Raw genomic sequence first — 57,671 nt, forward strand, 5'->3', positions numbered from 1 at the left:
CCGGAATCGGTGATCGGTTTAAACCGGAATGAGCGATCGGATAATCCCGGAATCAGGGGTCGCAATACTCCGGAATATGCATCCCTCAGTGAGCTAGGCCTACAGTTGTGGCTGGCTGGTTCTGCAAGCATAGCTAGGCAATGAAAGGTCGTAGTTTTTACTTGGTTATATATTGTGTGGGTGTGTGCTAGATCAAGATTTCAAAGAAGTGGTACCGACTGGTTGCCGTTCAAGGCATACGAAGGCACTAATAATAATAATCGTATGTTTTGAGGGGGGGTATAACTGGTGCTGTGGGATGGTAAGAGAAGAATAAGTGGTTAGGTATGAGAAAAAGTGACGAAGTCGTCTTTATATAAGTATTTATAGTCGAAATTGTTTACATCCAGTGGTTCATGTGTTTTCATATGCTTACGTTTTGTTATAAGCGAAAAGATTCGTAAGCTTGATGGGTTTGAACAGTCGGTGATGAACTATATGAGATTTGGTTTCGTAGAAAAATCGAAAGTCATGTTCGATCATTATACTCATATTAAGAGTATAGAGGTTATTGAAGCTAATAAAAAAAAGAACTATAGGAGTCTATTTTTGAAATTGTATATAAGCTATGTCCATATGAGGAGCTATTTGACTTAAGCCATCCGAGTATAAAATTTTAGGTAACTTAGAATTAGTGATGAAACGCAGTAGAAAGAACGACATGAAGGTCACGGTGATACGTAACATTTCTTTTTCGGTAAGGGGCAGAAAAAAATGCTAGATTGGGTTTTAGATATAATTTCATTTGAACTATTTACTATTATTATTTTAGTGCTCACTTTTGTTATTGGTTATTATTGCTGGGTAATGGAATCAACGGTTTTTCAAAAACTCAATGAATTGGAAAAAAAAGCTTTAGAAGCTTATTCAGAAATTCAGGATCGTAAAGCAGAATGTAAACAGCTAGAAAATATAGTTACTCAACTAGAAGGAAACTTAATTTTTAATGAGGATAAAAATAATAAAAAGTTAGGTTGTCCTAAAGAATATACTTCTGGAGTTGATATACATTAATTAATTTATTATCTACTGGTAAATTTAAATATAAAAGATGTGATTAATTTATTAATCATTTTTACGACTTTGTTTGTGATATGGGCGAAAAACATTGCAAGAAAAAACTAAATATGATTTGGTTAAAAAAGATACAAGATTTAATTTTGATAAGTGTAAGCTAGTAAATCCAATAAAAAATTTGGCTACAATTATAACCTTGTGCATGGTTTTGATTTTTATTGGTTGCATGGTATTGGCTTATTGTATGTTTAATGCCTCTGAATCTTATCGAGCAAAGACTTATTCTATGGTTTCTTTCGTCAGTGTTTTTATGGGTTTGGTTTTAACCGTATTTGTTTTTAGTGTATTTAAAGCTCTTATATATGTGACAAATAAGTTCGGTTAACTTGAAATGTTAATATTAAAAGAACCATGTAGGCTACTAACTTGTTTTTATAGTTTTAGTTTGACTTTGTTGGCCTTATACACTTTTGATACGATATTTTATTGTAGTGTATATCTAGGAATAGGAATAAAATGAAATCACGATTGAATCTAGTGTTAGTATCAATATTATTTTATTCTTTTAATGTCTATGCAATTGATTATGAGTATAAATCAGTTTCTGATTTCAATCATTTATCATCATTCAAGAATATTGAAGATTTTGAAAGTAGCTATGGTGATTATATCCAGAGTTGTTTAGATAATACTGGCGGAGGAAGTGGTGGTATCCCATGCTTAATTGCTTCCAAACTATGGGACCGAGAATTAAACATCTACTATTCAAAACTTAGAAAAATGTTGAGTGAAAAGGAAAAGGAATCATTAAAGCAATCTCAATTGACATGGCTTGAAGATAGGGATAAAACGCTCAAATTTAACAGCATTCTAATGGATCGGGTATACCCACCTCAAGGAACTATGTTTCAATTAATGCATAGTGGAGATGTATCAGATGTTGCAGTATCAATTATTAAACAAAGAGCGTTACTTTTAAAATCGTGGGCCGAGGCAGTTGAAATCAAACGTTATCAGTGACGATTTAATGTAAATTACAATGCAATCACGTTAAAAATTAATATACAGCGTTTTATTTAATCGCTTTTGTAAGAGTGTCACCGAAAGAGGAGGGATTATGCCTAACTATGAATTTTACACGTTTCCATACAATCAGAATACAGACTTTACTCATTTGGAAATAGATACAGATATATACGAAGAAGAAAGAGAGATCCTCTTATCTCATGGGTTTGAAGTGGATGGTAGTCCAATTTATGCTGAAAATTCATTATTAGCAGTTGAGGTATATAAAAAAAGGGATATTAATAACATAGCTGAGGAATTAAATAAGTCATTTTTATCTTGCATAGTTGTAGAGGGCTTTATGGTACTGTGGAGGCGGTTCCGAAAAGTTAAATCATGAGGTATGAAATAGAGCTTGGTAGTTTTACTCATAGTATCAAGTAATAAGCTATTTATGCGGTAAAAAATATAGTTTGTGTTAAAACGATTTGAAGGTAATAATGGTGAGATTTAAATGTCAATATTTATTAGTTTTTGTGGTGTTAGTACTATCTGGTTGTGTTACTAAAAGCAATAGAATAATAGATGAAGAAATTTCACATGATCAGAGAAGATATGTTTAAATATATACAATAAAAACTCAAATGGCATTGAATCAACCTGAACAGTTTAAAGGCAAAACGTGTACACTTCATTTGAATATAAGTGAAGAAGGTAAAGCTACTATAATAAGATCAAATGGGAATGAGAAGTTATGCAAAATAACTGAAAAAGTGGTAAAAACTATTGGTGTATTTCCAATGCCAGCAGATAAACAAGTTGCTAAAAAGCTTAATAAAGTTAAGTTAGTAGTAACCCAATAGTAAAGTTCAACAAGGTAACTTACTGTGACTATGCTCTGATAGTGTCTAATTTAGTGCAGTGAGAGGTAACAACACTGGGAGAGTTAGGGAGCAAGTTGACGTGTCACACTCGCCAAAGCGCGGAACGCGAAGTATCATATACACAAAGTTAATCGAAGAAGTACTAAAGTTATGTCGTACCCTCCTTGTCCAAACTGTGCATCCGAATATGTGTATCCAGATCAGAACCATTTAGTGTGCCCAGAATGTGCTCACGAATGGAATCCCTCAGAAGTTGATGCTGAAGATACCGTCACGGCTAAAGATGCTAACGGCACATTGTTGTCTGAAGGTGATAAGGTCACTCTAGCCAAGGATCTCAAAGTTAAGGGCAGCTCGCTTGTATTGAAAATTGGTACCAAAGCACTTATTAGACGAATCGTCGATGGCAAAGATCATCAACTAGATTGTAAAGTCGATGGAGCTGGCGAAATGATGGTAACGGCTCAGTTTGTGAAGAAAGCTTAAATAAGCCTTCCATCCCCACCAAAGTACAAACGTTATTCGAGTGCGTCACGGTAGTTTACTGTGGCGTACTAAATCAATTGTAAGATCCTTACCCCCAAAAGTGGATGAAAGTTAATGATGCAGGTTTCGATGAACCAGACATTGAAGCCATTAATCAATCTATTCTCTATTTCGAAAACCTAACAATACTGAGCAGTGATAACTGATTTTTAGTGTTGTTCTAGAAATTCCGGCTGGCTGTTAATTCTTAAGGCAGAATCCAATCTTTTTAGTGTAGCGGCCGTAAAGGTTATTTACGTTAGGCTGAAAGAGAAAATATGTGCTACTAGAGAGCGTTAAGATGAGAAAAAGTGATCGAGTCGTCATTGCATAGCAGTTTATAGTTGAAGCGGTTTACATCTGGTATTTCATATGTTTTCATGTGCTTATGTTTTGGTTTTGGTGAAAGCATTTGAAAGTATAGAAACCCCGGTGAAGTGTTTGAAGCTGTAAATACATTAAAGACTCCGATTGTTACTCTTATTACTTGCAAAAATGAATATGGTGCCATATTTGAAACTTGGAATAAGAAAGACAACAAGGAAACAGCATTAATGTTAAATACTAAATAATATACTATTGTCTAATTTTTTTATAATTTGTAAGTTTTGATTAAATTGAGGGATGTTATGTTGTTCTTTAGGTTCAATAAAAAGGAAAAATATGATGGTAAAATTGGGTATTATGGTTTATCAGATTGGTGGAGTACCTGCTTTTGTGAGGAAGAAAGAAGGTATATAGAAGAAAAATATTGCCCGATTTTTACTCGTACATCAATGAACTTAACCCAAGGAAAAGATCAACACCTATCTGAGCCTAAAGTACATTTTTTATATGATTTGGCTGGTTGGTTCAATACGTCGATGGATAGAGATATAGGTTATAAAATCATCACTAAAGCTGAAGAGTCTATTGATGAAAAAACAACAATATTGGATCTTCATTTCTTTTATCAAAGTAAAGCTAAAATTTTTTACCAAGATAGATATAGATCATCATATTATTTTGAATCTGCCATGCATTCTTGCCTGAATCAAATCAATCTTTCACCAAGATCTTTTACTGTATTGAAAGAGCATTCGGATAATGAGCTTATCCCTACTCATTATGGATTTAAACAACTTGCAGTAATATATGAACAACAATGGGCTTTAGATAGGGTTATAGAGCTGTGTGAGACGGCTAAATTGCATGGGTGGGCAGGAGATTGGAACGAGCGTATTGATAGGTGTAAAACAAGGTTGGAGGCGGTTAGCTGAACATCAGGAGAGGCACTGGGTGATTAAATAATTATATTTAATATTGATGTGAAGCACCTTTATATACTGGTTTTTTCCGCAGTCTTAGAGTTGAGTATAGCACCCTGATTTACTAAAGATACATGCTGAAGTCATGAGAGAACTTTAGAATAACAACGTACTTCAGGGAAAGTATAAATGCACTATGACTGACCTTCTGTCTCAATATATTGAGTCCCTGTGAGAAATGCCTATCTCATAAGAACTCAACTCACAAATAAATATAAAACACAAGTCCTATGAAAATGTTTTTTACAATAGCATTGTTGTCTTTATCTTTGACATTGTTTTACTTTTCAGAAGAAAAGGTGATGAACTCTTTTAAAAACTATGATGAATTGGTTCAATCAGGGATTATTGATAAAGGCTGGCTTCCACCATACTTGCCAAGGTCTGCGACTAATATCGAAGAAGAGCATTATGTAGATACGAATATAGTTTATGCAACATTCGATTTCCATCCTGATGATATTTTGAATGATAGTGATTGTAAAATAAAAGAGACGCTGGAGTTTGTAACAACTTACTCATGCGAGTATCGGGGCAGTAATCTTAAGATCACAATGTTCAATACTGGCCACGCTGATCTATTTAGCCAACCTAAGTAATTAAATAAGCAATGTTGAAATAGCGTTTGTTGTGATCTGTTGCTCACAACAAGCGCTGCTTATAGTATGCGTTATGTAGTAAACGGTTGTGTGATGGAGGTAAGAATTAATGACTTAACTATATAGAATTTACTCTCTGCGGGAGGCCAGCTATTTGCTTTTTTTAGCTTCGCATCGAAGTATGCCTTTATGCTGGCTGCATCTTCTTCCTCGGTAAATTCTACCTGGGTGTAGTTTACAGGCACGACCACTCCAGATGTGCGTTCAATGAGTCGTTTTCTTTCTGGGTGGCTGATAGCAAGTACGACATAGCCATGGCTAGCGAGGTACTCTAATTGCGTCATGCTAAAGCGGGGAAAGGTGAGAAAGCCGTGGTTATATATCAAAACAGGGTAGCTGTCAGATGCAACGGGAAGAGGAAGATCGCGGAACGACCAGGAAGACGAAATAGTTGAAAATATCGTTCTTGGGGTACCCTCTTTAACGTAGGTATCAATCAATGCCGGTGATAGATAGTCGACTCGGTTCTCATTAGTTTCAGCTCTATATTGCAATTTGTTGCGTATTTTTGGTTTGATATTTTGAACGAAAGCCTCAACAAATAATAGGGTTACCAATGAATACATATTGAAGTGTGACTGCTGTTCTAGATACAGGCGGAGGATATATAAGTACTAGAAGACGATACAAGGTGGTATGGGGATATTGGTGGCCTATATATGCTCACTTAACCGTGGACAGAAATGAGAATTTAGAAACCATTAATAACTGTTCAACGAGATCAGCCAGTCAAAAGGTCAACTAGGTCTTTGTGTTAAAAAGGTGGTTTTCAGAGATGTTGTTACCTATTTGGCTAACGCGGAATGCCTGAAAAATAGTACAAGAGATGCGTTTGACGATGGCTGAGAGAACGATGTTTTATTCTGCCCTTTTGTGGAAAACAGGGGGTTCATTTTGCAGAATCTAGTGTTATTAAGTACCTTGCATAACTAGTTCTGAACTTAATGAGATCTAACAACTTAATGATTTTTATCAATAACGTGTCATTTTTGTCTGATATTGTTACGCCTTCGCCATGCAGATAATAGCACTTATAATCAGAAAGCTCGGCATTTGTCATAACAAATAGGTAAAAATAACGAGGGGAATATGACAGACGAAAGAGTAAAGTTTTCAGACAGCGACAGCCTCATATCTACAACGACATCAGACAGTCATATCACTTACTGTAATGAAGATTTTTGTCAGGTTGCTGGCTACAGGGAAGAAGAACTACTAGGTAAACCGCATAATGTTATTCGCCATGGTGACATGCCAAAGCCGGCATTCGGTCAGTTATGGGAATATATCCAGTCTGGTAAAAGCTGGATGGGATTGGTCAAGAACAAATGTAAAACCTCCGGTCATTATTGGGTATCAGCTTTCGTCACTCCCATTATGGATAAAGACGGGAAGGTGTATGAATACCAATCAGTCAGAACGCAACCGACTGATGAGCAGATTTCACGGGCATACTCACTCTATTCGAAGTTAAGAAAAGGAGCGGTTTCCGTAAGGCGTATAGAATGGATGAACCTGTCTTTCGGGCTGACGTTTGCACAGCTAGCCGTTCTTATTGCTTTTGCCTTAGGGGCATTTTCAACTCCTGTCATGCTAGGCATACTCACTCCATTAATTCTTGCTCAGATCTCGTTTTCATTTGTCGTGAAAAAGCGTTTGGCTTCATTGAATAATGTTGCCAAGACTCACTACGATAATCCTTTAATGGAGCAGCCGTATACCGGACATTGTGATGATGTTTCGCGTATCGAGCTGGCCATGATGATGAAGCGTGCTGAACTAAGAGCGGTGACTGCACGGGCAAACGAAACATCTACTCATTTGCTCCAGGCTGCGAATGAAGAAGTTCTCAATAGCCAGGCGATTGATAATGAGTTGGGTGAGCAGGATGTGGCAACCGATGCGATGGCCGTTTCCGCTGAGGAAATGCTTGCCTCTATCGCAGAAGTGTCAAATCAAGCCAAACAAAGCTCTGAGTTTGCTAACGATGCGCAGAATAAAGCGAAAGAAGGGACACAGACCATTGATGAGGCGGTAGAGACGGTGCGTGAGCTGAGTCAGCACCTGGGCAGCTCGAAAACAGCGCTTGATCAACTATACGCTGATGTTGATGGCATCGAGACTATTCTGGAAATGATCCAGGGCATTGCGGAGCAAACCAATCTTTTGGCACTTAACGCGGCGATTGAGGCGGCAAGGGCTGGTGAACATGGTCGAGGCTTTGCTGTAGTGGCTGATGAGGTTCGGGCGCTGTCGGCGAAAACCAGTGCTTCGGTTGATGATATCCGGTCGAAAATAGAAGTGCTTCAGGCCACCGTAAATAAGACAGGTAGCCTGATGGAGGAGGGGATTAAGTCCTCTGAACAGAGTGTATCTAAGTCGCAAAAGAGTAAAGAGTCATTCGAGGCGATAGTGAATGACTTAATCTCGATTGGGGAGCAAAGTACCCAGACCGCTCAGGCTATTACGGAGCAGGTGCAGGTGACCCAGGGTATGAACGATCATGTTGTACGGATGAACGGCGCTATTCAATCCACCAAACAACTCTCATCATCTTCTGTTGAACGCACCAATGCGCTTGTAGGCAGTTTAGAGAGCTTGCAACGTCTGGTGCGTCAGTTTAGCGAGTCATAAAAACTCCCCCCTAAACCTGAAAAAATAGCCCCTGGTATTTCTAGATGCCAGGGGTTTTGTTTATCGTTCAACTTAATGCTATTTAACTCGACCCTGCCGCTATTTTGCTATTGGCAGTGAACTTAAATAGGCTGCAATATCGACAATGTCGTTGTCGTTAAGCCCGGCGACAACCGGTTTCATCATTGCAGATTGCGGGGAGTTTCTGGTTCCTGCTTTAAATCCGTGCAATTGGCGAACCGTATAAATACCAAAGTTACCCGCGAGCGATGGACCAATACTGGAACCCGTCAGGTCACTGCCATGGCAACTCGCACATGGAATGGTTTTTCCGTTGCCAGTTTTCACCAAAGCCTGACCACGCTCGATACTTCCCTGTGGGACATAACTGATGAACTGGCCGTAGGGGGATCGCTTGTGAATGATCTCTTTATCAACCGCTACCTCGATAATCCGATTGCCAATGGGCTCTTCAGTGTTCTTTGTCAAATCAACCTGCCGCATCCTTGTACTATCAACATACGTTACAGGTACGGTGTTAACTTCTTTTACGGTAATGAAAGAGCGCGGTGTCAGGGAAGCGAACCATTTTGAGGCGGCTTGCATTTCCTGCTTAGTCATCAATGGCGCCATGCGGTTCATGTGACCTGAGTAATCAATACGCTGACCAGATGCAAAAGCCTCTAGCTGCTGGACCATATAGCTTTCTGTTAATCCGGCTAATGTTGAAGATTCAGGGTGTCCGAAGCCTGATGCAAGGTGGCATGAGGCGCACGCCCAGACTTTGGGTTTTTTACCAAACTGGACAATTTCAGGCATAGGCGCATGTTGCTGCGGAAACCAGTCCGGCGCACTGAACTTGTCATCAATTTCTGCTTGTGTGTACTGCTTGCTGCTTCCTTCGAGTGTCAGTTTTATATCTGTAGTATGTGCTTCTGTCGCGACGCCTCTTGCGGGTGTCGACCAGTCAGGGGCTCCCGGTATGGTGTTATCTGCAAAAGATGGCGAGGTCGTTATTATGAGTGTTGAGAATATTAGGTGTGGTAACTTCATATTGCTTCGAGTCAAGGTCGTATGTGTGTAGGGTGTTAACAAATTGTATGAATGGAAAGGTGGAAAAAACGTGGAAGACAATATGAAGTGACTGGAGCAGCATACTGAAGATGAGAGTGGATACCCAGGCAGGGGATAGAAAACGCCCATCATTAGTTGATGGGCGCTTGTGATTACTTCATACCGTCGACTTTTTTCTGCAATGCATCAAGTTGTTGCATTTTCGCTTTCAGGCCAAGGGATTGAGCGCTGATACTTGCCGGGTTCATTTGAGTACCCGTCTGCATTGGGTAGTCCGGCAGTGTTTTGAAGAAGTCGCCCAGTACATCCTGAATTGGAACGAACAACCACATATTGTCGGCCATCCAGCGCATGTACATGCTTGACTCATGCGGTGCTTTTTCGAATGGGTCGGCACGCAGGTGGATGATCTGCGGCCAGTTTGGCGAGAAGCGCACCGCATCGACAATGTTACCTTCCATCACAGCGAAGTTCAGCTTCCAGTCGTTCCAGCGTACGGCGTTTAGCTCGGCGTTAGAGCTAAAGTAAAGCATGGATTCACGTGGGCCTTTGTCTGCTTTTCCTTCAAAGTAAGGTTTGAAGTTATAGCCGTCGATGTGAACCTTCCACTCCTTGCCATTGGCCTGATACCCTTTGGTTAGCTTCTCTTTCACATCATCAACGCCAGCTGCTGCCAGCAGGGTTGGCAACCAGTCTTGATGCGCCATCATTTCGTTGACTTTGGTACCTGGCTTGATCACGTTTGGCCAGCGTACAAGCTGAGGTACGCGCATACCGCCTTCCCAGGTGGTTCCTTTTTCCCCATAGAAAGGTGTGGCACCGCCATCAGGCCAGGTTACTGTTTCGGCACCATTGTCGGTTGAATAAATAACAATGGTGTTGTCAGCAATGCCGAGATCATCCAGCTTATCAAGCAGTACACCTACCTGATCATCGTGCTCAAGCATGCCGTCTGCATAGATGCTGACACCGGATTTACCCTGATATTTTTCCTGCAGGCGAGTCCAGACGTGCATCCGGGTTGTATTGTGCCAGATGAAGAATGGCTTATCGGCCTTGACGGCTTTTTCCATGAAGGCCAGTGAGGAGTCGAGGAACTCTTCATCAGCATGTTCCATCCGCTTACGGGTCATCGGGCCGGTATCTTCAATCTTGCCGTCGGCATAGGACTTGATAACTCCGCGAGGGCCGTAGTTTTTACGAAACTCCGGATCTTTCGGGTAGTAATATGTTTCTGGCTCTTCCTCGGCATTGAGGTGGTAAAGGTTACCGAAGAATTCATCAAAACCATGGTTGGTTGGCAGGTGCTTGTCCTGATCACCAAGGTGGTTCTTACCAAACTGTGCGGTCATGTATCCCTGATCTTTAAGTAGATCGGCAATGGTTGGCGCCCAGTCAGGAATACCGTGATCAGAGCCCGGCATACCGATAGTCAGAAGGCCTGTACGGAAAGGCTCCTGCCCGGTAATGAAGGAGGCACGACCAGCGGTACATGATTGCTGGCCGTAGTGATCGGTAAACAATGCACCTTCGTTGGCAATGCGGTCAATATTCGGAGTTTGGTAACCCATCATGCCCTGGTTGTAGGCACTGATGTTCCAGTAACCAACGTCATCACCGAAAATCGCCAGAATGTTTGGCTGGTCGGCAGCAGCTGCCGTTCCAGCGGTAGCCGCAAGGCCAACACTGAGTGCCACTTTGTTTAAATGATTTGCCATATCAGATCCCGTTATGCTCGTGTCTGGTTCAGAAATATGAAAGGTAACGATCTGAATACCCTCTGAGTATTCGTTGGGATTACTCTAAAATGGCAACGGCAGTACTGTCGCTTTATAGAGCATATAACCAAAGGTAATACCCAACTGGATTAAACTGGCTTCAGAGCGATTTGGGAGCACAGTTTATGAACCAGTTACAGCAGCAAGTATCGTTACTTATTGAGCAAGTCAATCAAAGCGTGATAGGGCAACAGCATGTTACTCGGGCTTTAGTGATTGGATTGCTGACCAATGGACATGTCTTGCTGGAAGGCTTACCGGGCACCGCCAAAACGCGATCCGTTAAAGCCTTGGCTGCCACACTTAATGCCAGCTTTGGCCGTGTACAGTTTACGCCTGATTTACTTCCGTCTGATGTGACGGGGGCCGAGATGTATCAGGAAACCGCCAACGGACATGAATTGCGCTTTCAGCCCGGTCCTATATTTAACAGCATCTTGCTAGCTGACGAGGTAAACCGCGCCCCGGCAAAGGTTCAGGCAGCCCTGCTTGAAGCGATGGCAGAGAGTACCGTGACAGTGGGCGAGCAATCACACGCCCTGCCTGAACTGTTCATGGTGCTGGCAACTCAAAACCCGGTCGAACAGGAAGGGACTTATCCGCTGCCGGAGGCCCAGATGGATCGTTTTATCATGAAGGTTAATGTTGATTATCCGGATGATGAAGCTGAGCTGGGAATTATCCGTTTATTACGTCAGGAAGAAGCGGAGGCAAACCGTGACCATTCTGATGACAATCTGGCATCTTCGACAATTACGCTGGATCCTGAGTTGATCCTCGCGGCGCGCTGTGAACTGGCGCAGCTTGAAGTGTCCGATATGGTGGAGCGTTATATTGTTGCGCTTGTGATGGCAACACGCAAGCCGGAACGTTATTCGGCATCCGGGCTGGCACGTTGGATTGCTGTTGGTGCAAGCCCGAGGGCTTCTATTGCATTGGATAAATGTGCCCGAGCCTATGCGTGGTTACAGGGGCGCGAGCATGTGCTGCCAGATGATGTCAGGGCGATGGCACCCGCTGTATTGGGGCACCGTATAACCCTTAGCTATGATGCGCTGGCAGAAGGGATAGCTCATCCTCAGGTGGTGATGGAGTTACTTGACCATGTAGCCATCGGCTAGGAGGCATTATGGTCAGAACAAATCCGTACATGCCACTACCAATTGGCACAACTAAGGATTGTCGGTTGTATTGTGACTATGCCCAGTTGGTAAAACTACAGTCTCAAACTACCGGCTTTACCTTACTGCCACAGCTCAAGTCGGGAACTGCGCTATCTGGTCGCCATACATCGCTATTTCGCGGCCGGGGGCTGAATTTCGAAGAGTTACGCCACTATCACCAAGGCGATGATATCCGCAACCTTGACTGGAAGGTGACATTACGAACCGGCAAGCCGCATGTTCGGTGCTATACCGAAGAAAAAGATCGACATGTGATTGTCTGTGTCGATCAGCGCAGCAACATGTTTTTCTCTTCTGTCGAAATGATGAAGTCGGTGGTGGCGGCAGAGTTGGCGGCGCTGATTGGCTGGCGGGTACTCAAAGACAATGACCGGATCGGACTGGTGCTTATGCAGGGCGAGCAACTCGACTGGCGAGAGGCGCAACGCTCGCAAAACCATTGGCTCCAGCGCCTGCAAATGCTGGCTGAGGCTAACCAATCACTCAATGTGCGGAGTGATGATAATTCGCTGTCAGGTTTTAGCGCCTTATTACACTTGCTTGGACGAATGAAATTACGAAATACCACTTTGATAGTGCTAAGTGACTGGACTGGGATCACTGAAGCGGATTTGAACCGTTTTAAATTGCTGCAGCAACACAATGATGTGTTGGGGGTAATGATATCGGATCCCCTTGAGCATGCATTACAGCCCACCATTATTGAACATCAGCGCACTGGAAAGTTACCGTGCTCATTTAGCTGGACAGTCGGCAACGGAAATAAACAGCTTCACCTGTCCCAAGCTCAATTGGTGTCAGCCAGTAAAGGACTGAGTGCCAGCCAGCAGTTAAAGAAGGACCAGCTCGTAAATCTGATGGCGGCAAAACACTTACCCTTGATAGAACTTGATACTCGTGGTGAGCATCTCAGCCAGTTTATTCGCGCTGCCGGGGGGATGGCATAATGGACCATCAAGTTCCGGGAACCTATATATTACGCCACCTGTCGGATGTTGCTATTCCTGAACCGGTTAGCTGGTGGCCACAGACAGTAGGCTGGAAGGTATTGCTGGCGGTAGCCATTCTGTTTGCGGTGTATTTGTTGTACCGCCAGTGCCGACAATGGTGGCTAAACCGTTACCGGCGCGAAGCACTCGACAGTCTGCGTCTTGTTGCGATGAGCTCGTCTCAAGCGGACCAGGATATTCTGGCCATCATCAAAATCGTGTTGGTATATCTTGAGCCCAGGTGTGCCAATCTGTTCGGACAACCTTTGCTTGCTGCGCTGGATGCGGCATTACCGGCATCTGATGCTATTTGGTTTACGCCTCTGGGTGAGCGCTGGTTAGAGTCTGTGATCAGCCAGAAAACAACGCTAACGGCAGATCACGTTAAGCAGTTGGAGCTTCATTGCCGCGATTGGCTAGCAGAACATGATGCCCGTTATCTGAAGGCTCATATGGCTGCGGAAACAGCAAAAGGAGAGGGTGATTATGTTTGACTCCCAGCTCACGTTTTCTTATCCGCTGTGGTTATTGGCTCTGCCATTGCCTGTCGTCGTGTATTGGCTGATCCCAGCTTATAAAACCAGAAAAACGGCTGTCAAAGTTCCCTTCTTCGATACCTTGATCTCGGTACTGGGCGAGACTCCTTCAGAAGGAGCAAGTCAGCTAAAGCCCAGTTGGTGGCAACGAATGGCGTTAGCATTCAGCTGGTTATGTATTGTTATCGCGCTGACTAAACCTATGGTACTAGGGGAGCCGCAAACCCGTGAACGTTATGGCCGAGATGTGATGGTGATACTGGATCTTTCAGGTTCCATGGCAGAGCCTGATTTTGAAGACGGCAGTGGCAAGATGATTACACGTTTGGCTGCGGCCAAGCAGGTGTTATCTGAATTTGCATCGAAGCGTGAGGGTGATCGGTTAGGACTGATATTGTTTGGAGATGCCGCTTTTGTGCAAACACCTTTTACTGCCGATTTAGCCGCATGGCAGGCGTTACTGGATCAGACTGATGTGGCAATGGCCGGGCAAAGTACCCACCTGGGGGATGCCATTGGGTTAGCCATCAAGGTGTTTGAGCAGAGCTACAGCGATGATCCTGAACGAGAAAAAGTAGCCATTGTGCTGACAGACGGTAATGACACCGGCAGTTTTGTTGAGCCTATTGATGCCGGTAAGGTCGCTGCTGTAAAAGGTGTGAGGATCCATGCGATTGCGATGGGGGATCCTGCGACGGTCGGCGAGCAGGCTCTGGATATGGATACGTTGAGAAAAGCGGCCGACGCAACGGGGGGAGAAACGTTTGAGGCACTTAATCGTGAGGCACTCGAACAGGCTTATCAGAAAGTGGGAGAGCTAGAGCCTCAGCAGTATCAGAGTACGACATTTCAGTCTAAGCGCAGCCTGCACCATTATTTTATGATTGCGGCAGTACTTCTCTATCTCACCGTTTTTTCACTGATCACGCTACGCAGGCGGTATCAGCGTCGACATGCTGTTGACGCCGACCACCGGCAAGACCAGGAGGCGGGCCATGTTTGATTCTCAGCTATGGCAACAGATTTGGCTGCAGTTCCATTTCATCCGACCTTTATGGCTGCTGGCTTTTATACCTTTATCAGCCGTGGTGTATATCCGCTGGAATCAGGATAGCGTTAACCAGTGGCAGCAGTTGTTCCCGCCTCATTTACGAAAAGCGCTGACATTGGGCGAAACAGGGTGGAAGAAACAATTGCCGTTAAAAGTGCTGACGCTGGTTATGGCGCTGGCCATTGTTGTTTGTGCAGGGCCTACCTGGCAGCGTGAGGCGTCTCCATTTGGTGAGGATAATGCATCGTTGCTGGTCGTGCTAGATAACAATGACTCAATGCTATCCAAAGACATTGCCCCAAGTCGGTTAGAGCGGAGCAAACAGAAAATTCGCGATTTAATGGTGTTGCGAAATGGCGGCAATACCGGGTTAGTTGTTTTTGCCGGGACAGCGCATGTTGCAATGCCTTTGACACGTGACAGCGAGGTTTTTGCGCCGTTTCTGGCGGCGATAGAGCCAGATATTATGCCGGAGAAAGGGAAATCAACGCAGGAGATCATACCGCTTATCGAGCAGCAATTGAGTGACCGGAAAGCCGCGACGGTGTTATTGGTAACAGACGGTATTTCGCCATCGGCACTGACTGATCTCAGCAACTATTTCCAGTCTACTTCCCATCAATTATTGGTGTTGGTCGCCGGTAATCCTGGCGCCTCATCCGTGAACCCGCCTGATGTTGATTCCCTGAAGGAGTTAGCTCGATCTGCTGGCGGACAAGTGGTTGTAATGACGGTTGATGATTCGGACGTAAAAGGCATCAGCCGTCAGGTTGAACGTTATATGCAGCTTAATAATGACTCCGACATGCCGTGGCAGGACATGGGCTATTACCTATTAATTCCTATCGCTATGATCATGCTGCTGTGGTTTCGCAAAGGGTGGTTGGTACAGTGGTGTGTGCTGGTTGTGGTTTGCCTGCCGCTTGCGTATTCTCCTGCGACTTTTGCTAAGAGCGTGGAAGCCAAGGCCACCGTAGAGACACCGCTAGAAAATAGTTGGCAAGATCGTTTTAGTCAGTTTTGGTTTGATCTTTGGCTGACACCGGATCAGCAGGGGCAGTGGTTCCTGAATCGGGGCGATTACCTTAAGGCTGCGGCTCATTTCCAAGACCCATTTTATAAAGGCGTTGCCTATTACTATGCGACGCAATATTCGCTGGCACAGTCTGCCTTTTTGCAAGATGGCAGCGAGGCTGCGATTTTGTATGCCGGTAATGCTCTGGCGAGGCAGAGGGAGTACCTGGCCGCAAGAGATTTGTTTTCTAAGTTGAGTAAGAAAGCGTCTTCACCGGCTATTCGTGAAAGAGCTGAACATAACCTCAAAGTAATGCAAGGCATAGTCGAGGAGATAAACCGGACCAGTGAGAGCCAGATGGGCACAACAGACGGCCCGGAGGAGTCATTTGAACTGGCGGATGATCAGCCTCGAACAGCGGATGGTGAAGACGAGAAGGTTGATGCCAGTATGATGGTTCGGCAGACCTTAAATGCCAACGAAATCTTGGGAAGTGACGAGCTGGCGGATAAATGGCTGCGCCGGGTAGAAGCGGATCCTAAATATTTCTTGCGGGCCAAGTTTCAAATACAGCGTCAAAAACAGAACCAAACAGACGGACAGTTAGGGGAGCTGGAACCCCAAAGAAAAAGAGGAGGTGCATCATGACAGCTGCGATACATCATCAGTGCCTGGTGAGACCGTTTTTTCATATGGCCTCTCGTTACATGTTTTCTCTTTGCTTCGCTCTTTGGTTTGTCGTCTGTCTGGTCGGGTTACCGGCTTATGCCTCTGGACTATCTGGTGACAATGCAGAGACCCCCGTTGTTGAAGTAAAAGCTTGGCTGGATAATAAAAATCAGCTGGATGATGGCCGTTATGCGGTGAACCAGCAGGTGATTCTGTACATCGATGTGGCTACGCCACGTTGGTTTACCGGCGGTACCCGGATAGCGTCGATTGAGATCCCGGGCATGATCGTGAAACAGCGAAATTCGCTGGCGACAAATTATAGCCAGCGCGAAGAAGGTGTTACCTGGTCACACCAACGGTGGGAGATAACGCTCTATCCTCAGCAATCAGGACGTTTTGTTGTTCCTTCTGTTGATGTAGATGTGCAGGTTTCTGCTCCGGATGGCCGTTCCGTGAAAGGGCGAATAGCAACACTGCCTTTGGCTTTTGACGTGAGCTTGCCTTCGCCGTTACTGAAACAAAATGGATATTGGCTGAGTGCCAGCGAGCTGATGATTGAAGAGCAGTGGGAGCTGTCACGGGATGCTGGTGAGCTGAAAGTCGGAGATGCGATAACCCGGACTGTCACTGTTCATGGTGAGGACACGTTGTCAGTGTTGATCCCGCCAATATTGCCGTCTTATGTTCAGCAAGAACAGCAGCAAACAGTGACTAATCCTTTTCAGGTATATGTACAGCCACCAAAGCTGTCAGATAGCCAGGAAAGGGGGAATTACCGTTCAAGCCGTCTTGAGCAGGCGGTCTATATTGTGCAGTCGGGCGGGGATATTGTTTTCCCGGCACTGGAGCTTCAGTGGTGGAATACAAGCTCTCAGCAGCTTGAAACATTGAGTTTGCCAGAGAAACATATCAGAGCGCATCATACCTGGCGCTCATGGCTACGTACTTACTGGTTGGGTCTTGCTCTATTTGGCGTTTCCATGGCCGTATTGAGTCTTAGTGGCCTATTGGTATCGCACTATTATAAAACTCGGCCAGCACCGGCCTGGTGGCAATTTAGCAGAGCACTAGGCAGGAGAGACTGGCCGCAGGCAAGGTTGATGATTTATCGTCGTTTGCATCAACGGACGGGGCTGGTGGAGCTGGCAAAAGCGGATCAATTCTGTTGTTGCGCTGTTTTGCCGTCACAGCAGGCTAAATGGGGCAAGCTTCAGCATCGCTTTCAGGCAGGAAAGGGGACTTCGCTATCATTTATCCGTTTATGGCGGTATTTGGGGCGATGTTTGAGACCAGGTTTACGCAGGCGTTCTCGTTTTCTAACTTTGCCTAAAGCATTGCCACAATTACAGGAATTGCCTCACAAGAACGAGTAATAGCATTCGCTGTTCTTGCTTCAATTTTCTATGCTAAATACAACTAGCCAGTTATCAAAGCTGGCTTTCGTCTATCTTAATCTCGGGTGCCAATGAAGAGTACTGAACTAAATTTAATTCCGATATTTGTCGCTATTTTCGAAGAACGCAGCCTGTCAAAGGCGGCGGTCAGGATGGACATTAGTCAGCCTGCAGTTAGTAAGGCGCTAAAGCGACTGCGTGAAATCTATGACGATCCGCTGTTTCACCGTAATACCTCTGGGGTTGAGCCCACCACCTTTGCCGTTGATATTTATCCGGCCATGTCAGCGGCACTGAAGAACTTCAGCTCTACATTATCGGCATCACGGGAATTTGATCCTAAAACCTCTAAACGGATTTTCTCCATTGCATGTGTCTCTGTTGCCAGTTATACCCTGATCCCGGCTTTAATCCTGCAAATGCGCAAGGAGGCCCCGAAGATTGCGCTCGAGATTCATCCATTGTTTACCGAGGATATGGAAGCGGATCTGCGTTTGCAGCGATATGACTTAATTATCGATATGCGGCCTCGTGGTCGGACTGTGCTCAAAACAGAGGTACTGTATTCCGAAGAGCTTAAGGTCGTCTGTTCAGCAAATCATCCTCGGTTAAGTGACAGTGTCACGGTGAGTGAGTTTCTCAATGAAGATCATGTTGTTGTCGCAAGGTGGCAGGCGAGACGCAGTTTGTTGAATGCAGAAGATTTTCCCGAGCTCGACAAGCGTAATATCATTGTTCGCGCGCCGGGAGCCCTAGAAATGCTGCCAATTATTGCCGGATCAGACATGATAGGGATCCTGCCGGCATCAACCATCAATGATTTCTCTGAAAAATATAATGTTAAGGCATTGCCAATGCCATTTGGCGGCAGCGTACAAGATTTATGTGCTATCTGGCATCCCAGCCGGACATCGGAAAACGCTCATCGCTGGCTTCGAAACCAGTTGTTCAAAGTCGTTAAAGATGTCGAACTGTAACGGTTATAGTTTTTGATAGAGCGGTTCGAATAAGCCCGTGCCATGGCGGTACGGGCTTTGTGTTTTTCATGCTTTGAGAGAACGTGTTTTATTTGCTGCTGCCTGCTACCTCTTTTAATACGGTTCCCGTCGTGCCGCTTGGCTGGGTGATCCCCAGTTTGTTGGAGAGTGTTGGTGCGATGTCGTACGGCGTTATTTCTCGGGTCACTTTATTTGGCTCAATGTTGTAGCCTGCAAAAATGACCGGTACATGAGTATCATAGCGCCAAGGCGAGCCATGAGTTGAGGCAATCGTCAGCCCATCCATGTCATTGATATAAGTGCGAGGGGCGAAAACCAAATAGACATCACCTGAACGCTGTGGATGGTAGTTGTTTTTCACCAGGGTCATAAGGTGACTATCCGGAATACGGTTTGTTTCGATATCGCGACTTGTTACCGCATAGGCGATCCCTTTAATTTTCGTCATCTCTTCAGCGACAGCGGCTTGAACATCGGCTAGCTCAATGCCCTTATTTTTGATGAGTTGATGATCGAGATAGATATAAGGCTGGGCGTAAAGGCGGACAACATTTTCGGGCAATCCAAACTCTTCTCGCAGCCTTTTCTTTAAGTCATTATTTACAATGGTTGACTTATCAAAGTACCCGGCATTGCGATAGCCCAGTGCGTTGACCGTAGGGGCGGCTTCCGGCACACCGTGATCGGCTGAAAGTACGATCAGCGTATTCTCCAGGCCAATGTGTGAGTCGACGTGTTTAAACAGCTTGCCAAGTGTTCTATCTAGCCGGATCAAATTATCTTCTGCTTCCAGGCTGGCAGGGCCGTACATGTGGATCACATAATCGTTGGCCGAGAAACTCACAGCCAGATAGTCAGTAAATTTGCCCTTGCCGAGCTGTTCTTTATCGATTAACGCGGATGCAAAGTCAGCCGTTAGCTCATCACCGGCAGGGCTTAGCGTTAGCATAGTGCTGAAGTATTTGTAGGATGCAGGGCCATAAGGGTGCGGAAAACTGCGCCTGAAGCCAGCCAGATCGACCTTGTAGGAAGGATCGCCTTCCTTGAGGGTGTAATGCTCGGCAGGTAGGGATAGCTGCCACTGTTGTTTGCTGTATCGAGCCGGATAATTTTGGGCATTCCACTGGTTTACCCATGCTGGATACTGATCGTAGTAATAATTACTGGTGACAAACTCGGATTGGGCCTTGGAGAACCAGAATGCTTTACCGCTATGACCGGCTAGCGAGATGGCACCACGGTCTTTGACTGATACCGAGAAGAGTTTAGACTCGCCATTGCTGGCGACGGCCAGTTCGTCACTGAAGGTTGTCGACAGGATTGGTACCGGGGAGCGACCATCTTGTTTAGCGGCTTTTTGTGTCGGGTCGATTTCAGTGGACTGGTTGACCCCGGCATTGGCTGTCAGCATGGCATAGTCGGCATCTTCCACGTTGTAGACCAGTCGCTCTAGCTGACGGTCATACCAAACATTTCCTACCATGCCGTGTACGCTCGGAGGTGCTCCTGTTGCCAGGGAGACATGGCCGACAATTGTTTCGGTATTACCGTGCTGATAGTGCGCATTGGTATAATAAGCGCCTTGTTCCATCAGGTATCGAAAGCCACTGTCACCAAAGTTTTTCTTGTATCGTTCAATTAAATCTGCGCGAAGTCCGTCGACGGTGATTTGAAGCACCAGTTTGGGAGCTGAACCTGTAGCTTTGGAAGCTTCAGTCGTATTTTTCGTGGCGGGAGCCGTCGCATAGCAGGGCACAGCAAGTAACCCGGCGAGAACCAGCATCGGGATGCGTGGTAAGTTCATAGTGAGTCCTTATTCTTTTAAACGTAAGAAGGCGATGAAATAAGAATGTGTTTTGCAGGTAGCCTTAGTCGGCATCACGGACCAGACGCAGTCCCATGTCAGACATAATTACCGACTGGCTGGCAAAGTCCCGACGGAAATTTTCCGACTCATCAGCATCGTAAGAAAAGCTGCCACCGCGGACAGATTTGTGGGCAAGCCCGATATCAGTCTCTTTAGCGTTGTTAGGGTTGTCTGTCGGGCCGTAGCGGTAGAAGTTCTCATCAAAGGCATCAATAACGAATTCACCGACATTGCCAGTCATATCGTACAAGCCGAGATCGTTGGGCTTTTTCATGCCTACAGGCTGAGCACGGTTTCGGGCATTACCGGCATACCAGGCAACCTCATTGATGTCATTTGACCCGCTGTAGAGATAGCCCTGACTCTTGTTACCACCACGAGCAGCGTATTCCCACTCGGCTTCTGTCGGCAGGCGGTAATGGCTACCCGTCTGGGCGTTGAGCTGTTCAATGAAATAGCTGGCCTGTTGCCAGCTAAGGTTGTTCACCGGTACATCTTTACCTTTGAAGTAACTCATGGATGAACCCATGACACTTTCGAATAGCTCTTGAGTCACTTCAAACCTCGAAATATAAAAGCTATCAAGGCTAACGGTGCGTGCCGGGCTTTCAGCTTTTTTTGCCTCGGGTAGGGATGTGCCCATCGTAAAGCTTCCACCTTCTACCAACACCATATTGGCTTCTATCTGCAGGGCAACAGGATGCGTTGTGACCTGGCTTGAATGGGCAACTCCCCAATAGACAGCAGGAATATAGACTGCAAGACCAAGAGTGGAAAGAGTCAAGGTACGCATAGGTAAAGTACGGATAGAACGGGGGGCTTTCATAACGGAGCTCCGCTTAATAATTAGGCGTTTCTAGTTTATGGAAAAACGCCATTCCAATTGGTTATAAGGGGTATAACAAGCGCTGGGCTGCGCGGGGATTTACACTGCGAGCATCATTTTGAGTCTATCTGGTGGTGCAATATGCTGATTACCCAAGGTCCACAATTTAACGGCAAGGCGTCGAAACGAATGCATGTGATGGCAAAACCGATTGGTGCTGCATGTAATATCGATTGTACTTACTGTTATTACCTCAGTAAGCAGGATTTGCTGGAATATAAGCAAGGCTGCTCTCCCAAGCTTGATGAGCAAGCCTTAGAGACTTATATCCGTCAGTACATTGAAGGGCAGAACACACCAGAAATTATCTTCTCGTGGCAGGGGGGCGAACCGACGATGCTGGGGCTGGACTATTTTCGCAAGATAGTTGAGTTACAAAGAAAGTATCAGCCTCCGGGTATTGTGATTGCGAATGATCTGCAGACAAACGGCACGTTACTTAACGATGAGTGGTGCGAATTTCTGGCCGCAAATAACTTTCTCGTCGGACTAAGCATCGATGGTCCGGAAATGCTGCATAATGCTTACCGGACAAACCGAGCCGGACGAGGCACATTTCGCCAGGTAATGGCTGCCGTCGAGTTACTACATAAGCATAAGTTGAAGTTTGCGACCTTAACCTGTGTAAATAATCTAACTAGCAAGAACCCACTTGAAGTGTACCGCTTTCTTCGCGATGAGGTGCGCTCGCCTCAAATGCAATTTATTCCGATCGTCGAGCAAAAAACTTTCCGTACTACGGCACCGCAGACCTGGCAACCGCAAGAACAGCTACGTCAGGGGGATAACCGATTGAAGCCCTGGCATAAAAAGTCAGTGGTCGAGCCTTGGTGTGTGTCTGACGAGGGGTGGGGAGATTTCCTGATTGCTGTTTTTGACGAATGGGTAAAACACGATCTGGGTAAGGTGTTTGTGCAGTATTTTGAGGCCAGTGTCGAGACCTGGATGGGGCGTAAAAACCCGTTATGTACCTTAGGCGAAATGTGCGGAAAGGGACTGGCTATGGAGCCAAACGGTGATGTGTTCACCTGTGACCATTATGTGTACCCCGAGTACAAGATAGGCAATATTCATCATCAAAAACTGGATGAAATGGCATATTCGGAGCAGCAGCAGGCGTTTGGCTTTGCCAAGTCTCGCACCTTGACCAGCCAGTGCCAGCAGTGTGATTACCAGTTTGCCTGCTTTGGCGAGTGCCCTAAAAACCGTTTTATCCGTACCAAAGATGGAGAGCCGGGGCTGAATTACCTATGCGCTGGTTGGAAAAAATTCTTTAGCCATGCGGATAAGTCGTTGGCTTACATTTTGAGAGCGACGGGCCACCCTGTTGCCCATGGCAAATACCGGGATGAGTTGCTTAAGCCATCAATGAATCGTTTTCCCTATCCGCCGCAGTTCTGATCAGCGAGGTTTTCGATGAACAAATTATCTTTCAGCTTCAGAAGTATTGCGAAGCCTGCGGTATCTGCCGTCTTATCGCTATCTTTATTGGCGCCTTTGCAGGTAAATGCACAGTCCTCTGAGGTAGCAAACGCTCAGGCAGAGTCTGACACAGGACTAGTAGTCACTCGGGGCTTTAATGTAACTGAGGACACGCAGTCGGCTCAGCTTCAGAAGTGGGTCTATACCGCGCAAGATCAGCGCCAAAGTGATGAGGAGAGGGCTGAGGCGTTACGCCAACTCGCTCGCTATCCAAACCAGAATAGCCTGGTGGCTGTTGTTCGTGGATTACGTGATAGCAGTGCTGCTGTAAGAGAAGCTGCAGTGATTGGTGCGGAGCCCTATCAGTTCGAGCACCGCTGGCGAATGATATCGCCATTGCTTAATGATCCGGTTTTCCAGGTGAAGTTGGCTGCAACCACCAGTCTGATCCGAGATTTCGGTAACATGTCTCCCGAACAACAGGCAATGATGGAAAACCCAACCTCGGCATTAATCCAACACTTGTCTGAGCAAGAAGACAAAGGCATGCAGCTTTTGCTGGCAGATGTCTATCGCTGGCATCAGGAATTCGGGCGTGCAAGTCGTATTTATCAAAGACTATTGGCTGACAATCAAACCGATCCGCAAATCTGGCTAAGCATGGCTGATAACCAGCGTGCACTGGGGCTGGACAGTGATGCGTTGGTTACGTTAGAGCAGGCGATAGAACGATTGCCAAATGAGGCCAACTTACATTACTCCAAGGCACTGACACTGGTTCGGTTGGAACAAAAAAACGTTGCTGCCAAAGCGATGCAGCGTGCAGCATCACTAGCGAAGACTAACAGCTATTTTTGGTATCTCAGTGGCGTACTGCAAGAGCCAGTTAACCTTGATGCGGCCATATCGGCTTTTGAACAGGCTTATCTGATCTCTGGTGCCCCGGAACAGCTCTACGCCGTTTGCGATATCTATATTCGCAACGGGCATCAGAAAACTGACGCTTGCCTGCAAGAGCTCGGCAAAATTGCGCCTGAGTATGTCATCAACGAACTCCAATCTAAGCGTGGCTGAGTATTTTAGCCCGTAATCTACCCGAAAATAACAACGATGAGTGACGTAATGCGAATAACAACGCCGACCCTATTGACTGCGGTATCTGTACTGTCTTTACCGGTACAGGCAAGTGGCATTTTTCTTCAGGAGGCCGTGACGGCAAATGCCGGGACAGCAACCGCTGGTGATGGCGTTTATAGTGGTTCGGCTGCTGCAATGTGGGCGAACCCGGCCACCATGAGTGATATGAGAGATCAGCTCACGACATTTAATGTTCTCGGCTTCGATCTGGAAATGAAGTATCGGGACAATACTGGTCAGGGGGATGGAAAAGCAAGCTCTTTTCTTCCATCATTTGGTGCTTTTCATGCCCACCAGATCAGCGACAATGTGCACCTTGGGCTCGCTTTAGGTGCCGTTGGTGGCTCAAGTCTGGCTTATGGCGATCAGTGGGCCGGAGCCGCGGCACTTGATGAAATTACCCTAACTGCCATGCAGTTCAATCCCTCGTTGAGTTATAGCCTTAATGAACAATGGGCTGTAGGGATCGGGTTACAGCTTAGCTGGGCAGCACTTCAGCAATCGACGAGTTTGATTGAAGCCAAGCAGGACACTGACTGGGCCTTTGGTGCAAATATTGGGGTGATATATACCCATGATGAACGGTTTAAGGTCGGGGCAAGTTTCCGGAGTAAACTTGAGCATGAGTTTGACACGAGGGTTACCGGTCCTACCGAGTTGGGGGTGATTAACCGACTACAGACTGATATCAGTCTTCCGGCGTTAATGGATGTTAGTGCCAGCTATGCAGTCACGCCACAGTTGGATGTACTGACGTCGGTGCAATGGCATCGCTGGAGTGAGTGGGATACAACGGTACTTGATTTTGGCTTGGGTGATAGTGGTGTTGTGATCGACCGTGACTGGGATGATGTCTGGAAGGTAGCTTTGGGGGCGGATTATCAACTAAACCACAGATGGCGATTAAAGGCCGGTATCTCCTATGAATCGTCGCCACAGGATGATGCAAGCAAGCAGTGGGTTGACGTACCGGTTGGCGAGCAATATCGTTATTCGGTCGGTGCATCCACTTATTGGGATGATATTAAGATTGATGCCTTCTATGAATACGCAGATCTTGGTGGGGTCGATATCAGGCGTAACTTGCCAAGTTTGGATGGAACATTTGACGGCCGTATACACTTTGTTGGTGTGAGCTTTACGTATTAATCATTCAGCGTGAAGTAATATGTTATGTTAACGCCTTGCCTGAGCAGGGCGTTGCTATATTGAGCAGTTATTTTTCATTGTGAGCGTTTTATTGGAATTTAAGTCATAAATCTATCAATAAGAGGCGGCTTTACTAACCGGAGAGTATAGGATTGGCCTTGGAAACAACAGAGGGGACAACTGAATGATTGAAGAAAGCGGTTTGGATACATATCAAGCAACAGCGCATCGGTTAATGATGATTAAAGGAGGAGCAAGATGCTTTGCCTTTGATCCAAACCGTGACAGGTTTAACCTGCTGCATTGTGCAGATACCAGTGTACGCAATGAGCTGAATGCCAATCGTATCAAGATTAATGACCGCTATATTGCAATTGCGTCGCAGTTCCCATATCAACATCAGTTGGAAAGTCATTTTCAGATGCTGGTGGAAAATCGAACGCCTGTTCTGGTTGTACTGGCAAGTGACACTGATATTCAGGGCAATGATCTTCCAGATTATTTCTCGAATTCTTCGATTTACGGCAACATTAGGACACAATCGGTATTTTCGAGCACAGAAGGCCTTGGAAGTGGGATTGAGGCCAGAGTCTATCAATTAAATGTCGCTGGGTATGATGCCTCTATCGATATACCTGTGGTACACGTACATAATTGGCCAGATCATCAAACTGTCAGCTCGGAAGCAACAATTAACTTAGTTGCCTTGATTGAGCGCATTACTGCCAATAAGCGTGCTTTTTATGAAAAGAGACGAAGCCGTGCAGTGCACGATCCAGCAAAACTGTTACCAGTTATTCATTGCCGGGCGGGCGTAGGCCGTACGGGGCAGACGATAGCTACTATGGCAATGAACACATATCCAAGTATGTCTTTAGAAGCGATTACCCGGGATCTGAGAGCTTCACGAAACGACTTTATGATCCAGACCCCTGTTCAGATGGAAACTTTAGTTCGTCTAATGGAAGAGAAATAAAATCGCGTTATAGGTAAAGGCAAACAAGTTAGTTTGTAGAATAGACGCTTGATGTGATCATAGTCACCATGATTCACATGTGATTTACTATTATTCCCTGAAGTATTCAAAATGATGTTCAGGGAATGAGTATGTCTTATACAAAACAACAAATTATGCTGACATTCAGCTACATGTCCTATTTTGGGTTTGCTTTGGAAGGGACAGATAAGAAAAATGCTGAAATAACTCTGACAAAATTCAATGAAGCGCTTCGATCATGGAAGCCTATTAAGAATCAGTGGGAAGTCGTTTGGGGGCCTGCTGTTTTTGCCCTTCCAGGTACAAAGTTTGACGATAGCCTGATGTATGCTGTCCGTAATATTGAAGACCCTTCCAAGTACGTTATCGCTATTCGAGGTACAAACCCTGTTTCTATTCCCAATTGGGTTATATGGGATTTTCAGGCCAAGTACTTGAAAGACTGGCCTTTCGGCAATCCTCCGCAATACCTAGTACCCAAAATTTCGGAAAGCACCAATTTTGGCCTTATCATGCTGCAAGCTCTGCGGCCTGAGTCTGGTATGCCGGGAGCGAAGCAAACCATACTGGAGTTCCTCAATAGCGAGCTGGGGCAAGAGGGAAAAGGAGATGTCTGCATAACCGGACACAGTTTGGGAGGGGCTTTGTCACCGACGATGGCATTATGGTTAAAAGATATTCAAGGGAAAGGGCTGTCAGAGAATATTAATATTTCTACGGTAGCCTTTGCTGGGCCATCTGCAGGAAATGAGGATTTTGCAGAGTATTCTGATCAGCAACTAGGCGATCAATGTGTCCGCATTGCCAACTCTCTTGATATCGTACCGCATGCCTGGAATACGCAAACATTAAAGAAACTGTATGGCTTGTATTTTCCACTCTTGCCGAGCCTTCCTTTAGCGATGGTTTTCCGCAAAATGATCCGCGATTCCAAAGGGAAGAAATACAGGCAAATCAATGCCGATGAGCCACCATTGGAAGGGAAATATAAAATCCTGATAGCCCCATATATCATTCAGGCTATTTACCAGCACGTACAGGGGTATCCTGAGCTGATGGGGATGGAAGACGATATCCCACTAGAAGACTTACTGCCGCTACCTAAGATGATCCGCGAGATATTAGGGCCGATAGTGAATTGAGGTAAAGCAAGGACTAGTCAGGGAAATAAAGTAGCTACTGGTACAGGATTTGTACTGGTAGCTAACCGATCAGTTTGAGAAGTTCATTGATGAATTCTAACCAGAGGTTAATGGTTTCCATTGTGACTGCTTATTTGGTGATTAAGGTGATAGGTTATCAACTTGATGTATGAGGTGCACCAAAAAACACGGCATAAAACAGAAAGTAAAGCCCGCCAAACGACGAGCTTTACTTTACCTGTGAGTTATTACCACATTTCCCACTCTACAGTTTCAATTTCAGCTTCAATGCTGTCTGGTAGTGCACTGAAGAAATCAAGCTGAGTTAGTTGCTCAACTTCGTCTACTGTAGCGATGAAACTGGGTATTTCTGATGAAGATATTTTGCGGTGTGGCACTATAAAGGCAATTGCGTCATTGTAGGCCGGATCAAGAATGACTTTGTAGAAGCTATTTGGAATATACACACCGTTGCCAATATAGGTTTCATTACCGTCCCAAATTGGGCCGGAGATAACGTACAGTTCGTTATAGGTATTAGCCCACTCGCGTACTTTTTCTTCCAGTGCTTTCCAGCCGCCTCGGTTAAAGCCAGGGAGCTGCGGAGCCATATTCGACATCAAAAAACTTTGCTGCATAGATTGCTGAGAAAAGTCCATCGTACCAGAAGGTGCGAGGTGGCCACGGTCATAGCCTGTTTTGCTGTAATCGCTGCTTGTTGAACGGTATGGGCTCGGAATTTCAGTATCAGTGCGAAAGCTATTTGAACGTTCGTAATAGGCATTCACACTTTCAGCCGTGATGTGATAGGCCACCCAATTCGAGACCTTATTTTGGTAGTTATAACCTGCAGCGTAACCGTCTCTACATAGAATTTGATCGCTCTGGTTTGGTGTACCGACATCAAGGTGCTGGTTACAGGTAGCAGCAGTGGCCGTAGCCGAGAAGGCAAGGCTTAATATAGCCAGTAGGATATGTTTCATTATTCTATCGTCCTTATTATCAATTGTGCTTATAGGACGAGAGATATTATTGCTTTGCCGAATGAATATGTATTGATAAATAGGCAAATTGTGATAGGTGTTTTCATCAATATATTGGTGTGGGATATAAAGCACTTTATCAACAATATTAATCACTTATGGGCGAAATACACACATGAGTAACGTGAAATGTTGAAACCGAGATATCTGTTAGTATGGTCGATATGATGTCGGAGATGAGAAGGAGAGGCTTGATGAATTATGGAAACAAAAAAGGGTATCCTAAGATACCCTTTTCTCAAAGCTTAACGCTTGGTATCAAATTAGATACGCTCAACGTTAGCAGCTTGAGGACCTTTCTGACCTTGTTCGATGTCGAAAGATACTTTCTGGCCTTCAGCTAGAGATTTGAAGCCTTCACCAGCGATTGCACGGAAGTGAACGAATACGTCAGCGCCGCCATTGTCCTGAGTGATGAAACCAAAACCTTTCTCGTCGTTAAACCACTTAACAATACCAGTTGCTTTAGACATGACATGTCTCCTGAATAAAAATTAATCTTACGCTTGTCGCGTACTTAAGCCATCATAATGTATTACTTATGGACAAAAGAATAATGAAGCTCTTCAGGACAACTGCACTTTTTACAAAGCGGTGGAACGAAGTTTTCTATTTCAATTTGTTGCATAAATAGGTCTGCATTACAGGCCGGGGACTATTAAGCCATAAGGGGTCGGGTAGGGCAAGCAATTACTTTAAAATTTAAGTGCTTATGGAAGAAAATGTGATATTGGTATCACTACAGTGAAGGATAATCTCTGGTTTTTACAACGAGTTAGTGACAAATGACTTGAGATAGAAGAAAAAATAAAATTTTATAGCTCGGAAGAGCAGAGATTAAAAAAGGGCCAAATGGCCCTTTTACTGCTAAGTAGAAAGATAGACTAGATCTTTTCTACGTTAGCGGCCTGTAGGCCTTTTGGACCTTGCTCTGTTTCGTAAGAAACTTTTTGACCTTCAGCAAGTGTTTTGAATCCGTCGCCAGTGATAGCACGGAAATGAACGAATACGTCAGCACCGCCGTTATCTTGAGTGATAAAACCGAAACCCTTTTCTTCATTGAACCACTTAACGGTACCTGTTGCTTTAGACATGTTGTCTCCTGAATTTCTACATCAACAAAAAGCGCCAATAACTATTTAACTTTGGTGACAATTGAAACAGATAGCTTCAGTACAACAGTCTTAAACAAGAACTTATACATGAAGTGTTTTCGTTCACATTGTTGCATCATTGCCAAACACTACTGGTCTAATGAAAGAGTAGGCACTGATATGCTAATTGCAAATAGTTAAGTGATAAATTTGTGGTCAAATTCACAGGATTTAGCTGAAAAATAGACCTTATTCTCATTACATAGACAGATGAAATAAAAGCGGTTTCTTGCATTTGAGACTTTGCGCATGTTGCAGTAAAAAGTGGGAGAAACGAAGATAACATACCTCATGCTTTGCTGTATTAAATCAAAGAATCGGCGATAAAATTTTCTTGTTGATAATGTGACTTGAGTAACAACATATTTTTCTGTTATAACAAAGTCAGTTAGGCTTTGTAGATTCATAAAAGGACAAATAATGAACACTATCCTAGAGCTTGTTCGCCAAACACGTCGTAAAAACAAACTGAAACGTGAAATCCTGGATAACGATCGTAAGGTCCGTGATAACCGTAAGCGTGTTGAGCTGCTAGAAAACCTGCTTGATTACATCAAGGCAGACATGACTCACGATCAAATCGTAGAGATTGTTGAGAACATGAAAGGCGATTACGAAGATCGTGTTGATGACCACATCATCATCAGCGCCGAGCTATCTAAAGAGCGCCGTGAAGTAAGCAAGAACGTAAAAGATTTGAAGAAAGCAGAGATTGCTCATAAGCAGTAATGCCTACGAATGAATTTGAAAGCTCGACTTCGGTCGAGCTTTTTTGTTTGAGCTGATTGTTCATATTCTTACTTTATTAATGATAAATACTTTCTTACTTCATGTTCAGCGTGTTCGGGGGTTAACCATGAGTCAGGCCTAGTTCCATTAAATACTAAATTGTCAATAATCTTAAACAGATATACTGTGCTTTTCATGTCTGTCAGTGATGAATCTGACTTTATAAATCCTTTATAATCTGGCATGTAACTCCGAAGTGGTAATCTTTTTTCATGCCTTAATAATGATTCTTTTATTTCAACTAGTTCATCAATTAGCTTAACTTCATGTTGAAGAAGCTCTCTTTCAGGGTTCTCTAATAAGTGGAGAAGGACTTCAATACAGGGGGGTATATAATTGAAGTATTCTTTCTTTAATAAAAGTTTGCCATGTCGCGCAAGAATTAATAACTTTTCCATATGGTTTTCAATTTCTTCATATATACACTCCCTATTGTTTTGTTTACTTGCATAACAGTTTAGTGTTCCGTCGGTGTATATATATCTTAAGGTACTTAACATTTCAGGTTTGACTGGTAGCTCAAGTTTATTTTCTTCAGCCCTTTTTTTAAGCCATGTAAGTTGAGCGAACATTCGTTCTTCTGGTGTATTATTTCCTGAGCTAAAGGGCTCGAATTTTTTTAGTAGAATGTTGCAGTTATCGATCACATCAAGTCGTTGCTCATTAGTGTTGGGCATTATATTTTTCCACATTGGTATTTATCTGCCAAATCTTGAATGAGTTTTAGCAGTCCACTGTTGAATATGAATTGCTCAGAAAAGCTGATCTCTTGGGGGAAATAAATTATTTCACTGGATAAATTCCTATTACGGCGGGATCTGTTAACGATTGAGTAACCTGGAATACCTGGTCCGTCATAAGCCATGGCTCGCTTTATACATAACATTTCACCATCGATACATTGATCATTTGTTACCATTGCTCCTGAGTGTAGGCCTCCATTTTTAGGTGCTTTCCTGAAATCGATTAATGCTTCAATAAACCAGGCTAGGAACTGTAATGGGAAATCTGTTTGATAAGACCTGAAACTTATAGAGCCATCATCTAGCGTTTTTGTACGATGTTCCAAAATTGATAGGTGATTTATATTATTTACAAATACGTATTTTATGTTTTGATTCACAGAATCCTGAATTTCACCTAGTTTTATAGCATAATTTTCTAGATCCTTAATGTTAGTAAGATCTGGGAGTTGTTTTAGTTGTGGATATTGGGGATTCACTCTTGTCATATATTCTCTACTTAGTTATGTAAGTAATAGCATTTGCTTGTTGAAGTTGATTCAAATTAATCATCTTTCTTTCAAAGTTCAATGTTTCTACTGCTCCATACTTATTTGATGAGTTTTCAATTAGATTCATGGTAAGACCATTGCCAGTGTAATCTTTGTTATTACCGATGTCTCTTTGCATTATTAATCTCTTGAGAAGATAATCTTTAGTATCTTGAGTAAGTTTGGTATCAGATAAGTAGTTATTGAATCCGATTGGGTCTGAATACCACTCTAAATAATCTAATGAGTTTGCGGCAGTATAGTGCTTAGCATATATATCTTGAAAATTACTGTTCATGATTCTATCTGTGATTTCTTTAGGGAAATCAGCTGGAAGTTCTTCATTAGCAAACTTACTGAGATTCTCAAAGGTTGCCGAAATACTTTTTACACCAGTTAAATCTTTTGATTTTTCAGTGTCGATAATAATAAGTGTATATTTCTTCTGAGGATCGAAGCTGTCGCCGAGACCCAGCTTGTTTGCGATAAGCTTGAAGTCCGTGTCTGCATCTTCAATTTGGTCAAATGTCGTGGACCAGTACTTAGCCCCTTTACCTGTTTTGCCTTCCATCTGAGCGCCTAGCATACCTTCGCCGCCATTTATATATTCACTTTCCATGAAACGAACGTGGAAGCGCTCTTTGGCAACATTGCCAGTTTTTGCCATTGCAATAAGTTCAGCATCAGTATATTTAGGTTGATAGCCTTCATCTGCAATAATTTTAGCCATAGATAAAAGTCTTTCTTTTGCATCACTTAACGATGTTGGTGGCACTCTTTTTCTAGTGGCTATTGTTGTGCTAATGGGTCTAATATTATTAGGCAATTCAGCCCCATCAGGCCTCTTGATCTGATGTGTAATATGACCATTGGTTCTGCCACGTTTCTGTTTGAATTGTGCTTTTTGTTTGAGCTGTTTGGTGAGCTGTTTTAATAATGTGCCGAGTTCAGAGAACTTGTTGATATGGCGTGCTTTGCTGGGTACTGAGCCTGCTGCACCGATACCGCCAGTTGATGACGCTAATAAGGCCGTGAGAACTATTTCAAAGATTGCACTACCTGCAATGTAATTCCATTCAAGCTCGTGTTGAGCGGCCACATAATCTTTGGCAAAATCAATTAATGCATTTTGCGTGGCTGGATCACTGTTTACAAAACTCGCAACTTCATAGGCTTCTGCAAACATTTCTTTGTTGATGGCGGCCGGATCAAACCCGAGAGCGATCACAAGTTCCTTGTGATGCTGCTCAAGATAATTATCGGCAAAGGTTGTTACCCAGTTATCGGTGACAGTGTCATTGGTTCGCCAGGCGGCGATGTAGATGCGGGTAAGGTAAGCGAGCATACTATTTATTGAGTAGTTTGTAGCAATACTTTCAAGCGTGCCTGCACCGGCATCAAAAACACCTCTTGCTCTTTGTTCTACACGTTTAAGCCATTTCTCTGCCGAGTTTAGCTCTTGATATTCGGTTTCGAGTGCCAAGGCTTCGGCATTTTGGGCTGCGATGATGGACTCAAGAAGGAAACCTATTTGGTTACGTGTTGTGACAATCTCTGCTTCTGTAATTGGTTTACCAAATATGACCTCGACATCACCAGCTTGTAAATTGTCGAAGTGTTGAGTTCCACTATTGTCCAGTTCCCCTTTATGAACGGTACCGCAAGATAGGGATTTTACTGTGTATGGAATATTTACTGCAGGTTTACCATTTGGTAATGAGCAGGATATATCTAACACTTCTAGTTTATCGTTATTTGTTAAGTCTTTACCGCCTTGCTCTAAATTGCGGGAGGGGACGATAGGTTGTAATTGCTCAACCATGTTGGAACTCGCCATTGGAACATCCGCATTGGTGGCATCTGGTGGGGAAGGTAAAAGGTTGTCAACACAAAATACCAAGAATTCCCCGTGAGCCATGCGATTACTGAGTTCATCGATGATTTCATCTTTGGACTTATGATGCTGAAGCGGGCTTGGACAAAGCTGGTGATATAAGCGATACAGATTGAACTGATATCCCCACGTACTACAGTGGGTGCGAAGAAGTCGGTCTGCCCAGTATTTATTCTTGTATTGGTCTTTCGCAAGGCCAGGATCACCATTAAGTGCTCGATGGGGTGGGGCTATGACGTAACAAAGCCCTACAGCATCGAGCAGAAGTGTCTGGTTTAATTTAGCGTTGGCGAGAGATGTATTAAAATGCACAGCTACCTCTTACTTGACAGTACGGGCCGATAAATAGGCTTAATAAGCCGAACGTGCCTTTTCTACTTCGGCAAAAAGGTTGTTAGCCTTTTTCATCACCATGTTTGCGGTTCGCCCTTTATTGGCTTTCAGGAGTGCTTCAGAAAAATTCAAGTACTCGGTTGCCATAGCAAGACGTATTTGTATGAGAGGGGAGAAATCATCTGGTAATTTGTCGGTAATCTTTCCGACATCATTGTTTAAGGCATCGAGCTGAGTCACATTTTTAATGTTGTCTAGCCTTGTATTCAATTCATCAAAGCTGTTTTGATAATAAATCGCAGCGGCTTGGTATGGATACTCGGCAAGTGTCCCTTCGCTTAGGCTCGATTGGTAATCCGTCATGATTTGAATAGATTCTTTTAATTTTCTCCCGGCAGCGAGTTGTGATTGCTGACTTGAAGTATTGGAAAAAAGTAATTCGCCAACATGGATTAGCTGCCTAATCGATGCTAGATCAAGGTTCTTTGCTGCGTCTTTAAAAGCCTTCGAGAAAGTTATGTTTGCCTTTTCTGTTGGTTCAAATTGATACTCGAAGGAAACTTGATTCAGATCGGCAAGTAGCTGAGCAATATCATCATCACCATCAGGATGATACTGGCCTCTTTCCAGCAGTGTATTTAGCCGTTGAACCAGGATCTTTACTGTTGATTGCCAACTCGCTGTTATTTCTTCCGAGATGCTATACAGGACGAGTGAATCGGGGTAGAGGTTCTGAGCATTGATAAGCTCTTTTTCGATAGCGTAATAATCAGGATAACGCTCATGGCGGTTATTCAAAATGTTATTAATGCGCTGTTCGTACACAGAGATGATTTGCTGATGCTTTTGTCTGAGCAGCCCATCTATTAGTAGCGGCTTATCTTTGGGTAGCGTCGGTAGCGCTGCGATAAATTGAGATGGTGTTAGCTGAGTGAGCTGGTGTTCCTCTTGCGAAGCTTGATTGGATAGCTGCAAGCGGGTGGAAAGCCGTTCAATGTGTTTGTCTTGTTGCTGATAACCATAGCTTAAGCTTAAAGCAACACAGAGTGTTGCTGTTACTATTGCAATTTTGGGAGCAAGACGGGTGTTTAATTGATATTGAAGCTCTGAAAAGCTTGTTATCCGCTTACCTGCACTAAAATCTAGCCCTTGACGCAATGTTCGCCATTTAAAGAAATTTAAGTGGTTGGGCTTAACTGCGATCATTCCTGATTGCTGTGCTATATCTGCAGGTTTACGGTCAAAAGGGTGCAAACTGGTTAGCAGTTCATAGGCAATCGTACTAAAGGCAAAAATATCATCTTTTGCCTCAGGCTCTTTTCCCTGCAATAGATCTGGTGAAGCATAGGTTGGGGTATATCCGCTGAGGGCATTGGTCTCATGCTGAGCTTCTGCAGAGTAGTCGTCGGTATGTAAACTAAATGCCTTTGAAACACCAAAGTCAAAGAGCTTAATTGTGCCGTCGCGGGTGAGCATAATATTGCTAGGTTTTAAGTCGGTATGGATAACACCTTGGCTGTGTGCATACTTTAGGGCAGAAATGATCTGATTTAATAGTGTAATTGCACTTTTGAAGGGCAGGCCATTTGGTCGAGATCGTCGTATAACTTCTTCGAGTGTTTCACCATCGAGCCATTCCATGACGAGGTATGGGGCGAGCTTATCACCGCCAAAATCGAATACGCGAATGATGTTGGGGTGACTCAGTTGTTGGGTTTTTTGTGCTTCCCTGATTAAGATTTTCGCCGCCCCTGATTGGTTCAAGTATTCCCTTTGAAGGACTTTCAGTGCGACATAGGGTTCGGCATTTCCAGATGCTTCCCGTAGCAGGTCGGTTGCCTGGTATACATCGCACATCCCGCCATGTCCAATCAGTCTTTCAATCCGATAGCGATCTTTAATGACTTTGCCTTCTAGCGATTGACTATTAGAGGGGGAGCTTGTTGGTCCAATGTCAGGAGTGGCTGTTTTTTGTGTTGATTTGTCAGAGATGTCAGTGAGGACTGAGACCGAATTTTCTGCTTCACGTTTCTTAGATGAGACGTTGTTTTTAGAAGAGATATTATCCCTGTCAATGTTTTCCATGATTGCTATTTCCTAACATAAATCGCGCTACAGCTGCTGTATGTGTAATGAATAACAATGAATCTATTATCTACCTACTGGATAATAAGAGGAATGCGGTCAAGCACTGAGTTATTTATAGGCTATGTAACAACGAACATTTCATTTTTATGAAGTGTGTGGGATAAATAGATGTGTTTGATAAACCTTCGTTGATATTTATTAATCCTGTTCTTAGTATCGCGTCAAAGAAATATTATTTTGGAAAGTGGTTTAATTACAATATTGTTTTTAATATGCTTTTATATTCAATATTGTCAGTTTACTTAAATGGCTAGTGATGCAGTTATGGAATTGACACTCTCAATAGTAAGTTATCATCGTTTTACGTCTGAATTAGAAGCAAAGAAAACGTTTGTTTTTAATGGGAAGAGTGAAAAATATATAATTGGTCGCTCTCAGCACTGTGACTGGTGCCTGCCTGATCCAGAGCGAGTGATTTCAGGAAAACATGCAAATATTGAAAGAAAAGGCGATAAACTCGTTATTTCTGATATTTCAACTAATGGACTTTATATTAACCGGTCCATTAATCCGTTAGGCAATGGGGAATATACTGCTCTTTCTGATGGTGATTGTATCTCATTTGGCGATTATGAAATTGAAGTATCGTTGGGTGGCTCAGGGTCAGCTTTAACTACTGCAAGCGTTTATAGTGAACAAGGTTCAGAGCTAGAAAATGAAAGCTTTGCGATACCTGCCAATAGCTTGACTAATACTGACCATATTGATGATAAACATACACAAGCTTCAATAGCGAAAAATGTATTATCCGTATTTACAACTCAGGTAGAAGATAATTTCATGGTGCCTTCAAGCAGCAGTATTTCGCCTGATTTAGACCAACAAGAATTGCCTATTCCTGAAGATTGGAGCTTGGATTTAACACAAGCGCCATTAGATCAACCATTAGAAGTGGAAGTTTGTCAAGGTATTGAATTAAATGGTAAAAATTCTAGTGGTGAAGAAGCATCAACTCAAGGACAGTTCTTCAGCAAAGTTGATAATGAGCTCGACGATATGCCTGGAAGCATCAGTGCTTTTGTTCGGGGGTTAGGTATCAGCTCTAACATGCTCCCTGCAGATCAAGACGAGCAGTGGTGGTATGAGTTAGGTGTGTCAATGCAATGTTTAATGACCGGACTTATGGATTCGTTACATCAACGTGCAGCTTTTAAACAAACTAGTCGTTTAAACCAGACACACTTTAAACGACAAGAAAACAATCCTTTGAAGTTTTCTGCCACTTTTGATGATGCTATTCATAACTTGTTTAACAGGAGAAGTGCGAGTTTTTTGCCGCCTGAGCAAGCCATTAAGGAAGCATTCTCGGATATAGGTCACCATGAAAAAGCATTGTTGGCGGGCGTGAAAGGTGCAGTTGAGGGCGTTATTAAAACACTTTCACCTGAATCAATTGAAAGTGCTCGCACCGAGCATGATTTTTGGAATCGATTTAATCCTAATCGTACAAAAGCTAATAGATGGAATACATATGAAGCTTTGTATAAAAGAGTCGAGGAAGACTTGGAAAAAAGTAGTGGAATATATTGTTGGGATGATTTTGTTAAAGCTTATGAAGCAAGTTTAAGACAGGGAAAATAGGAATGTTTAGAGCTGGTTATCTTAAGGCTGTGTTTGCTGTAATGTGTTCGCTGTTAATTAATGCCTGTACGGTTGCTAATTATGTTGTTCCTGCCTACACCACATTAGAGTTTGAGGTGTCCCATGATGTCAACCCAGATTTAAATGGCCGGGCTTCACCAGTAGTGGTAAAAGTCTTTGAGATTTCATCCAAGACCATATTTGAAACTCAAGATTTCTTCTCTTTATATGATGAACCGGAAGGTTATCTTGGTCCTGACTTAATTATAAGTTCAGAATTTGAACTTGCGCCTAATTCAAAATACGAACATGAGTTGACGTTGGCCCCAGGCGTTCGTTACGCGGGGATCTTAGTCGCCTATCGTGATATTGAAAATGCCCGCTGGCGAGAGCTAATTGAAATTGATAAGAGTGACTACCGAACTGTCAAAGTCAATGTCGGTGGTTTGGCGGTATTTGCAAACTAGCCATATAGAAGTGAGTGTTTAAGGAATAGCATCATGAGCGAATATAGCCGAGTTGCGTGGACTGAAGGGATGTTTTTACGTCCTCAACATTTTCAACAGCAGGAAAGATTTTTGTTGAATGAGTTAAGTGAACAGGTCAATCAGGACTCGAGTTATCCATGGGGAGTATTCGACTACATTATCGACGAAGCATTGCTTAATCATGGCAAACTCGGGATTGAAGCTATTTCTGCGCGCTTTCAGGATGGTAGTGTCGTAAATTGCCCTAAACGTGACCCTTTACCTGTTGTCCTTAAGCTTGATAAAAGCGTTAGAGAGAAAATAGTTTTTCTGGCGATTCCCACTGAGCAGGTAGGTAGGGTGAATATCGCTGCTGCTGATAGCACCCAGGTGACACGATACCATTTCGAAGATCGTGAAGTTGCCGATTATGCCGTCGGTAGTGATGCTGTGGATGTATTACAGCTAGCAAAATTGTCCCTTGAACTTAAGTTGTCTGGAGATAGCCTGTCGGGTTACCTCACCTTACCTGTTGCCCGGGTGATAGAAGTCACTGATGAAGGTAGGGTAGTCCTTGATGAGAAATATATTCCTCCCTGCCTGAGTGCACAGCGTAATAAAGTCATTAAGCGCTATTTATCTGAACTGAGTGGAATGATTAAGCTTCGGGCTGACAGTGTTGCCAGTCGATTAAGCCAGGGACAAGGGACTGCCAGTTCAATAGCAGATTTTTTATTACTTCAGGTGCTCAATCGATACGAGCCGCTGCTAAGTCACTTTGAAGTTACTGATGGTTTGCACCCGGAAACTCTTTGCCGATACTTGCTTGCAATGGCTGGCGAAATGGCAACCTTTTCAGGGGAGACAAAGCGTCCCCCCGAGCTGCCAGTGTATTTGCACGATGATCTTACCAGGGTAATGGGTAACCTGATGATTGTATTAAATCAGTATATGAGTGTAGTGCTTGAACAAACGGCGCTGCAGTTACCGATAGAAGCGACAAAGTTCGGGATTCGCGTTGCAGCTGTCTCTGATAAAGGGTTGCTAGAAAGGGCTATATTCGTTTTAGCAGTTAAGGCTGATATTCCAAACGAGGAGCTACGTCGACGTTTTCCTGCTCAGGTTAAGATTGGACCTGTAGAGCACATACGGGATCTTGTTAATAACCAGTTGCCTGGAATCGCTACGACTGCTTTGCCTGTAGCGCCAAGGCAGATCCCCTATCACTCGGGTTATCACTATTTTCAGTTAGATAAAAGTAACGATTATTGGCACCGGTTGAGTGCCAGTGGCGGAATAGCTTTACACCTTTCTGGCAAATACCCGGAACTGGATATGCAGCTTTGGGCAATTAACTAATATGGGCAGGCAAGGGACTCGTTAATGTCAGAAGCAACTTTTATAAAGCCTCGTCCTGGTGTTCGCGGCAAGACAGCTGGCACCAAGAACGAAAAAAAGAAAGAGCAGCTGCATACTGCTGAGCAAACTGTTGTATTAACCAAAATAAAGTCCGGGAATCAGTTTAGCGGATTGATGCCGCTCGGAAGAAACCCGTTGATTGAAGAGGCTAGCTCGCTATTTTCACTTGTTGGTCAGATACGAGCTACAGCCGATCATACTGATGTTGCCTTTTTTCAACAGTGTTGTAATGGCTTGGTACAAGACTATGAAAACCGTTTACGTCGATTGTCGATTGCCAGCGAGATAGCTGATGCAGCACGTTATTGTATTTGTTCGTTCATTGATGAGACGGTGCTAAATACTGTTTGGGGTGGGCATTCAAATTGGTCCACAGAGAGTTTGCTGTCCACATTTCACGCCGAAACGTTTGGTGGGGAGTATTTTTATACCCTTCTTGATAATGCGTTGAATGAACCGACAGCTAATTTGCAGCTGCTTGAATTTCAGTACTTATGCCTTTCACTAGGCTTTGTCGGCAAAATGCGAGTCGAAGAACGTGGAATGGAAAGGCTCGAAATCTATCGAGACAGACTTTATCAAGTGATTTCCAGCGAGAAGGGGGATGATGAAGTACCGCTTTGTCCTAGCTGGAGCGAGTCTGTGCTTCAGACCACAAAGCCTAAAACAGACTGTCCTCTTTGGGTATGGGTATCCGTGTTAGGTGCTATCACCCTGGCAATATATATGGCGTTTAGTTATTCCATCAATGCTAAATCTGATCTCGCATTTGCAGCCATTAACAATTTGGCCAGATGGGAACCTAAAGAATCAGTATCACCAACGAAGACTGCGCCCGATTCTCTGTATTTGCAACAGTTATTACAAAGCGAAGTAGAAAGGGGCGCATTGGAGCTTGTTGAGCTACCCGACCGTGTCCGAATTATCCTGAACTCTAACGAGCTGTTTTTATCCGGTAGTGCCGAAGTTCAGGAGGCCCTGATCCCGTTACTTTCCAAAGTGGCCAGAGCGTTGGAGTCAACTCACGGGCGTATATTGATTACCGGGCATACAGATGATCAACCTATTTTTACATCCCGATACCCTTCAAATTGGCACTTGTCACTGGCAAGGGCAACAGCAGTCGCCAACTCAATGGCATTGGGGACTGACTTACATGGTCGCTTATGGCCTGAAGGCTTAGGAGACTCTAGCCCGAGAAAGACGAACGATAGCCCCGAAAACAGAGCAAGCAATCGGCGTGTTGAAATTGATTTACTGCATTTACAATAAAGGGTTGGACTAAATTGATGTTCAAAAATGGATTATTGAGACGAGTAAAGGATGTGTTCTGCTCTAAATGGGCGGTTTCCTTATTGGGATTATTAGCCCTCTCTTTATTAATTTGGTTTGGTGGCCCCCTGATTGCCATTGCAGGTGCTGAACCTCTATCAGGCCCAGTTTCAAGATTGGTTGTATTGTTGGTGCTTGCCTTGTTGTGGGGCGCTATAAACATCCGCTCTCAGAAAAAGAGTCAAAAGAACAATGAGCATGCCGTGAAAACCTTGCTAGACGGCGAAGAGGAGAGCAACACTGATCTTGCATCGAAGAAGGAGATAGACACTCTACGCTCTCGTATTGTTCAGGCGCTTGAAGTGCTAAATAGTTCGTCACTTGTTCGAGGTAAAAGTGTCTATCAGCTGCCCTGGTATATCCTTATTGGCCCTCCGGGAACGGGTAAAACGACAGCACTAAATAACTCTGGTCTGGAGTTTCCTCTAAAGGATCAACTAGGCAACGATCCGCTGGCCGGTATTGGCGGAACACGACATTGTGATTGGTGGTTTACCAATAAAGCCGTATTGATAGATACAGCCGGTCGCTATACAACTCAGGATAGTAACAGCGAACAGGATTCAAAAGCTTGGCTTGGTTTTCTTGGCCTTCTCAAAAAATACAGGACCCGTCGCCCAATAAACGGAGCGATAGTAACAGTCAGCCTAGCGAGCTTGCTGATGCAAACCAAAACAGAGCGAAATCTTCATGCTCGTGCCATAAAACACAGAATTCAGGAGTTACAAAACCAGCTTGGTATGCACTTTCCGGTCTACGTCATTTTAACTAAGGCTGATTTAGTCGCCGGTTTTAGTGAATACTTTGCGGATTTAAACCAGGAGCAACGAGAACAAGTATGGGGGATGACATTTCCGGTTAAGGCTGAGGATCCTGATCGCGGTGTCGTCGCACTGTTCAACCGTGAGTTTCACCATATGCTCCGGTGCCTGGTAGTACGGATGAACAACCGAATGCAAAATGTGCGTGGGATTGAACAACGTACGTTGGTGTATGAATTTCCCAAACAGCTTCGTTCTCTACAGGCAGCGGCTGATGACTTCCTCAAAGAGGTATTCACCCCCAATAGTTTTGAAGAAGCGCCAATGCTACGTGGGGTCTTTATTGCCAGTGCAACCCAGGAAGGTCTCCCGATTGATCGGGTTATGGCAGAAAACTCCGGTGGAATGGGGTTAAGCCAGGTACCGTTGAAGCAGCCTGGCTCAGACACAAAGGGCTACTTTATTAAACGGCTGTTTGAGGAAGTGATCTTTCCGGAGCAGTATCTGGGTACCAATAACCGAAGCCATCAAAAGCAGAATCGGTGGTTAAGGCGCAGTGTGTTGGCGTGTTGTTTAATCATGATGTCGGCAGCCAGTGCAGTTTGGTTTAACAGTTACCGATGGAATCAATTTTTGATCACTCAAGCTACAGCTGCCGTTGATGAATATCAGCAGTTCGTTTCTCCTGGGTTGAGTGAAGAGACTGATGTGGTAACGCTGACACATGCTTTGGATAAGCTTAAAGATATTCCTGCCGGTTATAGTGAAATAATGCTTGGCACTGAAGAAGTTCACCGTAGTGGACTGTATCAGGGTGAGAAGATTGGACAGCCGGCAAAAGCTGCCTATGAGCGTGCATTGCAAGGGTACTTTGCACCCTATCTGGCTGAGTCTCTAATAATAGAGATGGCAGAAAATGTTAGCTATTTAGATTACCTCTACGAAACACTGAAAACATATTTGATGTTGTTTGACGCAGAACATTACGAAGAAACACAAGTTACCAGTTGGTTCTCTGTATATTTTGACCGAAGCTTTCCTGGAGAGGTCAATATTTCGCTTCGTCAATCGTTAATGGAGCATACCCGAAACCTGTTTAAAATGGGTATTACCCGTCTCGGTACCGATGCTAGTGCAATACAGACGGCAAGAAGTGTCTTAACTCAGATGCCGTTGTCAGAAAGAGCCTATCAGCGGCTGAAGATTGAGTATCTTGATAGTCACATACCTGAGTTTAGATTAACCGATGTACTGGGGGCCGATAGTCACAGTATTTTTGAACGACAAAGCGGTAAGGCATTGTCTGAAGGTATTCCTGGTTTATATACGTACAGTGGCTTCCATCGTATTTTTCAACTGGAGAATAAAAGAATAGTCAATAACCTTATGGAGGACAGCTGGGTATATGGCGATGAGCTATTACTCGGCGAATCGGCACAGAAACAGGTGACCCAGTCTGTTAACGATAAATATTATCGGGACTATGTCTACCATTGGACCCAGTTACTTGGTGATTTGAAGCTCAAACCTTACCGCAATGCCAGAGACGGCCTTGCTCAGGCGGCAATTTTAGCGGGTTCGGAGCAGCCGTTAGAAAGCCTGATCATTGGTGTGCAGAAGCAACTGCGTTTAACGGCAATACCTGTTAGCGACAATGCCAAAGCTGTCGGTGAAGTTACCGCTAATGCAGCCAGCGTGGCACTTGAACATAAGAAATCAAGAATTTCTCGTTACTTACCCAACGAAATGCCGGAGGTTAACATTGACTTGCCGGGCAAGGTAATTGAGGACAAGTTCACATCATTGTTGGCTATCAGTGAAAGTGAACTCAGCGCTTTAAATGACTCCTTGGTGATGCTGCATAATGTTTTGGCCGAGTTAAAAGCAACAGGAAATAGAGGCGGTGCGGTCTATAAAAGCGTGTTGAGTGGCAATGCACAGGGTGGGTTGAATAGTGCGCTAAACCAAATTCAAGATTTTCTGCCACAACCATTCGAACAATGGGTTAATCAGCTCGAGATCCAAACCATGAAGCTGGCAAAGCAGGGTTCGAGAACTCACCTGAATACCATTTGGAAAGATACTGTTTTACGCGAATACACTGCGGCGATTGAGGGCAAATATCCGTTTAGCAGCCGGGCGCGAAAAGACGTTAGACTGAAAGATTTTGGCCAATTTTTTGGGTACGGCGGTACGATGGACCGTTTCTTTACCGCTCATCTTGAGCCTTATGTTGATACGTCAAAACACAGTTGGCGGTTTACTAAAAATATTGGTGTCAGCAAAGCGTCATTGAATGCCTTTGAGCGAGCAAGGCGGATTAGGAATGTCTTTTTTGAGCCTGGAAGTCAGGTGCCTAAGGTCGAGTTCGGTATTAAATCAGTTTATTTAGACCAGCATATCAGCAACTTTAAATTTGAGCTTGGTGGACAGTCGATGATGTATCGTCACGGGCCAACGCGAGTGGTGCCGTTTACTTGGCCCTGGAGAGGGGAATCATCAAAGGTACGATTGGTATTTACACCACCCCAGTCTGGCTACTCGATTACCAAGAGCTATGCGGGAAGTTGGGGGCTCTTCAGGATGCTGGATGAGGCTGCAAGACACAGAAGCAAAACGCGAAAAGATCATCTTGTGAAAATTGAAGTCAAAGGAAGCCGAGCGGAGCTTCAATTATTACCCAATAGTGTGGCGCATCCATTTTGGTCTAAAGATATAGAGAGGTTCTCTTGTCCGACAACATTATAGAGCCGGCTTTTGGATATTTTGGAAAGATCCCTGACCGGGGGGACTTTATCCAGGCTCACCTCTCTCCTGAATTTGTAAAACCGTGGAATGACTGGCTTCAGGCAACACTGGCTGTCAGTCGCGAGCAATTGGGAGAGCAATGGCTTGATTACTATTTAACGAGCCCTATATGGCACTTCGTATTATCGCCAGGGGTTTGTGGAGATAGTTGTGTGGCTGGAACGCTAATGCCAAGTATTGATCAGGTGGGACGCCACTTTTATTTTACTTTGGCATCGGCGGTTGATTGCCCAGCAGTACGTTGCTGGCTTGGTAAAGAGTGGAGCCTGATGACTGAAGAGCACGTATTGAAGTTATTGGACGAGCCTACTGAACTTGATGTGTGGATTTCAGAATTAGATTCAGCCGCGATGTTTCAGCAAGCAAGTCTATATCAGCAAATTACTCAGATTGAGACAGATAACAGTGACTATATGGTGTTACAGGATGGCTTGGAATACCACTCGGAATTTGTGCTGCACCGGGAGTTAAGGCAAAGGTTTGAGCGATATTGCATATGGTGGACGTCGGGCTCAGAGCAAATAGCAGAATGCACGCTGGTGACAAAGGGAATGCCGTTAGTCAGCCAGTTTTCAGCCATGTTAGATGGTAACTGGGAGAAATGGGGATGGTAATGAAATCCAAAGATACTCACTGGCGCTTCGTCTCGTTTGCACAGACTCATGCAGGCAAGGTACGGCCGTATAACGAAGATGCATATCTGGACTGTACTCTGGAAGGTGTATGGCTTGTCGCTGATGGCATGGGAGGTCATAAGGCCGGTGATGTTGCCAGCAAGATGTTGGTTGATACAGTTCAGCAGCATGTCAAAGCACTGCCTCAGGCATCTCTTGGAATTGATAACCTGAGAAAAGCGCTGGAAGAGGCAAACAGTCGAATCTTTGAGTATTCGCAACGCTACCTCGAAGGGGAGACAATAGGGTCCACGGTTGTTTTACTGTTTGTCAGAGACGGGCTATACCACTGCTTATGGGTAGGTGATAGCCGAATGTACTTGCTACGTCAGCAGCAACTGGTGCAAAAAACACGAGATCATAGCCAGGTTATGGATATGGTTGAGCAAGGATTGATTTGTGCTGAAGAAGCAGAAAACCATCCGATGGCAAATGTGATAACTCGGGCAGTTGGTGTTGACGCTAATGTTGTCATTGATCAGATATCCGGGGAACTGGCATGGGGTGATCGATTTTTGCTGTGTACTGATGGCCTGACAAAAGAATTGCCGGATACGCATATGTTGCATTGCATGCAATCCAGTGTGGTAACAGATTCGGGCTTGGCCTTGATGCATTCGGCGTTAGTGAAGGGCGCATCAGATAATGTGACCTGTATATTGATTCGAGCGACAAGCAGTGGTCTGGATAATCATGACGGAATAGGAAGTGATGATACTGTCCCCTTATTTAACTATTCCAGACAGTAAATATTTATAGTGACGTGCTTAAATAAATAACCGTAGGTTAATCATGGAAGATGCCCTTATTGATTTTGAGGCGTTGAAAACGCCGATATCAGATGAAATGCCCGCCGGAAAAGATCCTCGTGATGATACTTCTCCTTATTCTGCATATTATTCATTGAAAGATGTTCGAAATAATGCTCGTTCATCAGAAAGAAATGCATTGGTTGATAATGAACCTTTATTAAACTTCTCTCATCTTTGGAAAGATATTTTAGAGCAAGTTCCAAGTTTATTGGTATCAGAATGTAAGGATCTGGAATTTACAGCTTGGTATATTGAAGCTTTGGCAAGAAATTATGGCTTTCGTGGTTTATCCACTGGATTTAGAGCTGCAACAGTATTAATTGAAGCGTTTTGGCAAGAGCTGTATCCGCTACCCGATGAAGATGGTGATGAAACGAAGATAGCTCCCTTGATGGGGCTTAATGGCATCGATGGTGAAGGAACGTTATTGATGCCGATATCGTGTATTCCCATAACAGAGTGTTACGGTGAACAGGCATATTCGCTCTGGGAATATGAACAGGCACTTGAAATAGAACGCCTCGATGAGGACAAGAAGAATCAGCGTCTTAACGCTGGCGGCGTTGTGCTTAAAGACGTTCAGGATGCGGTTAATGCATCTGAAACCTCTTTTTATCATCAGCTATATACAGATATCCAGGTGTCGCTTGATAGCTATCACGCACTAGTCGATACGATGGATCGAGCATGCGGTTTTCCAATACCTACGTCCCATATATCCAAGCGTTTACAGGCTTGTCTTGATGCTGTGAGCTATCTGGCTGAAGACAAGTTGAATGAGCAGCAGGATGAAGAGGTTGAGTTGTCAGTTGTTGATACCGGTGAGCAAGAAAAACAATCAGCGCCTGCTCTTCATTGTCAATTGAAATCTCGTCACGAGGCAATAAGTAACCTAAAGCAAATTGCCGATTTTTTTAAGAAAACAGAACCTCATTCCCCAATGGCTTATGCCATTGAACAAGTAGTACGTTGGAGTGATATGGCGCTGCCAGACTTATTGGAAGAACTGATCACCGATGGCGAGGCAAGAAAAGGATATTTCCGGCTGGCAGGAATAGCAGAAAAAAAGAGTGAGGCTTCATACGGCTAATTATGAAGTGTAAAGAATGAAAAATTAATAGGGAGTCAAGAATGGAAAGTATCCACGGGAAATTATCACGGGTACGTAAACCTAGGGTACATATTACTTATGATGTCGAAACTGAAGGTACGAGTGTAAAAAAAGAGCTCGCTTTCGTTGTCGGTGTAATGGGTGATTTTGCCGGGCAAAATATTGATGCACTAAAGCCAATAAAAGAGCGTCGGTTTATTCAGATTGATAGGGAAAACTTTGATGATGTATTAAACCGGATGAACCCTAAGCTTAAATTTAAAGTCGATAATAAGCTGACTGACGATAACACTGAAATGAGTGTTTCGCTGGCTTTTTCATCAATGGCTGATTTCGAACCCGCTGCCGTGGTTAATCAGGTAGAGCCATTGCGCAAATTGATGGAAACACGTAATAAACTTCGAGACCTCATGACTAAAGTCGATCGTTCTGAAGATCTTGAAAACATCCTGGAGAAGGTACTGAACAATACCGGTGACTTGCAGACATTGTCTGATGAATTAAACCAAGGAACAAAGGAGCCTGCAGAATGAATACTCAAACCTCTAACGTTCTTGATGCCGCCGTTGAGGAAAAAACGACGTCCTTGTTGGAGCAGGCTATATCGGCAACGAAGCAAACTGAAAGTAGTCGCGCAGAAGAGTTGCTGCGCACATTAACCGAAGAAGCGCTAAAGGGAACGGTTACCTGGAACAAAAACCTGACAGTTACCTTCAGAGAGGCAATTGCCGCCCTAGATGATGCTATTTCCATTCAGCTTGCTGAAATTATGCACCACGAGCAATTCCAGAAGCTTGAGGGTAGCTGGCGCGGAATGAATCACTTGGTGATGAGCTCGGAAACGAGTCAGACTCTGAAAATCCGTATGTTGAACATGAGTAAAAAAGAGCTGCATAAGGATCTTAGTAAAGCGGTCGAGTTCGATCAGAGCCAAGTCTTTAAGAAAGTGTATGAAGCCGAGTTTGGTACTCCTGGCGGAGAGCCGTATGGAGCGTTGATTGGCGATTATGAGTTTACCAATCACCCGGAAGATATTGAAACCCTTAGCCTGATGTCGAATGTGGCTGCTGCTGGCTTCTCGCCGTTTTTATCAGCTGCTTCACCGGCTTTGTTTGGTTTTGACGAGTGGACTGAGCTAACGAAGCCGCGTGATTTAGCGAAAGTATTTGAGTCGTTGGAATACACTAAATGGCGTTCATTCAGAGAAAGTGCCGATTCTCGTTTCGTAACACTAACAATGCCAAGGGTGCTGGCTCGCCTGCCATATGGTGAAGCGACAACACCGACAGAAGCATTCCGTTATGAAGAATTCGCCATTGATCCTGATTCCGGACTGGCAACTAATGCAAGGCATGATGATTACTGTTGGATGAATTCGTCATATGTACTTGGTTCAAAGCTGACAGATGCATTTTCAAAGTACGGTTTCTGTACAGCCATTCGCGGTGCTGAAGGCGGTGGACGGGTAGATAATCTTGCTTCTCATACTTTTATCAGTGACGACGGCGATCCTGATCTGAAATGCCCGACAGAAGTGGGAATAACAGATCGTCGTGAAGCAGAACTCGGTAAGTTGGGTTTTCTGCCTATCTGTCATTATAAAAATACTGATTATGCTGTGTTCTTTGGAGCACAAACATGCCAAAAGCCGGAAGTATTTAACAACCCTGATGCAACGGCCAATGCTGCTATTTCTTCACGATTGCCCTATATGATGGCGACCTCGCGTTTTGCTCATTACCTCAAGGTGATGGCTAGGGACAAGATTGGCAGCTATATGGAAGCTGATGATGTTGAAGCTTGGTTAAATCGCTGGATCCTGTCTTATGTCAATGCCTCTGAAGGAGGCGGCCAGGAAATCAGAGCCAAGTATCCGCTGGCTGATGCCAAGGTTCAGGTGAAAGAAATTCCAGGCCAGCCTGGAGCATATAATGCGATTGCCTGGTTACGGCCTTGGCTACAAATGGAAGAGCTAACAACCTCGCTAAGGTTGGTGGCGAAAATTCCGGAGATTGGGTGATAGCTGGATTGTGCAAGTCGATAATCAAGTCGACTTGCCATCATCAAGGGTAAGGAGTTGAACATGAATTCAGCACTTCGCTTTATCGAGTCGAAGCAATTAACAGCTACCGCTGATAGCAAAGGGCGGCAAGATTCTGTTTGGTATGCAGAAAGCGATGTTATTGATCAGTTCCTGGAAAACTCTGATGACTATTGGTCTTTACGAATTTGGCTTGAAAAAGACAGTGGCTATTGGCCGTATACTGACCGGGACAGTATGCGCCTGGTGTTACTTCGTTCGATTGAAGCGATTGATAGACGGATAAATGAACAACTGAATGCTATTTTGCATCACGATGCTTTCCAAAAATTGGAAGCCAGCTGGCGTGGGTTAGCGTATCTAACTGATCAGCAGTCTGAATTTGATAGAGACTTAACATGCAAAGTTAAAGTTATTAATCTTAGTTGGAAAGAGCTGAGCAGAGATATCAACCGAGCGATAGAGTTTGATCAAAGCGAGCTGTTTCGTCTGGTTTATAGCAACGAGTTCAACATGCCAGGTGGAGAACCTTTTGGTCTATTGGTTGGCGATTATCAGGTATCACATAAACCTAGGCCTGGAGTGCCGACTAATGATATCGATACATTAAAAGGTATTATCCAAACAGCTGCAGCCGCCTTTGCTCCTTTTATTGCCTCCACAGATCCTTCATTAATAGGGGTCGATCATTTTGCCGAACTGGCGTCTGTCAGCAACATACAGTCTCAGTTTACTCAGAGAGAGTACCAAAGCTGGCGTAGTTTAAGAGACTCTGAGGATGCGCGGTTCTTGGGACTGACTATTCCCCATATCTTAATGCGGGAGCCCTATCAGCAAGATGGTTCGCGGAAAGAAGAGTTTTACTTCAAAGAGACTATTCGGAATGCCCATGCGGATCACTTGTGGGGAAACGCGTCTTTCGCTTTTGCAGCCGTGACGTTAAAAGCGTTTACAGAATCAGGCTGGTTTAGTCAAATTCGTGGATTGCAGCCTGGAATGTATAACCGAGGGCTTGTATTTAACTTACCCGCCAGTGATTTTCAGGCAACACGTCGGGTCAAACGTAATAAGCCATCGGTAGACTTACAAGTCGGAGACAGGATGGAAAAACAGCTTTCAGATAGTGGCTTTATGCCTGTTTCTCCGGTTCCTCATACCGCTCATTTGGTTTTTTTCAGTAATGCGTCGGTTAATTTACCCCAACACTATGACTCGCCGGGTGTGCAGGTCAACGCCCGATTGTCATCAATGTTGCAATACACCCTCTGTGCGTCACGTTTTGCCCATTACATAAAGGTAATGGCACGTGACAAGCTTGGCTCGTACGAGACGGCACCAAGTATTGAACACGAATTTCAGCACTGGTTATTTAACTATACGACAGCATCAGATGAGGCATCAGATGAAGTGCGTTCACGTTTCCCATTAAATGAAGCCCGTATACAAGTTAAAGAGAAATCAGGTCAGCCCGGTCATTACTACTCGATTATTCACCTCCGGCCGCATTTTCAGCTCGATCAGATGGTTTCGAGCATCCGTTTGATAACCGAATTATCACCAAGGCAGAATCAGTTATGAATCAGTTAAATGAATTAATCCAGCAAGCAAAGTTATCCAAAGCTATTGACTTCCTGGCTGGTGAACTACAGCAAAAGCCACAGGATTTGGATCTGCGAAGCAGCTTTATTGAACTGCTATGTATAGATGGCCAATTGGAAAGGGCAGACAAACAACTGAATGTAATTATCAAACAGCATCCTCAGTGTCTCGCTGGTGCTACAAACATCAGGCAATTGGTTAGGGCGGCACAGTCTCGAATTGACTTTTCCCAAGGCGCTGCCACAGCTTCGTTGGTGAAAGAGGCCGACGAAGCTTTTGCTTCCTTGTTAAAAATGCGATTGGCAAGAAAAGAAAATGATATGTCTTTACTTGTTGAATGTGCCGAGAAGTTAGAGGAAGCACGTAAAGATATCGTCGTTATTGTTGGTGGGCAGCAACGGGAGAGGTTGCGTGATCTGGATGATAGTTTAGCTGGATTCCTTGAGCTGTTTGGGACCAATGGTGAATATTACTTGGTCCCCGTCGATGCTGTTATCCGGATGGAAATGCAGCCTGTTTCTTCACTTATTGAGCTGGTTTGGCGAAGAGTGAATATTGAGATAGAAGGTGGTCTGGCAGGAGAAGCCTTTGTTCCTATGACTTATCTCGACAGTGTAAACGAGGCCCAGAAGCTTGGAAGGGAAACAGATTGGGTAGCTGTTGGCGAGACTGAGCTATGTGTTGGCTTGGGTCTGAAAATGTTTTTGTTTGGAGAGGAAGCTTTGGCAATGTCCCAAATGACTTCACTTGAAAAACATGCAACGGCAATGGTGTAAGTGTTCTTTCGTAATGAAACTGAATCAACAGGTATTGCCGTCATTATTGGACCGTTTATTAGACGACGCACCAGAGCAACAAGAAGAGCGTGCTCGCCAGTTTACGTTGCGGGACTTGCGACAAAGCGTTCGTCATGATCTGGAAAACCTTCTAAATGCCAAGGTGCATTGGCACGTATGGCCCAAATGGTATAGCGAGTTGGATCGCTCCTTATTCGCTTACGGCTTACCTGATTTCTCGGCGATGCCATTAAGTAGTTTGGATGGAAGGCAGAAACTATGCCGCATTATAGAAGAAACAATCAGGAACTTTGAGCCTAGATTTGCCGATGTAACAGTGACTGTTGTTGGAGATGAGCAACCGGTAGATCGAATATTAAGGTTACGAATTCATGCTTTTTTCCACGCAAGTCCCGAACCCGAAGAGGTGACATTTGACTCAGAGGTTGAACCGGTTTGCCTGGGTATTCGAATAAATGAGTCTTAACGATGAGTGATGAGATTTTAAAGTACTACAATAGAGAGCTCGCATATATTCGTCACATGGGAGCTGAGTTTGCGAAACGTTATCCCAAGGTGGCTGGTCGAATAAAGCTGAGTGACGAACATGTAGAAGATCCGCATGTCTCTAGGTTAATCGAAAGTTTTGCTCTGCTTACGGCTCAGATTCGACAAAACCTGGATGATAGTTTTCCCCAGTTGACTGAGGCTCTGATTGGGCAGTTGTTTCCTGATTATCACGCGACGATTCCGTCGATGGCGATCATTAAGATGACTACGCAGAACATCACCGATAACGGTTTTCTTCTTGCCAAGGGAAGTGCTGTTGAAAGCCGGGTAAGCGGTTATAAAACATGTCATTTTTCGACATGTTACGATACTCAGCTATGGCCTGTGGAGGTGAGTTTTGCCAGTTTTGAAAATGCACCTTTTAAAGCGCCCAACCCCAACTTTACGAAACAAGCGAAATCGGTACTGAAGCTAACCCTGAGTGGTGAGTTCGATAATATCGAACTCAAAGTTCTGGGCATTGAAAAGTTACGTTTCTACCTAAATGGGCAAGCTCAGCTGAGCTATTTACTGTATCAACTGATTTTTAAATCTGCCGTTGGTATCTCGATTACTCCCAGAGGACAGCAGATAGCGACACAATATCTTCAGCCGCGGCATATTGCGCAAGTAGGTTTTGATGATAATCATGAAGTCGTGCCTTATCAGAAACATAGCTTTAGTGGCTATCGGTTGTTGGTTGAACATTTTTTGTTTCCGGAAAAGTTTGCTTTTTTTGAACTGGTTGATCTAGACCCTGATTGGTTCGGTGACAGTCACGAAATTGATTTGTACATCTATTTTGACGAGACAGCGGATGTACTTCCCAAGCAGTTAACGGCAGATAACGTACTGCTAGGGTGTACACCAATTATTAATCTATTCGAGCAGGAACTGGAACCGGTTGCTTTAAAACCTGGCTATGAAGAATATCCCTTAATACCTCGTTATGATGATGCTGATATATGCGAGGTCATTCAGTTAATGAAGGTTGAGGCGTTTGATCAGCATAATAACAGTGTGCCCGTTTCGTCTTTTTATGGTGGCGGAAATAACAACTATCTGGCTGAAAATGAATTATTTTGGACGATTCGGCGAGAGCAATCCGATTGGGCTGGTGGGCATGCTGAGCCGGGGTGCGATACTTATTTGGCTGTTGTTGAACCTAACGCAGCTCATTTTAACGTCGATGAATATGAGCATTGGCTGGTTACTGTGAAAGCGTTGTGCAGTAACAGGAACCTTCCCGTACGATTGCCCTATGGTGGCGGGCAGCCTGCAATGAGTGTGGTTCAACGAACAGATTCGTTGAAGGAGGTTCGCTGCTTGATAGCACCGACGTCGCCGGTACGCCCGAAGCTTCATGAAAGTACTTGTTGGCAGTTGGCTAAGCACCTGACGCTTAATCAGTTTTCGGGAGAGGCTGGTTTGGTAACGCTGAAAGAAACCTTGAAACTGTATGACTTTGAACAATCACCGCAGAGCAAGGCGCTTGTCGAGGCGATCACCGCAATGGAAGTATCGTCAGCCAATGCAAGAGTCGTTCAGAATGGCCGGGTTGGGTTCTGTCATGGTTCAGATATTGAAATTGAATTTGAAAGTAGTGATTTGTCGGGCATGAACTTGTTTTTCTTCGGCTGTGTTCTGAGTCAATTTTTCTCACAGTTTACCGCCATAAATAGTTTTACACGTTTGGCAATTCGCATTCGCGGACAATCACGAATTCTTCATTGCTGGCCAGCAAGAGCTGGGGGCAAAGAGTTGCTATGAAGCTAAAGAGGATAATTAACCAGTTAGATAAAGATGATTTTTACCAGTCTGTTTATACCTTGCAACGAGTTATGCAAGGGGGATCTTTTCGTGATGAATTGGGAACAGATACCTTGCCCAGAAATGAGCAGATACGGTTTTCTGTTTCACAACAGCTGGGTTTTCCTGGTTCAGCTATAGAGCAAATTAAGGAGAACATATCTGACGATGGTCGACTGCGACTTGACGTCAGTGTCAATAGTATGGGGCTTACGGGGCCAAGTGGCGTTCTTCCGCGCCATTATACCGAGTTGCTCATCCAGCGATCGCGCCTCAAAGATGTCGCTATCCGTGACTTTTTTGATTTGTTCAATCATCGTCTCATAGCATTGAACTATCGCGCCTGGGAAAAATATCAGTTTCCGGCTCAGTATGAGCGTTCATTGTCAGGTAACTCGACACCTTCAGATGATGTGCTTCGAGCATTATCAGGCGCTACGCAGGATGCAGAAGTATCACTCGGTGGATTGTTTGCACAGCCGATCAGAAAAACCAAGAGCCTTCAGCAAATTTTGATGTTCCTAAGTGGGTGTAAGGTCATGGTTCATGAATTTGTTGGGCGATGGCTCTTTCTGGAGCATACAGAGCAAACTCGCCTTGCTTCACGTATCGAGCCGGAGGGGCAGCATGCGCAGCTGGGAGTGAGTTCGATCGTGGGTAAGCGGGTGTGGGATCTTTGTTCAGCCATAGAAATTGAGATTCAACCGAGTGAGCAGGCGAAAGCGATGGAATTGATGACCGAAGGCAGTTTGTTGTCGGTGTTAAAAAATGTCACTCGTCAGTACGTCCCCGCATCTATTCACGTCAGATGGAAGATTACGACAACGTATCGCAACTTGCCGGTGGCCTGCCTGGGGAGTCATGGTCCAGGGCTAGGGCTCGGTGGGGCGCTGATGGTAAGAATTGATTCAATGGACAAAGCATTAACCATTCCTGTTGGTTAGGTAGATATTTTATATAAAAGGAAAGGGATCCTTGTATGTCGACAATGACGTTGAAGTCTCTCGTAGACAAACTGGCACCAAATTGCAAATCCTTGCTCGAGTCGAGTGCCGCTCTGTGTAATAGCCGTAGTCATTTTAGTGTTGAGATCCAACACTGGTTAGCCGTAATGGTTGATGAGCCCAATGGTGATTTATCTCTAATTGCGGATCAGTTTGGTATTGAAATGGCTGAACTAAAAAATGAGTTACACCAGGCATTGGAGCAATTTAAAACTGGCAATAGCAATACGCCGGGTCTATCTCCTCATCTCGTTGCGCTATTACGTTCAGCCTGGTTGGCTGCGACTATTGAGTTCGACGACCATCAAATTCAGTCCGTCCATCTGGTTTATGCACTACTAAAAGATGAAACCATGGGCACCCTGGTGGTAAGAGGTGCCGGTCAGTTGGAAAGAATCGATCCTTCTGAGTTGCTGTTTGCATGGCCGACTATTTCCGAACAAGGATCACCGGAACAAACTGCGACTCCTGGCACCGTAAATTCAACACAGGGAAATGGGACTGTAAATCATCAGACACTGGCACAATACACGATTGATCTGACGGAGCAGGCAAAAGCAGGAGGTATTGACCCAATATTAGGCCGTGATAGTGAAATCCGGCAGATGATTGATATTTTGACCCGGCGGAGGCAGAACAACCCCATCCTGACCGGAGAAGCCGGAGTGGGTAAAACGGCAGTTGTAGAAGGACTGGCCCAGCGTATTGTATTGGGTGATGTGCCGGAATCATTAATAAATGTCTCGATTCGAGTTCTGGACTTGGCCTTGCTTCAAGCGGGTGCCGGAGTCAAGGGAGAGTTTGAAAATCGCTTGAAGAGTATTATTAAAGAAGTAAAGCAATCGCCTACTCCTATTATTTTATTCATTGATGAAGCACATACGTTAATTGGTAGCGGAGGCCAGGCGGGACAAAATGATGCAGCGAATTTAATCAAGCCAGCTCTGGCCCGAGGGGAGTTGCGCACTATCGCGGCGACAACCTGGGCTGAGTACAAGAAGTATTTTGAAAAAGATGCTGCTCTTACAAGGCGCTTTCAGGTGGTTAAAGTAGAGGAGCCAGATGAAGCAACAGCCGTTGTTATGTTACGTGGCTTGTTACCCGTTATGGAAGCCCATCATAATGTGACCATTACCGATAAGGCTCTTCATGCGGCGGTAACATTGTCTAACCGTTACATTAATGGACGTCAGCTTCCGGACAAGGCGGTCGCATTACTTGATACAGCTTGTGCCCGGGTTGCAATGAGTCAGGTGGGTACGCCGGGTAAGGTTGAAGATTTAGATCGCCAGCGTCAGCAGCTTAGTGACGAAATGGCGGTATTGGCCAAGGAAGAAATAACAGGAGACGATCACTCGGCGAGATTAGAGAGTTTAAGAAATAGGCTTGTCCAAGTAGAAAGCCAGTATAACGAAATGGAAAATCAGTGGCGTGACGAGAGTAACCTGGTCCAGCAGGCAAAAGCAATGTCGACCAAGCTGGTGTCCGCTTCCGAGGCGGAATCGCTGGATTTGGAAAAGGCGCGGTTGAAGGAGATTAAGTCAGTACTTGGTGAAAACTCTGAGCCTATGGTTTTTCTTCAAGTTGATGAAGTACTGGTTGCCGAAGTGATATCGGATTGGACCGGCATTCCTTTGGGGCGGATGCAGAGTGATGAAATTAAAACCATTTTGTCGTTGAATGACAGGATGAAAGAGCGGGTTATTGGCCAAGATCATGCGTTGGATCTGATGGGAAAAGTCGTTCAAACAGCAAGAGCACAACTGAGCGATGAGCGAAAACCCGATGGCGTATTTTTATTAACCGGCCCGAGTGGTGTAGGGAAGACAGAGTCAGCACTTGCGTTGGCAGAACAGGTATACGGTAGTGAAGATAACGTGACCATTATCAATATGTCTGAATTTAAAGAGGAGCATAAAGTTTCTTTGCTGGTGGGTTCACCTCCTGGCTATGTCGGGTTTGGTGAGGGAGGGATCCTTACCGAGGCAGTAAGACGTAAACCATACAGTGTGGTATTGCTCGATGAGATGGAAAAAGCGCACCCTGGTGTTCAGGACATTTTTTACCAGGTCTTCGACAAGGGTACGCTGAAAGATGGAGAAGGCCGCGATATCGACTTCAAGAATACAATCATTATTATGACCTCGAATATCGGCACAGAAACGACGATGGCACTCTATGAAGATGAAGGAACCGCACCGGGCCCTGAAGGATTAAAGACGGCGATATATGATGAAATGATGGAGACATTCAAGCCTGCATTTTTGGGGCGTGTAAATATTGTCCCTTATGTACCCCTCAGCACCGAGGTGCTCGAAAAAATAGTGCACCTACAGTTAGAGCGAATTGGCAAGAGGCTGAACAATAACTATAGCGCATCATTTAAGTATACTGTTGATGTTGTTAATTATTTAATTAATCGTTGTTATGATCCCGGATTTGGTGCAAGAGCGATCCTAAACAACCTTCAGAATATATTGCTACCATTAATATCAAAGATTACTTTAGAAAGGTTATCAATAAAAGAAAGTATCAATAACATAATTGTTGATATTCGCGATGATACATATGACGTAAAAATTGATTAGATTTATGAGTGCCACAGGTTTAATTGCGACGTAAATCAAAGTCCAAATCATTACTTCTTAAGTCTTATTGTTTTGGGTGTGATAATTATATTTGTTCGTCATTATATTGTTTTCCAAAGAGTGTGTGTTTTAATTGTTATATTTGCAATTAAAAGTAATCTCTTTGGTTTTTAATTAAACTCATCATTATAAATTCTGATAGAGTTGAAAATAGAACCCGTTACAGGGATAAACCAGTAATGCTATAGGAGATTAGCATGCAAGCGAATACCTACCTTAAATATGCTGATATTAAGGGCGAAGCTACTGCAGAGCAGTATAAAGACTTAATTACTTTATTGTCTG

The 57,671-nt window shown here is 44.3% G+C and carries 50 protein-coding genes (1 of these 50 running past the window's edge); 38 read left to right on the forward strand and 12 right to left on the reverse strand.

What is annotated here, in order from left to right:
• Positions 1–753: 753 nt before the first annotated feature.
• The 7 genes from BIT28_RS26250 to BIT28_RS26280 all read left to right on the forward strand — a co-directional run bounded on the left by BIT28_RS26250 (position 754) and on the right by BIT28_RS26280 (position 5,376).
• Positions 754–1,053: a hypothetical protein gene (locus BIT28_RS26250; protein WP_075767923.1), complete on the forward strand. Its 300-nt coding sequence runs from the start codon at positions 754–756 to the stop codon at positions 1,051–1,053.
• A 519-nt stretch (positions 1,054–1,572) separates the two neighbouring features.
• Positions 1,573–2,076 carry a lysozyme inhibitor LprI family protein gene (locus tag BIT28_RS26255; RefSeq protein ID WP_075767924.1) on the forward strand — a complete coding sequence of 168 codons (504 nt, stop codon included), beginning with the start codon at positions 1,573–1,575 and terminating at the stop codon, positions 2,074–2,076.
• 97 nt (positions 2,077–2,173) lie between these two features.
• Positions 2,174–2,461, forward strand: coding sequence for a ubiquitin family protein (locus tag BIT28_RS26260; protein WP_075767925.1), 288 nt, complete (start codon positions 2,174–2,176; stop codon positions 2,459–2,461).
• A 244-nt stretch (positions 2,462–2,705) separates the two neighbouring features.
• Complete coding sequence (locus tag BIT28_RS26265) at positions 2,706–2,924, forward strand: cell envelope integrity TolA C-terminal domain-containing protein (protein ID WP_075767926.1); 219 nt, start codon at positions 2,706–2,708, stop codon at positions 2,922–2,924.
• 171 nt (positions 2,925–3,095) lie between these two features.
• Entirely contained in the window at positions 3,096–3,431 is a 336-nt protein-coding gene (locus tag BIT28_RS26270; RefSeq protein WP_075767927.1) for a zinc ribbon domain-containing protein YjdM, read from the forward strand.
• A gap of 668 nt (positions 3,432–4,099) precedes the next feature.
• Positions 4,100–4,729: a hypothetical protein gene (locus tag BIT28_RS26275; RefSeq protein WP_075767928.1), complete on the forward strand. Its 630-nt coding sequence runs from the start codon at positions 4,100–4,102 to the stop codon at positions 4,727–4,729.
• Positions 4,730–5,079: 350 nt separating this feature from the next.
• Positions 5,080–5,376, forward strand: a complete 297-nt coding sequence (locus BIT28_RS26280) for a YbbD-related protein (RefSeq protein ID WP_175577623.1) — start codon at positions 5,080–5,082, stop codon at positions 5,374–5,376.
• 71 nt (positions 5,377–5,447) lie between these two features.
• Here BIT28_RS26280 and BIT28_RS26285 read toward each other — a convergent pair whose 3' ends face one another.
• The gene (locus BIT28_RS26285; RefSeq protein WP_075767930.1) at positions 5,448–6,002 is read right to left on the reverse strand and encodes an alpha/beta hydrolase; all 555 of its coding nucleotides are present in this window, start codon (positions 6,000–6,002) and stop codon (positions 5,448–5,450) included.
• A 523-nt stretch (positions 6,003–6,525) separates the two neighbouring features.
• Between BIT28_RS26285 and BIT28_RS26290 the strand changes: the two genes are divergently transcribed.
• The gene (locus tag BIT28_RS26290; RefSeq protein ID WP_075767931.1) at positions 6,526–8,070 is read left to right on the forward strand and encodes a methyl-accepting chemotaxis protein; all 1,545 of its coding nucleotides are present in this window, start codon (positions 6,526–6,528) and stop codon (positions 8,068–8,070) included.
• A 99-nt stretch (positions 8,071–8,169) separates the two neighbouring features.
• On the opposite strand, the gene BIT28_RS26295 is transcribed toward BIT28_RS26290, so the two are convergent.
• Both BIT28_RS26295 and BIT28_RS26300 read right to left on the reverse strand, forming a co-directional pair.
• Positions 8,170–9,123 carry a c-type cytochrome gene (locus BIT28_RS26295; protein WP_075767932.1) on the reverse strand — a complete coding sequence of 318 codons (954 nt, stop codon included), beginning with the start codon at positions 9,121–9,123 and terminating at the stop codon, positions 8,170–8,172.
• A gap of 173 nt (positions 9,124–9,296) precedes the next feature.
• The gene (locus tag BIT28_RS26300) at positions 9,297–10,862 is read right to left on the reverse strand and encodes an arylsulfatase (protein WP_075767933.1); all 1,566 of its coding nucleotides are present in this window, start codon (positions 10,860–10,862) and stop codon (positions 9,297–9,299) included.
• Positions 10,863–11,047: 185 nt separating this feature from the next.
• Here BIT28_RS26300 and BIT28_RS26305 point away from each other — a divergent pair, with 185 nt between their 5' ends.
• The 7 genes from BIT28_RS26305 (at position 11,048) to BIT28_RS26335 (ending at position 18,740) form a co-directional block, all read left to right on the forward strand.
• Entirely contained in the window at positions 11,048–12,043 is a 996-nt protein-coding gene (locus BIT28_RS26305; protein WP_075767934.1) for an AAA family ATPase, read from the forward strand.
• A gap of 8 nt (positions 12,044–12,051) precedes the next feature.
• Positions 12,052–13,053, forward strand: coding sequence for a DUF58 domain-containing protein (locus BIT28_RS26310; RefSeq protein ID WP_245823901.1), 1,002 nt, complete (start codon positions 12,052–12,054; stop codon positions 13,051–13,053).
• Entirely contained in the window at positions 13,053–13,589 is a 537-nt protein-coding gene (locus tag BIT28_RS26315; protein ID WP_075767935.1) for a DUF4381 domain-containing protein, read from the forward strand. Before BIT28_RS26310 ends, BIT28_RS26315 begins: the two co-directional genes overlap by 1 nt.
• Positions 13,582–14,634 carry a vWA domain-containing protein gene (locus BIT28_RS26320; protein WP_075767936.1) on the forward strand — a complete coding sequence of 351 codons (1,053 nt, stop codon included), beginning with the start codon at positions 13,582–13,584 and terminating at the stop codon, positions 14,632–14,634. Before BIT28_RS26315 ends, BIT28_RS26320 begins: the two co-directional genes overlap by 8 nt.
• Positions 14,627–16,345, forward strand: coding sequence for a VWA domain-containing protein (locus BIT28_RS26325; protein WP_075767937.1), 1,719 nt, complete (start codon positions 14,627–14,629; stop codon positions 16,343–16,345). The genes BIT28_RS26320 and BIT28_RS26325 overlap by 8 nt, the downstream gene beginning before the upstream one ends.
• Positions 16,342–17,742 (forward strand): BatD family protein, encoded by a 1,401-nt coding sequence (locus BIT28_RS26330; RefSeq protein WP_083652170.1) that lies wholly within the window; start codon positions 16,342–16,344, stop codon positions 17,740–17,742. Before BIT28_RS26325 ends, BIT28_RS26330 begins: the two co-directional genes overlap by 4 nt.
• 92 nt (positions 17,743–17,834) lie before the next feature.
• Complete coding sequence (locus tag BIT28_RS26335; RefSeq protein WP_075767938.1) at positions 17,835–18,740, forward strand: LysR family transcriptional regulator; 906 nt, start codon at positions 17,835–17,837, stop codon at positions 18,738–18,740.
• Positions 18,741–18,828: 88 nt separating this feature from the next.
• Here BIT28_RS26335 and BIT28_RS26340 read toward each other — a convergent pair whose 3' ends face one another.
• Positions 18,829–20,565, reverse strand: a complete 1,737-nt coding sequence (locus tag BIT28_RS26340) for an alkaline phosphatase family protein (RefSeq protein ID WP_089153727.1) — start codon at positions 20,563–20,565, stop codon at positions 18,829–18,831.
• A gap of 64 nt (positions 20,566–20,629) precedes the next feature.
• Complete coding sequence (locus tag BIT28_RS26345) at positions 20,630–21,436, reverse strand: formylglycine-generating enzyme family protein (protein WP_425439657.1); 807 nt, start codon at positions 21,434–21,436, stop codon at positions 20,630–20,632.
• A gap of 159 nt (positions 21,437–21,595) precedes the next feature.
• Between BIT28_RS26345 and BIT28_RS26350 the strand changes: the two genes are divergently transcribed.
• From BIT28_RS26350 to BIT28_RS26370, 5 genes are all read left to right on the forward strand, one after another.
• Entirely contained in the window at positions 21,596–22,915 is a 1,320-nt protein-coding gene (locus tag BIT28_RS26350) for an anaerobic sulfatase maturase (protein WP_075767939.1), read from the forward strand.
• 15 nt (positions 22,916–22,930) lie between these two features.
• Complete coding sequence (locus BIT28_RS26355; protein WP_245823903.1) at positions 22,931–24,010, forward strand: tetratricopeptide repeat protein; 1,080 nt, start codon at positions 22,931–22,933, stop codon at positions 24,008–24,010.
• A 48-nt stretch (positions 24,011–24,058) separates the two neighbouring features.
• Complete coding sequence (locus BIT28_RS26360; RefSeq protein WP_075767940.1) at positions 24,059–25,222, forward strand: OmpP1/FadL family transporter; 1,164 nt, start codon at positions 24,059–24,061, stop codon at positions 25,220–25,222.
• Positions 25,223–25,406: 184 nt separating this feature from the next.
• Positions 25,407–26,198 (forward strand): protein-tyrosine phosphatase family protein, encoded by a 792-nt coding sequence (locus BIT28_RS26365; RefSeq protein WP_075767941.1) that lies wholly within the window; start codon positions 25,407–25,409, stop codon positions 26,196–26,198.
• Between the two features lie 131 nt (positions 26,199–26,329).
• Complete coding sequence (locus BIT28_RS26370; protein ID WP_075767942.1) at positions 26,330–27,361, forward strand: lipase family protein; 1,032 nt, start codon at positions 26,330–26,332, stop codon at positions 27,359–27,361.
• 248 nt (positions 27,362–27,609) lie between these two features.
• On the opposite strand, the gene BIT28_RS26375 is transcribed toward BIT28_RS26370, so the two are convergent.
• From BIT28_RS26375 to cspE (BIT28_RS26385), 3 genes are all read right to left on the reverse strand, one after another.
• Positions 27,610–28,344, reverse strand: coding sequence for a DNA/RNA non-specific endonuclease (locus tag BIT28_RS26375; RefSeq protein WP_075767943.1), 735 nt, complete (start codon positions 28,342–28,344; stop codon positions 27,610–27,612).
• Between the two features lie 323 nt (positions 28,345–28,667).
• On the reverse strand, positions 28,668–28,877 hold the full coding sequence (gene cspE, locus BIT28_RS26380) for a transcription antiterminator/RNA stability regulator CspE (protein WP_036830632.1): 210 nt from the start codon (positions 28,875–28,877) through the stop codon (positions 28,668–28,670).
• 411 nt (positions 28,878–29,288) lie between these two features.
• A complete protein-coding gene (gene cspE, locus BIT28_RS26385) occupies positions 29,289–29,498 on the reverse strand; it encodes a transcription antiterminator/RNA stability regulator CspE (protein WP_047874816.1) in 210 nt (69 codons plus the stop codon).
• 480 nt (positions 29,499–29,978) lie between these two features.
• On the opposite strand from cspE (BIT28_RS26385), the gene BIT28_RS26390 reads away from it, so the two are divergent.
• Complete coding sequence (locus BIT28_RS26390; RefSeq protein WP_075767944.1) at positions 29,979–30,287, forward strand: DUF496 family protein; 309 nt, start codon at positions 29,979–29,981, stop codon at positions 30,285–30,287.
• A 68-nt stretch (positions 30,288–30,355) separates the two neighbouring features.
• Here the strand turns inward: BIT28_RS26390 and BIT28_RS26395 are convergent, their stop codons facing one another.
• The 4 genes from BIT28_RS26395 to BIT28_RS26410 are packed head-to-tail and all read right to left on the reverse strand — an operon-like array spanning position 30,356 to position 35,932.
• The gene (locus BIT28_RS26395; RefSeq protein WP_075767945.1) at positions 30,356–31,024 is read right to left on the reverse strand and encodes a hypothetical protein; all 669 of its coding nucleotides are present in this window, start codon (positions 31,022–31,024) and stop codon (positions 30,356–30,358) included.
• Positions 31,024–31,578, reverse strand: a complete 555-nt coding sequence (locus BIT28_RS26400; RefSeq protein ID WP_075767946.1) for a hypothetical protein — start codon at positions 31,576–31,578, stop codon at positions 31,024–31,026. Before BIT28_RS26400 ends, BIT28_RS26395 begins: the two co-directional genes overlap by 1 nt.
• Positions 31,579–31,585: 7 nt before the next feature.
• The gene (locus tag BIT28_RS30100) at positions 31,586–33,826 is read right to left on the reverse strand and encodes a hypothetical protein (protein WP_245823905.1); all 2,241 of its coding nucleotides are present in this window, start codon (positions 33,824–33,826) and stop codon (positions 31,586–31,588) included.
• A gap of 39 nt (positions 33,827–33,865) precedes the next feature.
• A complete protein-coding gene (locus tag BIT28_RS26410) occupies positions 33,866–35,932 on the reverse strand; it encodes a serine/threonine-protein kinase (protein ID WP_075767947.1) in 2,067 nt (688 codons plus the stop codon).
• A gap of 309 nt (positions 35,933–36,241) precedes the next feature.
• On the opposite strand from BIT28_RS26410, the gene tagH reads away from it, so the two are divergent.
• The 17 genes from tagH to BIT28_RS26495 all read left to right on the forward strand — a co-directional run.
• Entirely contained in the window at positions 36,242–37,576 is a 1,335-nt protein-coding gene (gene tagH / locus BIT28_RS26415) for a type VI secretion system-associated FHA domain protein TagH (protein ID WP_083652172.1), read from the forward strand.
• A gap of 2 nt (positions 37,577–37,578) precedes the next feature.
• Complete coding sequence (gene tssJ, locus BIT28_RS26420) at positions 37,579–38,043, forward strand: type VI secretion system lipoprotein TssJ (protein ID WP_075767949.1); 465 nt, start codon at positions 37,579–37,581, stop codon at positions 38,041–38,043.
• Between the two features lie 33 nt (positions 38,044–38,076).
• Complete coding sequence (tssK, locus tag BIT28_RS26425) at positions 38,077–39,402, forward strand: type VI secretion system baseplate subunit TssK (RefSeq protein WP_075767950.1); 1,326 nt, start codon at positions 38,077–38,079, stop codon at positions 39,400–39,402.
• Between the two features lie 24 nt (positions 39,403–39,426).
• Complete coding sequence (gene tssL / locus BIT28_RS26430) at positions 39,427–40,734, forward strand: type VI secretion system protein TssL, long form (RefSeq protein ID WP_075767951.1); 1,308 nt, start codon at positions 39,427–39,429, stop codon at positions 40,732–40,734.
• A gap of 17 nt (positions 40,735–40,751) precedes the next feature.
• Positions 40,752–44,303, forward strand: a complete 3,552-nt coding sequence (gene tssM / locus BIT28_RS26435; RefSeq protein WP_075767952.1) for a type VI secretion system membrane subunit TssM — start codon at positions 40,752–40,754, stop codon at positions 44,301–44,303.
• Entirely contained in the window at positions 44,285–44,977 is a 693-nt protein-coding gene (tagF, locus tag BIT28_RS26440; RefSeq protein WP_075768155.1) for a type VI secretion system-associated protein TagF, read from the forward strand. Before tssM ends, tagF begins: the two co-directional genes overlap by 19 nt.
• On the forward strand, positions 44,977–45,786 hold the full coding sequence (locus BIT28_RS26445) for a PP2C family protein-serine/threonine phosphatase (protein ID WP_089153729.1): 810 nt from the start codon (positions 44,977–44,979) through the stop codon (positions 45,784–45,786). The genes tagF and BIT28_RS26445 overlap by 1 nt, the downstream gene beginning before the upstream one ends.
• 43 nt (positions 45,787–45,829) lie before the next feature.
• On the forward strand, positions 45,830–46,939 hold the full coding sequence (tssA, locus tag BIT28_RS26450; protein ID WP_075767953.1) for a type VI secretion system protein TssA: 1,110 nt from the start codon (positions 45,830–45,832) through the stop codon (positions 46,937–46,939).
• A 41-nt stretch (positions 46,940–46,980) separates the two neighbouring features.
• The gene (gene tssB, locus BIT28_RS26455; RefSeq protein ID WP_075767954.1) at positions 46,981–47,493 is read left to right on the forward strand and encodes a type VI secretion system contractile sheath small subunit; all 513 of its coding nucleotides are present in this window, start codon (positions 46,981–46,983) and stop codon (positions 47,491–47,493) included.
• Positions 47,490–48,980 carry a type VI secretion system contractile sheath large subunit gene (tssC, locus tag BIT28_RS26460; protein ID WP_075767955.1) on the forward strand — a complete coding sequence of 497 codons (1,491 nt, stop codon included), beginning with the start codon at positions 47,490–47,492 and terminating at the stop codon, positions 48,978–48,980. The genes tssB and tssC (BIT28_RS26460) overlap by 4 nt, the downstream gene beginning before the upstream one ends.
• A gap of 63 nt (positions 48,981–49,043) precedes the next feature.
• Positions 49,044–50,579, forward strand: a complete 1,536-nt coding sequence (tssC, locus tag BIT28_RS26465) for a type VI secretion system contractile sheath large subunit (protein WP_075767956.1) — start codon at positions 49,044–49,046, stop codon at positions 50,577–50,579.
• On the forward strand, positions 50,576–51,376 hold the full coding sequence (locus BIT28_RS26470) for a type VI secretion system accessory protein TagJ (protein WP_075767957.1): 801 nt from the start codon (positions 50,576–50,578) through the stop codon (positions 51,374–51,376). Before tssC (BIT28_RS26465) ends, BIT28_RS26470 begins: the two co-directional genes overlap by 4 nt.
• A gap of 13 nt (positions 51,377–51,389) precedes the next feature.
• Complete coding sequence (tssE, locus tag BIT28_RS26475) at positions 51,390–51,863, forward strand: type VI secretion system baseplate subunit TssE (protein WP_075767958.1); 474 nt, start codon at positions 51,390–51,392, stop codon at positions 51,861–51,863.
• Positions 51,864–51,865: 2 nt separating this feature from the next.
• Positions 51,866–53,695 carry a type VI secretion system baseplate subunit TssF gene (gene tssF / locus BIT28_RS26480; RefSeq protein WP_075767959.1) on the forward strand — a complete coding sequence of 610 codons (1,830 nt, stop codon included), beginning with the start codon at positions 51,866–51,868 and terminating at the stop codon, positions 53,693–53,695.
• Positions 53,692–54,678, forward strand: a complete 987-nt coding sequence (gene tssG, locus BIT28_RS26485) for a type VI secretion system baseplate subunit TssG (RefSeq protein WP_075767960.1) — start codon at positions 53,692–53,694, stop codon at positions 54,676–54,678. Before tssF ends, tssG begins: the two co-directional genes overlap by 4 nt.
• 35 nt (positions 54,679–54,713) lie before the next feature.
• Positions 54,714–57,326, forward strand: coding sequence for a type VI secretion system ATPase TssH (tssH, locus tag BIT28_RS26490; protein WP_075767961.1), 2,613 nt, complete (start codon positions 54,714–54,716; stop codon positions 57,324–57,326).
• A gap of 257 nt (positions 57,327–57,583) precedes the next feature.
• Positions 57,584–57,671, forward strand: the beginning of a protein-coding gene (locus BIT28_RS26495; protein ID WP_075767962.1) for an Hcp family type VI secretion system effector. 392 nt of this gene lie beyond the right edge of the window; the window shows 88 of its 480 coding nt (coding positions 1–88); its start codon is at positions 57,584–57,586; the stop codon falls past the right edge of the window.

It is taken from the genome of Photobacterium proteolyticum, from assembly GCF_001939735.1.
GTDB lineage: Bacteria > Pseudomonadota > Gammaproteobacteria > Enterobacterales > Vibrionaceae > Photobacterium > Photobacterium proteolyticum.

Coding starts and splice junctions, on each gene's coding strand:
- BIT28_RS26250 (WP_075767923.1), top strand. CDS start 754: ATGCTAGATTGGGTTTTAGATATAATTTCATTTGAACTATTTACTATT.
- BIT28_RS26255 (WP_075767924.1), top strand. CDS start 1,573: ATGAAATCACGATTGAATCTAGTGTTAGTATCAATATTATTTTATTCT.
- BIT28_RS26260 (WP_075767925.1), top strand. CDS start 2,174: ATGCCTAACTATGAATTTTACACGTTTCCATACAATCAGAATACAGAC.
- BIT28_RS26265 (WP_075767926.1), top strand. CDS start 2,706: ATGGCATTGAATCAACCTGAACAGTTTAAAGGCAAAACGTGTACACTT.
- BIT28_RS26270 (WP_075767927.1), top strand. CDS start 3,096: ATGTCGTACCCTCCTTGTCCAAACTGTGCATCCGAATATGTGTATCCA.
- BIT28_RS26275 (WP_075767928.1), top strand. CDS start 4,100: ATGTTGTTCTTTAGGTTCAATAAAAAGGAAAAATATGATGGTAAAATT.
- BIT28_RS26280 (WP_175577623.1), top strand. CDS start 5,080: ATGAACTCTTTTAAAAACTATGATGAATTGGTTCAATCAGGGATTATT.
- BIT28_RS26285 (WP_075767930.1), bottom strand. CDS start 6,002: ATGTATTCATTGGTAACCCTATTATTTGTTGAGGCTTTCGTTCAAAAT.
- BIT28_RS26290 (WP_075767931.1), top strand. CDS start 6,526: ATGACAGACGAAAGAGTAAAGTTTTCAGACAGCGACAGCCTCATATCT.
- BIT28_RS26295 (WP_075767932.1), bottom strand. CDS start 9,123: ATGAAGTTACCACACCTAATATTCTCAACACTCATAATAACGACCTCG.
- BIT28_RS26300 (WP_075767933.1), bottom strand. CDS start 10,862: ATGGCAAATCATTTAAACAAAGTGGCACTCAGTGTTGGCCTTGCGGCT.
- BIT28_RS26305 (WP_075767934.1), top strand. CDS start 11,048: ATGAACCAGTTACAGCAGCAAGTATCGTTACTTATTGAGCAAGTCAAT.
- BIT28_RS26310 (WP_245823901.1), top strand. CDS start 12,052: ATGGTCAGAACAAATCCGTACATGCCACTACCAATTGGCACAACTAAG.
- BIT28_RS26315 (WP_075767935.1), top strand. CDS start 13,053: ATGGACCATCAAGTTCCGGGAACCTATATATTACGCCACCTGTCGGAT.
- BIT28_RS26320 (WP_075767936.1), top strand. CDS start 13,582: ATGTTTGACTCCCAGCTCACGTTTTCTTATCCGCTGTGGTTATTGGCT.
- BIT28_RS26325 (WP_075767937.1), top strand. CDS start 14,627: ATGTTTGATTCTCAGCTATGGCAACAGATTTGGCTGCAGTTCCATTTC.
- BIT28_RS26330 (WP_083652170.1), top strand. CDS start 16,342: ATGACAGCTGCGATACATCATCAGTGCCTGGTGAGACCGTTTTTTCAT.
- BIT28_RS26335 (WP_075767938.1), top strand. CDS start 17,835: ATGAAGAGTACTGAACTAAATTTAATTCCGATATTTGTCGCTATTTTC.
- BIT28_RS26340 (WP_089153727.1), bottom strand. CDS start 20,565: ATGAACTTACCACGCATCCCGATGCTGGTTCTCGCCGGGTTACTTGCT.
- BIT28_RS26350 (WP_075767939.1), top strand. CDS start 21,596: ATGCTGATTACCCAAGGTCCACAATTTAACGGCAAGGCGTCGAAACGA.
- BIT28_RS26355 (WP_245823903.1), top strand. CDS start 22,931: ATGAACAAATTATCTTTCAGCTTCAGAAGTATTGCGAAGCCTGCGGTA.
- BIT28_RS26360 (WP_075767940.1), top strand. CDS start 24,059: ATGCGAATAACAACGCCGACCCTATTGACTGCGGTATCTGTACTGTCT.
- BIT28_RS26365 (WP_075767941.1), top strand. CDS start 25,407: ATGATTGAAGAAAGCGGTTTGGATACATATCAAGCAACAGCGCATCGG.
- BIT28_RS26370 (WP_075767942.1), top strand. CDS start 26,330: ATGTCTTATACAAAACAACAAATTATGCTGACATTCAGCTACATGTCC.
- BIT28_RS26375 (WP_075767943.1), bottom strand. CDS start 28,344: ATGAAACATATCCTACTGGCTATATTAAGCCTTGCCTTCTCGGCTACG.
- cspE (WP_036830632.1), bottom strand. CDS start 28,877: ATGTCTAAAGCAACTGGTATTGTTAAGTGGTTTAACGACGAGAAAGGT.
- cspE (WP_047874816.1), bottom strand. CDS start 29,498: ATGTCTAAAGCAACAGGTACCGTTAAGTGGTTCAATGAAGAAAAGGGT.
- BIT28_RS26390 (WP_075767944.1), top strand. CDS start 29,979: ATGAACACTATCCTAGAGCTTGTTCGCCAAACACGTCGTAAAAACAAA.
- BIT28_RS26395 (WP_075767945.1), bottom strand. CDS start 31,024: ATGCCCAACACTAATGAGCAACGACTTGATGTGATCGATAACTGCAAC.
- BIT28_RS26400 (WP_075767946.1), bottom strand. CDS start 31,578: ATGACAAGAGTGAATCCCCAATATCCACAACTAAAACAACTCCCAGAT.
- BIT28_RS26410 (WP_075767947.1), bottom strand. CDS start 35,932: ATGGAAAACATTGACAGGGATAATATCTCTTCTAAAAACAACGTCTCA.
- tagH (WP_083652172.1), top strand. CDS start 36,242: ATGGCTAGTGATGCAGTTATGGAATTGACACTCTCAATAGTAAGTTAT.
- tssJ (WP_075767949.1), top strand. CDS start 37,579: ATGTTTAGAGCTGGTTATCTTAAGGCTGTGTTTGCTGTAATGTGTTCG.
- tssK (WP_075767950.1), top strand. CDS start 38,077: ATGAGCGAATATAGCCGAGTTGCGTGGACTGAAGGGATGTTTTTACGT.
- tssL (WP_075767951.1), top strand. CDS start 39,427: ATGTCAGAAGCAACTTTTATAAAGCCTCGTCCTGGTGTTCGCGGCAAG.
- tssM (WP_075767952.1), top strand. CDS start 40,752: ATGTTCAAAAATGGATTATTGAGACGAGTAAAGGATGTGTTCTGCTCT.
- BIT28_RS26445 (WP_089153729.1), top strand. CDS start 44,977: ATGAAATCCAAAGATACTCACTGGCGCTTCGTCTCGTTTGCACAGACT.
- tssA (WP_075767953.1), top strand. CDS start 45,830: ATGGAAGATGCCCTTATTGATTTTGAGGCGTTGAAAACGCCGATATCA.
- tssB (WP_075767954.1), top strand. CDS start 46,981: ATGGAAAGTATCCACGGGAAATTATCACGGGTACGTAAACCTAGGGTA.
- tssC (WP_075767955.1), top strand. CDS start 47,490: ATGAATACTCAAACCTCTAACGTTCTTGATGCCGCCGTTGAGGAAAAA.
- tssC (WP_075767956.1), top strand. CDS start 49,044: ATGAATTCAGCACTTCGCTTTATCGAGTCGAAGCAATTAACAGCTACC.
- BIT28_RS26470 (WP_075767957.1), top strand. CDS start 50,576: ATGAATCAGTTAAATGAATTAATCCAGCAAGCAAAGTTATCCAAAGCT.
- tssE (WP_075767958.1), top strand. CDS start 51,390: ATGAAACTGAATCAACAGGTATTGCCGTCATTATTGGACCGTTTATTA.
- tssF (WP_075767959.1), top strand. CDS start 51,866: ATGAGTGATGAGATTTTAAAGTACTACAATAGAGAGCTCGCATATATT.
- tssG (WP_075767960.1), top strand. CDS start 53,692: ATGAAGCTAAAGAGGATAATTAACCAGTTAGATAAAGATGATTTTTAC.
- tssH (WP_075767961.1), top strand. CDS start 54,714: ATGTCGACAATGACGTTGAAGTCTCTCGTAGACAAACTGGCACCAAAT.